General features: G+C 36.2%; 54 protein-coding genes and 1 tRNA gene (2 of these 55 only partly in view). 18 read left to right on the plus strand and 37 right to left on the minus strand.

Annotation, left to right across the window (positions count from 1 at the left end; translation table 11 throughout):
- From pfkA to LC814_RS04965, 3 genes are all read left to right on the plus strand, one after another.
- Nucleotides 1-551: the 3' portion of a 6-phosphofructokinase gene (gene pfkA / locus LC814_RS04955; RefSeq protein WP_226065365.1), read on the plus strand. Its footprint begins 436 nt before the window's first position; the window shows 551 of its 987 coding nt (coding positions 437-987); its start codon lies off the left edge, out of view; it ends in the stop codon at nt 549-551.
- 29 nt (nt 552-580) lie between these two features.
- The gene (gene gap / locus LC814_RS04960) at nt 581-1,585 is read left to right on the plus strand and encodes a type I glyceraldehyde-3-phosphate dehydrogenase (RefSeq protein ID WP_226065367.1); all 1,005 of its coding nucleotides are present in this window, start codon (nt 581-583) and stop codon (nt 1,583-1,585) included.
- Between the two features lie 794 nt (nt 1,586-2,379).
- On the plus strand, nt 2,380-3,189 hold the full coding sequence (locus LC814_RS04965) for an oxygenase MpaB family protein (protein WP_375373405.1): 810 nt from the start codon (nt 2,380-2,382) through the stop codon (nt 3,187-3,189).
- Nucleotides 3,190-3,247: 58 nt separating this feature from the next.
- Here the strand turns inward: LC814_RS04965 and LC814_RS04970 are convergent, their stop codons facing one another.
- The 10 genes from LC814_RS04970 to aceB all read right to left on the minus strand — a co-directional run bounded on the left by LC814_RS04970 (nt 3,248) and on the right by aceB (nt 15,372).
- Entirely contained in the window at nt 3,248-6,121 is a 2,874-nt protein-coding gene (locus LC814_RS04970) for an alpha-amylase family glycosyl hydrolase (RefSeq protein WP_226065371.1), read from the minus strand.
- 99 nt (nt 6,122-6,220) lie between these two features.
- Nucleotides 6,221-6,952 (minus strand): DUF4230 domain-containing protein, encoded by a 732-nt coding sequence (locus LC814_RS04975; RefSeq protein WP_226065373.1) that lies wholly within the window; start codon nt 6,950-6,952, stop codon nt 6,221-6,223.
- A 79-nt stretch (nt 6,953-7,031) separates the two neighbouring features.
- Nucleotides 7,032-7,571, minus strand: a complete 540-nt coding sequence (locus tag LC814_RS04980; RefSeq protein WP_226065375.1) for a hypothetical protein — start codon at nt 7,569-7,571, stop codon at nt 7,032-7,034.
- A gap of 12 nt (nt 7,572-7,583) precedes the next feature.
- A complete protein-coding gene (locus tag LC814_RS04985) occupies nt 7,584-8,759 on the minus strand; it encodes a LuxE/PaaK family acyltransferase (RefSeq protein ID WP_375373401.1) in 1,176 nt (391 codons plus the stop codon).
- Between the two features lie 632 nt (nt 8,760-9,391).
- The gene (tnpA, locus tag LC814_RS04990; protein WP_445991627.1) at nt 9,392-9,862 is read right to left on the minus strand and encodes an IS200/IS605 family transposase; all 471 of its coding nucleotides are present in this window, start codon (nt 9,860-9,862) and stop codon (nt 9,392-9,394) included.
- Between the two features lie 116 nt (nt 9,863-9,978).
- On the minus strand, nt 9,979-10,392 hold the full coding sequence (gene uraH, locus LC814_RS04995; protein WP_375373402.1) for a hydroxyisourate hydrolase: 414 nt from the start codon (nt 10,390-10,392) through the stop codon (nt 9,979-9,981).
- An 85-nt stretch (nt 10,393-10,477) separates the two neighbouring features.
- A complete protein-coding gene (locus LC814_RS05000; RefSeq protein ID WP_226065379.1) occupies nt 10,478-11,242 on the minus strand; it encodes a UDP-2,3-diacylglucosamine diphosphatase in 765 nt (254 codons plus the stop codon).
- Between the two features lie 101 nt (nt 11,243-11,343).
- Nucleotides 11,344-11,793 carry a 6-pyruvoyl trahydropterin synthase family protein gene (locus LC814_RS05005; protein WP_226065381.1) on the minus strand — a complete coding sequence of 150 codons (450 nt, stop codon included), beginning with the start codon at nt 11,791-11,793 and terminating at the stop codon, nt 11,344-11,346.
- Between the two features lie 476 nt (nt 11,794-12,269).
- Complete coding sequence (aceA, locus tag LC814_RS05010) at nt 12,270-13,556, minus strand: isocitrate lyase (protein ID WP_125023425.1); 1,287 nt, start codon at nt 13,554-13,556, stop codon at nt 12,270-12,272.
- Nucleotides 13,557-13,794: 238 nt separating this feature from the next.
- The gene (gene aceB, locus LC814_RS05015; RefSeq protein ID WP_226065383.1) at nt 13,795-15,372 is read right to left on the minus strand and encodes a malate synthase A; all 1,578 of its coding nucleotides are present in this window, start codon (nt 15,370-15,372) and stop codon (nt 13,795-13,797) included.
- A gap of 178 nt (nt 15,373-15,550) precedes the next feature.
- Here aceB and LC814_RS05020 point away from each other — a divergent pair, with 178 nt between their 5' ends.
- Both LC814_RS05020 and LC814_RS05025 read left to right on the plus strand, forming a co-directional pair.
- Nucleotides 15,551-17,020 carry a helix-turn-helix domain-containing protein gene (locus LC814_RS05020; protein ID WP_226065385.1) on the plus strand — a complete coding sequence of 490 codons (1,470 nt, stop codon included), beginning with the start codon at nt 15,551-15,553 and terminating at the stop codon, nt 17,018-17,020.
- A 213-nt stretch (nt 17,021-17,233) separates the two neighbouring features.
- Nucleotides 17,234-17,887 (plus strand): ComF family protein, encoded by a 654-nt coding sequence (locus LC814_RS05025; RefSeq protein ID WP_226065386.1) that lies wholly within the window; start codon nt 17,234-17,236, stop codon nt 17,885-17,887.
- Between the two features lie 150 nt (nt 17,888-18,037).
- Here LC814_RS05025 and upp read toward each other — a convergent pair whose 3' ends face one another.
- The gene (gene upp / locus LC814_RS05030) at nt 18,038-18,688 is read right to left on the minus strand and encodes a uracil phosphoribosyltransferase (protein ID WP_226065388.1); all 651 of its coding nucleotides are present in this window, start codon (nt 18,686-18,688) and stop codon (nt 18,038-18,040) included.
- Nucleotides 18,689-18,769: 81 nt separating this feature from the next.
- Nucleotides 18,770-20,077: a ribosome biogenesis GTPase Der gene (gene der, locus LC814_RS05035; RefSeq protein WP_226065390.1), complete on the minus strand. Its 1,308-nt coding sequence runs from the start codon at nt 20,075-20,077 to the stop codon at nt 18,770-18,772.
- A 192-nt stretch (nt 20,078-20,269) separates the two neighbouring features.
- Between der and LC814_RS05040 the strand changes: the two genes are divergently transcribed.
- Together LC814_RS05040 and LC814_RS05045 are read left to right on the plus strand one after the other, a co-directional pair.
- Complete coding sequence (locus LC814_RS05040) at nt 20,270-20,821, plus strand: LemA family protein (protein WP_226065392.1); 552 nt, start codon at nt 20,270-20,272, stop codon at nt 20,819-20,821.
- A gap of 4 nt (nt 20,822-20,825) precedes the next feature.
- On the plus strand, nt 20,826-22,751 hold the full coding sequence (locus tag LC814_RS05045) for a DUF2207 domain-containing protein (protein ID WP_226065394.1): 1,926 nt from the start codon (nt 20,826-20,828) through the stop codon (nt 22,749-22,751).
- 59 nt (nt 22,752-22,810) lie between these two features.
- Here LC814_RS05045 and murA read toward each other — a convergent pair whose 3' ends face one another.
- The 4 genes from murA to LC814_RS05065 form a co-directional block, all read right to left on the minus strand.
- The gene (murA, locus tag LC814_RS05050) at nt 22,811-24,118 is read right to left on the minus strand and encodes a UDP-N-acetylglucosamine 1-carboxyvinyltransferase (protein WP_226065396.1); all 1,308 of its coding nucleotides are present in this window, start codon (nt 24,116-24,118) and stop codon (nt 22,811-22,813) included.
- Nucleotides 24,119-24,120: 2 nt separating this feature from the next.
- Complete coding sequence (locus LC814_RS05055) at nt 24,121-24,783, minus strand: DUF4290 domain-containing protein (RefSeq protein WP_226065397.1); 663 nt, start codon at nt 24,781-24,783, stop codon at nt 24,121-24,123.
- A 191-nt stretch (nt 24,784-24,974) separates the two neighbouring features.
- Nucleotides 24,975-25,385: a thiol-disulfide oxidoreductase DCC family protein gene (locus LC814_RS05060; protein WP_226065399.1), complete on the minus strand. Its 411-nt coding sequence runs from the start codon at nt 25,383-25,385 to the stop codon at nt 24,975-24,977.
- Nucleotides 25,385-25,882: a heme-binding domain-containing protein gene (locus tag LC814_RS05065; RefSeq protein ID WP_226065401.1), complete on the minus strand. Its 498-nt coding sequence runs from the start codon at nt 25,880-25,882 to the stop codon at nt 25,385-25,387. The genes LC814_RS05060 and LC814_RS05065 overlap by 1 nt, the downstream gene beginning before the upstream one ends.
- 240 nt (nt 25,883-26,122) lie before the next feature.
- Between LC814_RS05065 and LC814_RS05070 the strand changes: the two genes are divergently transcribed.
- Genes LC814_RS05070 through LC814_RS05080 form a run of 3 tightly spaced genes read left to right on the plus strand, consistent with a single transcriptional unit; the run spans nt 26,123 to nt 27,319 of the window.
- Nucleotides 26,123-26,758 (plus strand): peroxiredoxin, encoded by a 636-nt coding sequence (locus LC814_RS05070; RefSeq protein ID WP_226065403.1) that lies wholly within the window; start codon nt 26,123-26,125, stop codon nt 26,756-26,758.
- 4 nt (nt 26,759-26,762) lie between these two features.
- Entirely contained in the window at nt 26,763-27,071 is a 309-nt protein-coding gene (locus LC814_RS05075) for a thioredoxin family protein (protein ID WP_226065405.1), read from the plus strand.
- Nucleotides 27,071-27,319, plus strand: a complete 249-nt coding sequence (locus tag LC814_RS05080; RefSeq protein ID WP_226065407.1) for a DUF6952 family protein — start codon at nt 27,071-27,073, stop codon at nt 27,317-27,319. The genes LC814_RS05075 and LC814_RS05080 overlap by 1 nt, the downstream gene beginning before the upstream one ends.
- A gap of 63 nt (nt 27,320-27,382) precedes the next feature.
- Here the strand turns inward: LC814_RS05080 and LC814_RS05085 are convergent, their stop codons facing one another.
- The 4 genes from LC814_RS05085 to uvrA all read right to left on the minus strand — a co-directional run bounded on the left by LC814_RS05085 (nt 27,383) and on the right by uvrA (nt 31,911).
- Nucleotides 27,383-27,871, minus strand: a complete 489-nt coding sequence (locus tag LC814_RS05085) for a hypothetical protein (RefSeq protein WP_226065409.1) — start codon at nt 27,869-27,871, stop codon at nt 27,383-27,385.
- Nucleotides 27,872-27,950: 79 nt separating this feature from the next.
- Nucleotides 27,951-28,451, minus strand: a complete 501-nt coding sequence (locus tag LC814_RS05090; RefSeq protein ID WP_226065411.1) for a GNAT family N-acetyltransferase — start codon at nt 28,449-28,451, stop codon at nt 27,951-27,953.
- 28 nt (nt 28,452-28,479) lie between these two features.
- Nucleotides 28,480-28,995 carry a DUF421 domain-containing protein gene (locus LC814_RS05095; protein ID WP_445991628.1) on the minus strand — a complete coding sequence of 172 codons (516 nt, stop codon included), beginning with the start codon at nt 28,993-28,995 and terminating at the stop codon, nt 28,480-28,482.
- Between the two features lie 84 nt (nt 28,996-29,079).
- Nucleotides 29,080-31,911, minus strand: a complete 2,832-nt coding sequence (gene uvrA, locus LC814_RS05100) for an excinuclease ABC subunit UvrA (RefSeq protein WP_226065415.1) — start codon at nt 31,909-31,911, stop codon at nt 29,080-29,082.
- Nucleotides 31,912-32,091: 180 nt separating this feature from the next.
- Here uvrA and LC814_RS05105 point away from each other — a divergent pair, with 180 nt between their 5' ends.
- Nucleotides 32,092-33,768, plus strand: coding sequence for a formate--tetrahydrofolate ligase (locus LC814_RS05105; protein ID WP_226065417.1), 1,677 nt, complete (start codon nt 32,092-32,094; stop codon nt 33,766-33,768).
- Nucleotides 33,769-33,964: 196 nt separating this feature from the next.
- On the opposite strand, the gene LC814_RS05110 is transcribed toward LC814_RS05105, so the two are convergent.
- From LC814_RS05110 to LC814_RS05140, 7 genes are all read right to left on the minus strand, one after another.
- A tRNA-Ala gene (locus LC814_RS05110) sits at nt 33,965-34,038 on the minus strand.
- Between the two features lie 123 nt (nt 34,039-34,161).
- The gene (locus LC814_RS05115) at nt 34,162-34,953 is read right to left on the minus strand and encodes a class I SAM-dependent methyltransferase (protein ID WP_226065419.1); all 792 of its coding nucleotides are present in this window, start codon (nt 34,951-34,953) and stop codon (nt 34,162-34,164) included.
- 376 nt (nt 34,954-35,329) lie between these two features.
- Complete coding sequence (locus LC814_RS05120; RefSeq protein ID WP_226065421.1) at nt 35,330-35,746, minus strand: EamA family transporter; 417 nt, start codon at nt 35,744-35,746, stop codon at nt 35,330-35,332.
- Nucleotides 35,747-35,947: 201 nt separating this feature from the next.
- Nucleotides 35,948-37,297, minus strand: a complete 1,350-nt coding sequence (gene hisS / locus LC814_RS05125; RefSeq protein WP_226065423.1) for a histidine--tRNA ligase — start codon at nt 37,295-37,297, stop codon at nt 35,948-35,950.
- Between the two features lie 87 nt (nt 37,298-37,384).
- On the minus strand, nt 37,385-37,867 hold the full coding sequence (locus tag LC814_RS05130) for a GNAT family N-acetyltransferase (RefSeq protein ID WP_226065425.1): 483 nt from the start codon (nt 37,865-37,867) through the stop codon (nt 37,385-37,387).
- A gap of 126 nt (nt 37,868-37,993) precedes the next feature.
- On the minus strand, nt 37,994-38,443 hold the full coding sequence (locus LC814_RS05135) for an HRDC domain-containing protein (protein ID WP_226065427.1): 450 nt from the start codon (nt 38,441-38,443) through the stop codon (nt 37,994-37,996).
- Between the two features lie 84 nt (nt 38,444-38,527).
- Entirely contained in the window at nt 38,528-38,857 is a 330-nt protein-coding gene (locus LC814_RS05140; RefSeq protein ID WP_226065429.1) for a single-stranded DNA-binding protein, read from the minus strand.
- A gap of 389 nt (nt 38,858-39,246) precedes the next feature.
- Here LC814_RS05140 and LC814_RS05145 point away from each other — a divergent pair, with 389 nt between their 5' ends.
- The gene (locus LC814_RS05145; RefSeq protein WP_226065431.1) at nt 39,247-40,191 is read left to right on the plus strand and encodes an ADP-ribosylglycohydrolase family protein; all 945 of its coding nucleotides are present in this window, start codon (nt 39,247-39,249) and stop codon (nt 40,189-40,191) included.
- Here the strand turns inward: LC814_RS05145 and LC814_RS05150 are convergent.
- Entirely contained in the window at nt 40,188-40,799 is a 612-nt protein-coding gene (locus LC814_RS05150; protein ID WP_226065433.1) for a pyruvate decarboxylase, read from the minus strand. The genes LC814_RS05145 and LC814_RS05150 overlap by 4 nt on opposite strands.
- Nucleotides 40,800-40,972: 173 nt before the next feature.
- On the opposite strand from LC814_RS05150, the gene rpsO reads away from it, so the two are divergent.
- On the plus strand, nt 40,973-41,242 hold the full coding sequence (gene rpsO, locus LC814_RS05155; RefSeq protein ID WP_226065435.1) for a 30S ribosomal protein S15: 270 nt from the start codon (nt 40,973-40,975) through the stop codon (nt 41,240-41,242).
- Between the two features lie 158 nt (nt 41,243-41,400).
- Here rpsO and LC814_RS05160 read toward each other — a convergent pair whose 3' ends face one another.
- Nucleotides 41,401-41,643 carry a GlsB/YeaQ/YmgE family stress response membrane protein gene (locus LC814_RS05160; RefSeq protein ID WP_226065437.1) on the minus strand — a complete coding sequence of 81 codons (243 nt, stop codon included), beginning with the start codon at nt 41,641-41,643 and terminating at the stop codon, nt 41,401-41,403.
- Between the two features lie 364 nt (nt 41,644-42,007).
- Here LC814_RS05160 and LC814_RS05165 point away from each other — a divergent pair, with 364 nt between their 5' ends.
- Nucleotides 42,008-44,356: a polyribonucleotide nucleotidyltransferase gene (locus LC814_RS05165; protein WP_226065439.1), complete on the plus strand. Its 2,349-nt coding sequence runs from the start codon at nt 42,008-42,010 to the stop codon at nt 44,354-44,356.
- Between the two features lie 150 nt (nt 44,357-44,506).
- Here LC814_RS05165 and LC814_RS05170 read toward each other — a convergent pair whose 3' ends face one another.
- Nucleotides 44,507-45,046 (minus strand): Riean_0653 family protein, encoded by a 540-nt coding sequence (locus tag LC814_RS05170; RefSeq protein WP_226065441.1) that lies wholly within the window; start codon nt 45,044-45,046, stop codon nt 44,507-44,509.
- Between the two features lie 227 nt (nt 45,047-45,273).
- Between LC814_RS05170 and LC814_RS05175 the strand changes: the two genes are divergently transcribed.
- Nucleotides 45,274-46,632, plus strand: coding sequence for an acyl-CoA dehydrogenase family protein (locus tag LC814_RS05175; protein ID WP_226065443.1), 1,359 nt, complete (start codon nt 45,274-45,276; stop codon nt 46,630-46,632).
- A 59-nt stretch (nt 46,633-46,691) separates the two neighbouring features.
- On the opposite strand, the gene LC814_RS05180 is transcribed toward LC814_RS05175, so the two are convergent.
- Together LC814_RS05180 and LC814_RS05185 are read right to left on the minus strand one after the other, a co-directional pair.
- Nucleotides 46,692-48,500 carry a UvrD-helicase domain-containing protein gene (locus LC814_RS05180; RefSeq protein WP_226065446.1) on the minus strand — a complete coding sequence of 603 codons (1,809 nt, stop codon included), beginning with the start codon at nt 48,498-48,500 and terminating at the stop codon, nt 46,692-46,694.
- A 1-nt stretch (nt 48,501) separates the two neighbouring features.
- Nucleotides 48,502-50,643, minus strand: coding sequence for an ATP-dependent nuclease (locus tag LC814_RS05185; RefSeq protein ID WP_226065448.1), 2,142 nt, complete (start codon nt 50,641-50,643; stop codon nt 48,502-48,504).
- Nucleotides 50,644-50,921: 278 nt separating this feature from the next.
- Between LC814_RS05185 and LC814_RS05190 the strand changes: the two genes are divergently transcribed.
- Entirely contained in the window at nt 50,922-52,262 is a 1,341-nt protein-coding gene (locus LC814_RS05190; protein WP_226065450.1) for a cytochrome P450, read from the plus strand.
- Nucleotides 52,263-52,279: 17 nt separating this feature from the next.
- Nucleotides 52,280-52,609 (plus strand): HopJ type III effector protein, encoded by a 330-nt coding sequence (locus LC814_RS05195; protein ID WP_226065452.1) that lies wholly within the window; start codon nt 52,280-52,282, stop codon nt 52,607-52,609.
- A 433-nt stretch (nt 52,610-53,042) separates the two neighbouring features.
- On the opposite strand, the gene LC814_RS05200 is transcribed toward LC814_RS05195, so the two are convergent.
- Nucleotides 53,043-54,032 (minus strand): NAD(P)H-dependent flavin oxidoreductase, encoded by a 990-nt coding sequence (locus LC814_RS05200; protein WP_226065454.1) that lies wholly within the window; start codon nt 54,030-54,032, stop codon nt 53,043-53,045.
- A 364-nt stretch (nt 54,033-54,396) separates the two neighbouring features.
- Nucleotides 54,397-54,738 carry a hypothetical protein gene (locus LC814_RS05205; protein WP_226065456.1) on the minus strand — a complete coding sequence of 114 codons (342 nt, stop codon included), beginning with the start codon at nt 54,736-54,738 and terminating at the stop codon, nt 54,397-54,399.
- A 472-nt stretch (nt 54,739-55,210) separates the two neighbouring features.
- Here LC814_RS05205 and LC814_RS05210 point away from each other — a divergent pair, with 472 nt between their 5' ends.
- Nucleotides 55,211-56,509 (plus strand): DEAD/DEAH box helicase, encoded by a 1,299-nt coding sequence (locus LC814_RS05210; protein ID WP_226065458.1) that lies wholly within the window; start codon nt 55,211-55,213, stop codon nt 56,507-56,509.
- A gap of 126 nt (nt 56,510-56,635) precedes the next feature.
- Here LC814_RS05210 and LC814_RS05215 read toward each other — a convergent pair whose 3' ends face one another.
- From LC814_RS05215 to LC814_RS05225, 3 genes are all read right to left on the minus strand, one after another.
- The gene (locus LC814_RS05215; protein WP_226065460.1) at nt 56,636-56,974 is read right to left on the minus strand and encodes a cupin domain-containing protein; all 339 of its coding nucleotides are present in this window, start codon (nt 56,972-56,974) and stop codon (nt 56,636-56,638) included.
- A 158-nt stretch (nt 56,975-57,132) separates the two neighbouring features.
- Nucleotides 57,133-57,384, minus strand: a complete 252-nt coding sequence (locus LC814_RS05220; RefSeq protein ID WP_226065462.1) for a hypothetical protein — start codon at nt 57,382-57,384, stop codon at nt 57,133-57,135.
- A 12-nt stretch (nt 57,385-57,396) separates the two neighbouring features.
- Nucleotides 57,397-57,671, minus strand: partial view of a hypothetical protein gene (locus tag LC814_RS05225; RefSeq protein ID WP_226065464.1) — the end only. Its footprint extends 391 nt past the window's final position; 275 of the gene's 666 nt are visible here — the last part of the coding sequence; its start codon lies off the right edge, out of view; its stop codon occupies nt 57,397-57,399.

The following is a 57,671-nucleotide window of genomic DNA, read 5'->3' on the forward strand; positions in this document are numbered from 1 at the left end:
ATACCGCTTTGAATACCGCCATGGAAGCCATCGACAAAATCAGAGATACCGCAACTTCACACAACAGAATTTTCTTCGTGGAAGTAATGGGTCGTGATGCCGGTTTTATTGCTCTAAACAGTGGTTTGGCTACGGGAGCCATCGGAATTTTAATTCCAGAAAAAAAAGACAGTATTGAAGAACTTTTCGCTACTTTCGAAAGAGCAGAAAAAGCCGGAAAAGCCTCAAGTATCGTAGTTGTAGCTGAAGGTGAAAAATTGGGTAGTATTTACGATATTGCAAAAGCCACTAAAGCAGGTTTTCCTGATTACGACATTCGTGTTGCGGTCCTAGGACATATTCAGAGAGGTGGATCACCAAGTTGTGCCGACCGTGTTTTAGCGAGTAGATTGGGATACGGCGCCGTGATCGGACTCATGAAAGGAAAAACCAATATGATGGTCGGAATGAAGTCCAACAAAATGGTATACACGCCAATTGAAGAAGCTGTAAAAAAACACAATGAACTCGATCAGGATTTGCTGAAAATTTCAGAAATTCTGGCCATTTAATTAATAAATATAATCTTAAAATAGAAATTATGTCAACAATCAAAGTAGGAATCAACGGATTCGGTAGAATTGGTCGTCTTGTTTTCAGAGCAATGGCCGAAAGAGAAAACATCGAAGTTGTAGGAATCAACGACCTTATCAATGCCGAATATATGGCGTATATGCTAAAGTATGATTCTGTACATGGTGAATTTAAAGGAGATATTTCTGTAGAAGGAAATGACCTTATCGTAAACGGAAAGAAAATCAGAGTAACTGCAGAAAGAGATCCTAATAACTTGAAATGGAACGAAGTAGGTGCAGAATACATCGTAGAATCTACTGGTTTATTCCTTTCGAAAGATTTGGCTCAGGCTCACATCAACGCGGGAGCAAAAAAAGTAATTCTTTCTGCTCCATCGAAAGATGATACGCCAATGTTTGTAATGGGTGTGAACCACAAAGAATTGACAGACGATATTAAAATTTTCTCTAATGCTTCTTGTACAACCAACTGTTTGGCGCCGATTGCAAAAGTAATGCACGACAACTTTGGGATTGTTGAAGGTTTAATGACAACTGTTCACGCAACTACCGCGACTCAAAAAACAGTTGACGGACCATCAATGAAAGACTGGAGAGGTGGACGTTCTGCTTTGAACAACATCATCCCTTCTTCTACAGGAGCTGCAAAAGCAGTAGGAAAAGTAATTCCTGCTTTGAACGGAAAACTAACCGGTATGTCTTTCAGAGTACCAACAGCAGACGTTTCTGTAGTTGACTTAACGGTAAGATTAGAAAAACCAACTTCTTACGAAGAAATCTGTCAGGCAATGAAAGCGGCTTCAGAAGGTGAATTAAAAGGAATTTTAGGATACACGGAAGATGCGGTAGTTTCTCAAGATTTTGTAGGTGAGAAAAGAACTTCAGTTTTCGATAAAGATGCTGGAATCATGTTGTCTCCACAATTCGTGAAAATCGTTTCTTGGTATGACAACGAAATGGGATACTCTAACAAATTAGCTGATTTGTTGGTGCATTCTGCTTCTCTATAGGACATAAGTAGTTGATAATAAACAATTAGCAATAGAAACCTCTCGAATTTTCGGGAGGTTTTTTTGTATGATAATTTGGGCAATCCCCTCGCCTCGCTTTTCCAGCCGCGTGGGTCGGGCTATACGTTGCAATCTTTTTTCTGAGAAAAAAGGATTTCCACTACTATCCCTATTGCAAGGCAGTTGTAGCAACAAAGTTGGTTTAAAAATTGATAAAAGAATTGCGTATCTTAATGAAGTTAAAATGAATTTTATTTATAAAAAAGATCAATTTCTCTTTGCTAAGTGAAATCGAAGATTCGACGAAGTCAAACGCCTTTGTGACCGTAATTTCAGAAGGATGATGTTTAAAAATCTTTGCGTCTTTGCGTTAAAATAACTAATCCATTTCAGCCATATAAACCATGACACCAAAATTCCAAAACGCCACTCATTTCAAAAACTTCTGGGAACGGGGAAACGGAAAAGAACTACTGGATTGGTCAGAATTAAAACCAGATATTCAAACCTTTTACAAATACGCTCCACTCTACCATCAAGTCGATGAGTTGGGAGATGAAGTCGTGAAAGAAACCTATTTGAAACTCAAATACAAAGATGCAAGTAAATTAATTCATAAATATTCAGCAGAACCAATTTCTGAAAATGATGATGCACCAGCGAATTTGAAAAAATTCTTCTTTCACCTGCAGAATACACCAGAATGGTTTGATGAAAGTTTAGCCAACACAGGCGCACGATTCTGTATGAGAACCGGTGCAAATGGTTTGATGATTCTACGAGATTTTACGTTGATGGGTGGTTATGATTTCGCTTATCTGAACAAACCATTGATTTTCACAGAAGCGCTAAATAAAGGCGCTGTAAAGCGTTTGAAATACACATTGGAGTTCTGGGTAAATGTCACGCGAGAAAATGCTTTAAAACCTCAATTAGAGGCACACCAATTAATTGTAAGAACGCGATTAATGCATTCTTACGCTCGTTTAAAAATTAAAGAAAAGACAGAACAGTGGGATTTCGATAATTGGGGCGAACCCATCAATTCCTGGGATATGATTGCAACTTACACGGGATTTTCATTGGTATTTATGCAAGGTTTAAAAAAGTTAGGAATTATCATTTCCGATGAGGAAGAGAACGGACTTTTTCATCTTTGGAAATATATCGGTTATCTCCTTGGAATTCCTGCCGAGTTTTTACCAGATAATCGCCAAGAAGCCGTAGCACAGTTTTATTGGTGGACAACGATTCAAGATCAAGGCGATGGCGATTCAGTTCAATTGGCAAAAGCCTTACTCCAGGAAAATTTAGAAAATACGATTTACAAACATTCCTTTCAACGAAAAATTTTGAAAAACCTTCATCAAAGCATGAATTGGTTTTTATTGGATGAAGAAATTAATAAAAGACTTCAAATTCCAAAACCGGCAAAAGCATTTTTAGTTTTTCCTCGAATTGTGGTGAAAGGAAATAAAATATCTCAGAAAATCTATCTGCGTAATTCCACGAAATATCAAAAATTGGTGGAAATGGGAAGTGAGCAACAGCTGAAAGTTTTAGCGGATTACATCAAACATACACCGCAAGAATCTCCTCATTAATTCATAAAAAAACGGTTTGCTTATTTAGCAAACCGTTCTTTTTTATATTTAGAAATAGTTACTTCACAATCATTTTTGTTACTGCAACTCCTTTTTCAGATTTCAACTGAAGGAGATACATTCCAGTTTGCAAACCGTTTACAGAAATGGTTTCGTCCCCATTATCTTTAGAAATTTTAATCGTTTTCACCAAAGCTCCCGCAAGATCATAAATCGCAACTTTTCCATTTTTCGCGTTGGTGTATCGAATTGTTGCAGTTCCGTTTGTTACAGGATTCTGAGTTAACATTAGTGAAACTGAATTTGTAGTTTGACCAACTTCTGTTGTTTCCAACACTGCTTTCGCATCGCCGAAAATTCGGAAGCCTCCTGCTTCAATCGTGATCGGAGCTGTTTGACTTGTCACGTCAAAGGGAACATTATCCATTAAGTTCACCCAAGTTCCAGTTTTTGGAAAACTCGGAACAATATTTTGGGCAGTTAACGTAAAATTCGCCAGAACTACGACGTTTTTCAAATCTGCTGAAGTCGTTGTATTGGTAATGAAAATTCTCGGCATTAAATTACCGGACTCCACTTTAAAGTCTTTGGTATCGAAAACTTCATTGGATAATCTCAAAGAAAGAATTTTCGCCCAAGTGTTATAGACGGATTGTCTTGCGGCTTGCTTGTCATAAGCAAGTCCGAAGGCTGATTCTTTATTGTCGAGTTTACAATCTCCAGGAATTGAATCATCCGGACTATTTACAGTATCGTCAGCACAGGTGAAAATACTTTTGTCATATCCCAATTCCGCAAATTGCCAAATCATTTTTGGTCCCGGCACTGTTAAGAAAACTGCTGCATATGCTTTTTGTCTTTCCAATGCTGTAGCCAAATTTTTCACATTATAACCGGAGGTGGAGTTTCCATAAGCCAGATTTTTAAACATGATTCGTTCTTCATCATGACTTTCGCCATAACTTAGCGCTCTTCTCTCGGTAAACGTGTGCTCTTCAAAATCAACATTTTTAAATTCACTTTTTAAACCGCCATAGCCCATTGTATTTTCATTGTACGGTTCGGTCTCTTTATCCCACATCATTACTCCTTTACCTTCTTCGATTCTATAGTTCGCCCACTGTCTTTCCTCTATTGGTAAACCTAAATGTTCGAAAATGACATAAGAATTTGTATCATAACTCCATTGTTTGTCGGCATAAGCTTTTAGAATATCAACACGATCTTGCTGATATCTATTTGTACAAGCATTATCACCTGCAGAACAATTTTGAGTAAATCCTTTGGTTAAATCCCAACGGAAACCATCTACTTTGTATTCTTTGATCCACTGTTCCAAAACGCGTTCTACGTAATATTTTGTGGCAGAGGATGAATGGTTAAAATCATTAAATACACTGTAAGCATGCTTTGCAGTTTGATTAAAATAGGGATTATTTGCCGCAGGATCGCCGAAGCCATCACCGTCTGGATCAACCATCCACATTCTTTCAATAGGGCTTCTACCCGTTGCGTGATTTAATGCGATATCAAGGATTACTGCAATCCCATTCTGATGACATAAATCGATAAATTCTTTGAATTTTTCTGGTGTTCCGTACGCTTTATCCAGCGCATAATGAAATCCTGTGTTATAACCCCAAGATTCATTTCCGTCGAATTCCATTACAGGCATTAATTCGACCGCATTAATATTTAATTCTTTTAAATAGTCAATCTTTTTAATAAGTGACTGCCAAGTTCTCTCAGTTGTAAAATCCCGAACGAGCATTTCATAAACCATTAATTTTTCTTTTGCAGGTTTAGCAAAATTAGAAACCGTCCAGTTATATTTTGGTTTAGCAGTTTGGATAATAGACACTTCAAAATTCTGTCCTGCCGGATAAGCAGGAAGATTTGGATAAACTGCCGAAGTTATATACGGATCGTCGAACGGCGATAGAACTAGGGGCGAATAAGGATCTGCCACTTTAATTCCGTCTGCGGTGCGGTACTGGAAGGTATAAATTTGTTGTGGCGTAAGTCCTGTAACTTCTAACCAGTATAAATCAGGATTTGATGTATCCCTTTTCATCAGGAAAGTGCTGCTTACAGTCCAGTTATTAAAACTTCCAATAACATGAACGTACGGTTTATTTGGTGCGTACAATGCTAAACCAACCTTCGTGGCATCTGTGGGGTCATACGTAATTCCTTGTCTCATATACGATGGAATTGCGGCAGTTTGCACAGCTGTTGACAATGCTACGGTAAATGATTTGGTAACCACAGCGGTCGCATCAGCTGCGTTAGTCGCTATAACTTCAATCAGAGCATTTTGAGTTACCGTATAACTATAATTTAAGGCTGTAGCTGAACTTGTACTTGTATAGATGGTAGTTCCATCTGCTTTAACGACATAATTCGCTGGTAAAGTTGAAGTTCCTATAATATTTAAAACAGTTCCAGCAGCTACAATATTTGTACTTCCTTGTTTAGGAGCCGTTAAATCAAATTGAAATTTCCCAACATTAACAACGGTATCCTGCGACTGTTTACCCCCATCTAATGTTTTAACTAAATAACCAATTTTTGACAGTGGAAGCGCTCTGTTTCCGTAAAATGACTTTACGGTATTCATGGTATACGTATATGTTCCTATAGAACCTGAACTTGAAACGTAGGTTAATTTACTGGTTGAACTTGATGCATTCCAAGCTCCATTTGTGGGGGAATCGTTAAGCGTATTAGCAGAGTCGTAAGACCAAGCCCATAAATAAAGCGCGTGCGATGTTGCAACACCAAAGGCGCTCTCATCTACCTTAAATGTGATCGTAATTGCATCGGTTTCATTAAACGACGCAGGGTTTATTGTACTTGTAATGTTGGTACTTTGCCCCAATGCGAAATAGGGTAAAAGTATCGCAATCAATAGCGTATAAAAATATTTCATATTAAATTGTTTAAGAGTGTAAAAGTACTAAAAGTTCAGCTCGTAAATTATTTTTTTTTATAATTCACCAAACCAAAACAAATGTTTTTATTAAGATATTTAAGATTCTTTAGTTATAGTGGGTTTATAATCGATAAAGTTTTTACTTTCAGAAATAGCAGCAGCATTTTCCAGAATAAAGTTTTTACCAGCTAAAAGTTCCGTTAAAAGAGTGCGCATCTGTTCAGCAGCTACTTCCGGTAAATGCGATTTTTTTGCAGCTTCAATCACCTGCCGTTTCCCGTTTTGTTGAATTTTTGCCAAATCATCTTTACTGAAAAGATTGAAAAACTGCTCTTCGATATTGTAATATTTGTAATCTGTTTCTGTAGAAAGAATTTGAGGTGCCGGAAAATTGAGCAGTTTAACTTTTCTATTGACCTCATCAACCTCCCACTGAAATTTTTCAAAATCATAACCCACCAAAATTTTCGCTTCGATAATCACCAAAGCTTTCTTTTTGGAAGGAATAAAGTTGAAGAGTTTCGTCGATTCTTCATAATTATAAATTTCATTGAAATGTCCTTCGGCGGAAACCACTTTAAAAACCTTTCGCATACTTTCAGCAATTGTATGAGAACTTTCGGTAATTACTGGTGCAGAAGATGTCATTTTTTTTGAGGCTAAAAAGGCAATCGCGCCACCTAAAACCAATCCAAGAAGCAACATCAAAAGTGTCATCATGGAATTTATTGAGGAACTCTGTGTCATCTGATAAAGAATATATCCAATAAAAATAACAGCTAACGCTCCTAAAGACCAGAAAATAAATTTATATTTTTTAAAGTTCATTTTGTTTCAATTTACGTAAAGGTATGAATTTTCAAAAACGAATTAAGTAAGAATTAAGTTTAAAGGTTTTCTGAAGAATTCACTTCTGAGGCAAAAATTTAGGCGGTAAAATCAGTTCTTCAAATTTCCCTTTAACTTCTAATTTTTTGTAATAAAGGTTTCTCGCCATTAATTTGAGCATTAAATCCTTGTCAAAAAATTTCCAGAAAGGTTCTTGGTGGACTTTCGTAGGATTTCTGATAACATCAAATGTCGTAACCCAGGAATCAGGATTGTGATAAAACTCTATAATTCCACAATGTTTCGGAATCGTGTCTGCTTCGATCATTCCTTGTGGCAAAAGAAAACTGAATTGATTGCACGGATAATCTCCACAGGAAATTTTATCGTGTTTCAGAAATTTTTCTTTCGACTTCTGATTTTGATATTTCTTTTTAAAATCATTTTTAAAGTCAGCTTTTGAAAATTTGATTTCCAGTTCATGACTGAAGCCTTCTTCATTAATAATTAAAATATCAGCTTCCCAATCAGAATGAAAATGATTCGTCAATACCAAATCCTTCTCAAAATCACAAAATTTAGAAATATAATTATATGTAAGTTCTTCTACTTTAAGCATGAAATTTAAAAATTAAGAAACCAACAAACTGCAACCGCGAATGTCGGAATGATCAATTCGTCCTAACACTTGAAATTGGTTTTGATTAATTTCTGGCAAATCCTTGTCATTCTGAGCAACGCGAAGAATCTCAGAATTCAACAGAATTCTGCCCAAATCCTGCGTCGCAATAAAGCTGCAGGAATGGCAGTTTGCTAAATCGATAATATTAATAGCTCCATTTCTTCCGGGTTCAACATACGAAAAAGGATCTTCGGTATTTCTAATGAGAATACGCATCCAATTTGGACAATCGTAAATATTCTGACCTAAAGAATACGCTTGAGAAAGCAATTCCGTCATCGAATATTCGGAGTAAATTTTTTCTGTTCCAAAACCTTTGTGAAAAATGGCCAACAATTCATCTTTGGTCATTTCTTGCTTACGACCTTTCATTCCGCCAGTTTCGATGATGATGAATTGATCTGAAAATTCAACGATAAGATCATTTTTTTTAGCAAAATCCAGAAAATCCAGCAGCGCAAAAGCAACTCCGAACAAGATGACTTTTTTATTTTGCTTTGAAAGTTTCTTTAACACTTCAAAAAGTTCTGCATGGTTGTAAAGAAAATAGCCGTTTTCTGGTTTGCCTGATTTCTTCATCAGAAAATCCACCATATATATTAAGGAAGAATTCTGCTTTTCCAGATAACTTGGCAAAAGGCCGAGGAAAATATAATCTTCTGCTTTTCCAATAAACTGTTCGAAACTTTTTTCAATACTTTCCTGATACAACTTTTCATCAGCGATCCAATGTTTGGAAAGATTCATTTGAGTCGTTCCGGAACTTTGAAAAAACAAATCCGCCCTTTTATTTTTATCTAAAAGCGTATGATTTTTAAACATTTCAATCGGTAAAAAAGGAATTTTTTCAATTGCCTTAATCTCGTTGGGATTAATGTTTAGAAAATCGACAAACTTTCGGTAAACCTCAATATTATTGTACTGATATTGAAAAGTTTCCAGACATTTCTGCTGGAATTCTTCTTCGGTCTGGATCTGAAAAACACTCATCGTCATAGTTTGCAAAAATACTGATAAATAATAGGAAGAAGAAACGATATACGTAACAATAATAAAGGTGAACGATGAAGATATTTTCAAAGAGAGGTAAAAAATATCACGCCTTCGGCGTTCATTTGCTATCATTCATGCTGTTAGAATAATATCATTCCTTCGGAATTAAAAAAACAATCATCAGTGCATTATTCGATTAAGATATATATTTGGATAAGTGGTGAGTTGATCTTCACATTAATAAATAGGTAGCACGAACCTCGAAGCGGTTAAATTATATAACACTAATCTAGTAATTTCCGAACGCCGAAGGCGTGTTATTATTCTAAAAAATTAAAATCAGCTGAACCGCGAAGCGGTGAAATAATTATAAGAATTACCCAAATCGAAATGCAAAACGCCGAAGGCGTGTTATTATTCTAAAAAATTAAAGTCAGCCGAACCGCGAAGCGGTGAATCAACAATTGCGTAAAAACATCGAAGTGCGAACGCCGAAGGCGTGTTATTATTCTAAAAACTACGACAGTAAAATGAACCGCGAAGCGGTGAAATAATTATAAGAATTACCAAAATCGTAACGTAAAACGCCGAAGGCGTGTTATTATTCTAAAAAACGCTAAAGTGTACTCAACCGCGAAGCGGTGAATCAATTATTGCCTACCAACATTATAATGTAAACGCCGAAGGCGTGTTATTATTCTAAAAAATTAAAATCAGCTAAACCGCGAAGCGGTGAAATAATCGTAAAAAATATTTAACAAATACTACTCATCACCATAAAACTCAAATAAATATTCTTCTTGATAATCAATTTCAAATCTCTTAAGAAGTTCCACATATTCTTCTTTAAAACTCTTTTTTTCGTGATGAGTTTCCTGATTTAAAATATACTTATAAACATTATCTATCTGGGATTGGGAATAAGAAAATGCACCGTAACCTTCCTGCCACGCAAATTTCCCCATAACAAATCTCTTTTCATTAATAAAGTTAGTCGTATTATTTTTAATGTCTCTTACGAGATCAGAAAGGCGCATACTTGGCTTTATCCCAATAAAAAGATGAACGTGATCTTCAACACCATTAATAATTATACTTTTTTGTCCTTTAGCTTTTATAATTCCGCTCATATATTTAAAAACTTCTTCTCTAAAAGTTTTCTTCAGAATATTCTCTCTGCCTTTGACGACAAAGACGAGCTGAATATAAATTTGTGAAAATGTTCCGGAACTCATATTGTATTTTTCCTTAGCAAGCGTTCTTAAAAGTACAACTTTTAAAAAAGAAAAAGCGAAATTCAAAATTTAAATTTGAATTCCGCTATAAAATTTAATTACAGAAAAAACTACTATTAGTTTCCTCTATATGTCGAGTAACCGTATGCGGAAAGCGTGATTGGTACATGATAATGTGTATTATCAGCGATTTGGAAAACCACTTCTACCCACGGATAAAAACTTTCAGTACCACTTTTTTGGAAATATTCCTTTGTATAATAAGTCAGTTTATACGTTCCATTATTTGCCGCACTGCTGTCTAAGAAATTCGGTACACGACCATTTTTGTCGGTAACTTTTTCATCTGCAAAAGCCCAGGTTTTTGTCTCTGGAATGTATTTTTCCAGTTTAATGGTTACACCTGCTGCAGGCATTCCTTTAGAAACGTCCAGAATGTGACTGGAAAGTTGATACGTTTTTTCAGTACTTTGACCAAATGCCGTCGTTGAAATCATCGCAAATATAAATGCGAAAATAAAATTTTTCATAAAATAAGTTAAGTTGTTAAATGGGGCACATCGAGTACCGTCAAGCGAAATCGATTCAAGGTGGCAAAGATAATGTCTTGAAAATTTAGTTTTCGAATGTCTTCAATTGAAAATCAGTCGAAAATTCACCGTAGGTAAAGTAAGAAATCCAGTCACCAAGGTTGATGTAGAAGGCTTTTCCATTTTCTAAATCCAAAACCATTGGCAAGTGTCTATGACCATAAATGAAATAATCTATCTTTTCAGTCTTTAGTTTTTCTTTGGAATAAATAATGAGAAATTCTTTGTCTTCTCCCAAAAACTCTTTGTCTTCTTCGCCTGAAATCATTTTATTTTTAGTCGAAAAATAAATGGCCATTTTCATGGCAATATCCGGATGCAACCATTTGAAAGCCCACTGTGCTAAAGGATTGGTGAAGAGTTTTTTCATTCTTTTATATCCTTTATCGCCCGGACCTAAACCATCGCCGTGAGCAAGTAGAAAGTTCTTGCCATTGATTTCAAAATATTGTTTATCAAAAAAAACTTTGCAGCCGATTTCTTCTTCGAAATAATTTTTCATCCACAAGTCGTGGTTTCCGACAAACATATAAAGGTCTATTCCAGAATCTTTCAGTTCGGCTAATTTTCCTAAAACCCGCACATATCCTTTCGGAATAACATGATTCCACTCGTGCCAAAAATCAAACAAATCGCCCATCAAAAATAAAACCTGAGCATCAGCTTTTATTTCGTCCAGCCAACGGATAAATTTATCTTCGCGAACTTTACTTTCTTTCGGCGAAGGTGCACCAAAATGCTGATCGGAAGCGAAATAGATTTTCTTATTTGGTTCTAATTGGATTTTCATACTGCGAGGTTCGGGTTGCAAGTTTCGAGGTCCTACAATTAATTTTTAAAAATATTTCTAATAAAGATTTAACGAATCGTCAAATTACTTAAAAAAAATCATCACATCGACTGATCTTCTGCAAACCATTCCCCGTACGAATTTTCGGTTTCATGGAGTTTAAGATAAGCTAAAGAAACGGTTTCCGGAAGTTGCTTTTTTATTTTAGCTGCGATATCATAAAGCATATTCTCGCACGTTGGCTGATAATCGCAGTAAATTACTTTATGACCTTGTTGTTCTAAATCTTCACCTAATTGTTTGTGCGGAGAATTTCCATTCAACATAACGGCATGATCCCAAACATTAAGAATTTCAGATTTTACAATTTTTTTGATATCGCCAAAATCTACAACCATTCCGTTTTTTGGATGGTCTAAATCGTTAATTGGATTTCCTTTTACCGTAACGAATAGTTTATAGGAATGTCCATGCATATTTTTGCATTTGCCATCATAATTGTAGAGAACGTGGGCGGTTTCGAAAGTAAAAATTTTGGTGATTCGTATCATGGGACAAAGATAAAGAAAGTTTCAACTTTTTTTAGTAATTACTTATTATGCTAAATGCTTTTAACGCAAAGACGCAAGGATCTAATTTAATTTGTTCTCCAAAAAGTTACGAGCTTGGAGGCGTTTGACTTAGCAAAGGAAAAGATATTGAATTAACCTTGTCACGGTTTAGAACCGTGACAAGATTTTGCTAGAATTAATAGGCTTTTGATAGATAAAGTTTAAAAATTACACAGAAAATTGAAGCTTATTTATATTTTAAGATTGGAAGAAAGCGGAATCCCGCGTGAGCGATTGCAGTGGAGATCCTTTTTTCGAAAAGGCATTCGCGGGGGCGGAAAAAGATCGGAACGGAAAGCGCGGTCTTTTGCGCTGGAAAATGTGGCTGCGAAAGGCACGCCCAAAAAAAATCCCCTCCCAAAAAAATGGGAAGGAATCTCTAACAATTTAAAAATATAGAATATTTGTATTTTTAATTAATGAAACTGTTCTGCTTCGGTAGAACCGGCTAAGGCGTTCGTAGAAGAAGTTCCGTCTGTTACAACCGTTTGCACTTCATCGAAATAAGACGTTCCAACAAAACTCTGGTGTTTCACCGCGCGGAAACCTTTGGATTGCAGGGCGAATTCTCTTTCCTGCAATTCGCTGTAACCGGCCATTCCTCTTTCTTTGTACGCCAACGCCAACTCGAACATAGACGTATTTAATGCGTGGAATCCGGCTAAAGTAATGAACTGGAATTTGTAACCCATCGCTGCTAATTCCTCGCGGAACGTCTCCATTTCTGGAACGGATAATTTCGCAGCCCAGTTGAAAGATGGTGAACAATTATATGCTAACATTTTTCCCGGGAATTTTGCGTGAATTCCTTCTGCGAATTTTCTCGCGTAATCCAAATCAGGATTTGAAGTTTCCATCCATATCAGATCGGCGTAAGGTGCATAAGCCAAACCTCTGTCGATTCCCTGCTCTACTCCATTTTTCACTTCATAGAAACCTTCACTTGTTCTTTTTCCGGTCACGAACCTTTTGTCTCTATCGTCAATATCTGACGTCAATAAATCTGCAGCATCAGCATCAGTTCTTGCTACCAGAACGGTTGGAACGCCGCAAACATCGGCAGCCAAACGAGCGGCAACTAATTTATTAATCGCTTCCTGAGTCGGAACTAAAACTTTTCCACCTAAATGTCCACATTTTTTTGCGGATGATAATTGGTCTTCAAAGTGAACTCCGGCTGCTCCGGCTTCAATCATTTGCTTCATCAATTCAAAAGCGTTTAAGTTTCCACCGAAACCTGCTTCAGCATCTGCTACGATTGGAACTAAATAATCTTTGCAATCTTCACTTTTAACTTCATTTACAGACTGAATTTGATCGGCGCGCAACAACGCATTATTAATTCTTTTCACTACAGACGGAACTGAATTCGCAGGATACAAACTTTGATCTGGATACATTTCGCCACTCAAATTCGCATCGGCGGCAACTTGCCAACCTGAAAGATAAATCGCTTCCAAACCGGCGTCAACTTCCTGTACGGCTTGGTTTCCGGTTAAGGCACCTAAACCTGCTACGAAATCCTGGTTGTTTAATTTATCCCATAATTTCTCCGACATTAATTTGGCAATCGTGTAATCGAGTTTGTAAGATCCCCGAAGTTTCAATACTTTTTCTGCGGCGTACGGTCTTTTGATACCGTTCCATCTTGGACTTTCTAACCATTCTTTTTCCAGTTGCTGGATTTGTTCTTGCTTGTTCATATCGATTTGTTTTTGTGATTTGTTGTTTTGTTTTGGATACTTTAACGCAAAGACGCAAAGTGTAAATTCGTAATACTTCTGAAATTACGGACGCAAAGGCGTTTGACTTTGTCGAATCTTCGATTTCACTTAGCAAAGGGAATGTTCTTTTTCGTACTTTTAGAATAAAGATTATCTTAAACTTTTGTGACTTTTGTGGTTTTATTCCTCGTGCCTCTTTTTACTTTTTCCTTGGCTCTTAAATAAACTGATACGCTTTCAAAGTCAGGAATTCTGCGAAGTTGTAATTGAGAATGAGGTCATCAAAAAGTTCGGTTGCTAATTCGAATTTTCCGTTGTCGTAGCGATCGTCGCCGACATAATTTTTGATTTTCTCTAATTCTTCTTCTTGCCAGGTCAAAACCATTTCGGGCATTAAGGTTCTGCCATCGTCTAATTTTGCTTCATTTTTCAGCCATTGCCAAACTTGAGTTCTGGAGATTTCTGCGGTTGCGGCGTCTTCCATTAAATTGTATAAAGCGGCGGCGCCAACACCCATTAACCATGATTCTATATATAAGATTCCGACATTAATATTTTTTCTAACACCTTTTTCAGTAATTGTTCCTTTTGGAATTTCAAGAAGATTTTCTTCTGAAATATGATACTCTTCAAATTTTTTATCAATTTGATTTGGAGTCGGCATAAATTCATCGAATATTTTCTTGGCCACAGAAACCAATCCAGGATGCGCAACCCAAGTTCCATCGTGTCCGTTTTTAACTTCACGTTGTTTATCCGCACGAACTTTTGCATAAGCGATTTCGTTTTCTGCTTCATTATTTTTTACTGGAATCTGAGCGGCCATTCCGCCCATCGCGTGAACATTTCTTTTGTGACAAACCTGAATTACTCTTTTCGAGTAAGCACTCATAAAAGGAGAAGCCATCGTAACCTGATCTCGGTCCGGAACTAAAAATTCAGGGAGATTTCTAAATTTTTTGATGTAAGAGAAAATGTAATCCCAACGTCCACAGTTTAAACCGGAGCTGTGTTCTTTTAATTCATATAAAATTTCGTCGAGTTGAAAAGCAGCCGTAATGGTTTCAATCAAAACTGTGGCTTTGACAGTTCCTTGAGGAATTTCTAAATAGTCCTGAGAAAATTTGAAAACGTCATTCCACCATTTCGCTTCTTTATAATGTTCTAATTTTGGTAAGTAAAAATAAGGTCCGCTTCCGTTCTCAATTAACTTTTTAGCATTTCTAAAGAAGTAAATTCCAAAATCAATTAAAGAACCTGAGGCTTTTTCACCATTAAATTCAATATTTTTTTCTCCTAGATGCAAACCTCTCGGACGAACTAAAAGGGTGGCTAAATTTTCACCCAGTTCATATTTTTTACCATTTTCATTTTCAAAACTGATGGTTCTGTTTACGGCATCTGAAAGATTTCTTTGTCCCTCCATACAATTTTCCCAAGTCGGAGAATTACTGTCTTCAAAATCGGCCATAAAAGTGGAAGACCCTGAATTCAAAGCGTTGATGACCATTTTTCTTTCCACAGGTCCCGTAATCTCCACTCTTCTATCTAATAGATCTTTCGGAAGTGGATTACAAACCCAGTTTCCAGTTCTGATCTCCTCCGTTTCAGGTAAAAATTTAGGAAGTTGATGATGATCAAATTCAACCTGTTTCATTGTTCGTGAATGCAAAAGCGCAATTCTTTCATTATTAAATCTCGAATGGAGTTCAGTTAAGAACTTAACTAATTCGGAAGTAAATAGGTCGTTGTATTGTTCTTGAGGAAGAATTTGAAATTGTGTTGCCGTTTCCATTTTGTATAAACTTTAATGATTTGGTATTACAAACATAAGCAAAAAACTTTCACCAACAGCGAACGTTCGCTAAAATTATTAAATAATTATTATGCGAACAACCGCTTAATTTTATTTACCTTTGTATTCATCGGATTTTACAATCTATTTAGAAATAGTATAAATTAATTTTTACTTAATGGCAAGCGACAGTGATTTTATAAAAACAGTTTTCGGATTGAAAATGAAGCAGTTCCGACAAAAGAAGAATTTTTCTTTACAAGATCTGGCGAATTTAACAGGCGTTTCTAAATCTTATTTAAATGAGATTGAGAATGGTAAAAAATATCCGAAGCACGATAAAATTGCGCAACTTGCCACCGCATTAAACTGTACTTACGACGATTTGGTTTCCACAAAACTTGATAAAAGTTTAGCGCCGATTGCAGAAATCATACAGTCAGATTTTTTCAAAGAAATTCCGCTGGACCTTTTTGGAATTAATAAAACGAACCTCATCAGCATTATAAGTGATGCTCCGAAAAAAGTCACGGCGTTCATCAATACTTTAATTGAAATTTCAAAGAATTACAATTTAAGCAAGGAGCGTTTCTTCTTCGCTGTGATTCGAAGTTTTCAGGAATTACATGACAATTATTTCCCGGACATTGAGGAGAAAGCAAAGGCTTATATTCTGGAAAATAACATTTCAAATAAACCAAAATCCGGTGAATTTGAAGATATTTTAAAAACACAGTTTGAGTACGAAATCAAATCTTTGGATTTGGAACAATACGGCGCTTCGGGGAAATTACGGTCGCTTTATATTCCGGAAAAGAAATTACTTTTATTGAATGAACTTTTAGATGAAGATCAAAAAACCTTTATTCTTGCGAAAGAAATCGGGTTTAATGTGATGAATCTCAATCCCCGTCCGAACACATATTCCTGGTTGGATTTCACCAGTTTTGAAGAACTTTTAAATAACTATTATGTTTCTTATTTCGCCGGTTGTTTGCTGATTCGCAAAGAAATATTAGCCCAGGAAATCAACGAATTTTTTCAAAATCCTGAATGGAATCCAAAACTATTTGAAAATCTAATTGAAGAATTTACGAACTCGCCGGAAACATTCTATTATCGTTTAACGAACATTCTCCCACAAGAACTGGGAATTAAAGATCTGTTTTATCTCTGTTTCACGAAAAAGAAAAATTCAGATAAAATTCAGATTTTAAAGGAATTACATTTGAATCAGCAACAAGCGCCTCACGCCAATGCAACGAACGAACATTATTGCCGACGCTGGATTGCGGTGAAAAACCTTTCAAATTTAAAAGAAAACGAGAAATTGACAGATGCTCAAATCTCTCACTATAAAGACAGTGGCTTAACTTATTTGGTGATTTCCACTTCACAGAAAAATCCTTTTTCGGACGGAACAAACCGAAGTTACTGTATCGGGATTTTATTGAATTCGAATTCTTTAAAGAAAATTAAATTCGCCAAAAGCGATCAGATTAAAACCGTAAATGTTGGTGTAACCTGCGAAGTCTGCAGCATTCCAGATTGCGAGGTTCGACAAGCGCCACCTTCAAGGTTGGAAAAGGAAATCTTTAATGAAAATATGAAAAAATCTATTCAGAAAATTCGGAAGGAAATACTTTAGACGCTGAAATCACTACATTTTTTTGACCACAAAGTCACAAAAGCAACATGAATAAATGAATGATTAAAAGTTCACAAACGGAAAATCTAAAGATTTTCCTAACTTTCGTTAATTAATGTAATTGATATTTTTGTTATCATTTTTGCCATAAAGACTTTTTTGACTTTGTGGTTTTATAAAACTAAATCGTAACTTTCAGTAAACAAATGAAGTATGTTTTTAGTCGACTTACTTTTTCCGAATCGCTGTTTGGAATGCAACCGAATCATTCATCATGAAGAAGTGGTTTGTGAACTGTGTTTTGATCAGATTCATTTTACACATCATCACCATTCCGAAAGCAATCTTTTACTGGAGAAATGTAGGTTACTTTTTCCGATTGAAAATGCTTTTGCGCTGATGCAGTTTGAGGAAGAAAGCACCAGTCAAAAAATTATTCATCAGTTAAAATACGGCAGTCGGGAGAAAATTGGAAAAATCATCGCGAACTGGACTTTAGAAAAAGTTGATTTCAATGCTATTAAAATTGATCTTTTAGCAACCGTTCCACTTCATCCGAAAAAAGAGAAAGAACGTGGATATAATCAGCTGCATTCGTATGCTGAGGAACTGTCGAAACAATTAAAAACACCTTGTGATCACACTTTAATAAAAAGAAATTTCTATAAAAAAGCTCAGGCCAAAAAAAATAGAGATCAGCGAACCTTTAACGAAGATTTATTTTCAATTACGAAAATGATTTCCGATCAGCACATTTTATTAATTGACGATGTTTTTACCACAGGCAATACGATGAGCGCTGTAGCCTGGCAAATTTTAAAGGACGGACATAACAAAGTGAGTGTTTTGGTCATGGCAATGGATTAATCCTCACCCTAAATCCCTCTCCAATGGAGAGGGACTTTTAAGAATATATTATTATCGGTGGAAATCTGTGAAATCTGTGCGCAATATTACTCGCACAGATTTGCACAGATTTACACGGATTTTTTTTATGAAATACAAAATAGCAGATTATTATCGCTGTAATTTTTCACCGTAAGATAAATCTCCTGCGTCACCTAATCCTGGTGTGATATATCCTTTTGAAGTTAGTTTTTCATCAATAACTCCAACCCAGATTTTTGCATTTGGATACGCTTTCTGGATCGTGTCAACTCCTTGCTGAGAAGCGATGGCTGCAACGATATGCAATTGTGTCGGTTTTCCGTGGTTCAACAGATCTTTAATGGCTTCAATTAAACTGGCACCTGTTGCCAACATTGGATCTGCGACGATTAACGGCCTTCCATCAACGCTCGGACAAGTTAAATAATCCTGTTTAATGGAAAAATAATCATTAGCGTCATGTTTTCTATAAGCGGCAACGAAACCACAATCTGCTTTATCCAAATAATTTAAAATCCCCTGAAATAAAGGAACTCCTGCTCTTAAGATCGTAGTAATTACGGGTTGAACGGATACTTCTTGTGCTTTAATTTTATCTAAAGGTGTCGTAATTTCAATTTCTTTCTGTTCCAAACCTTTGCTGATTTCAAAAGCAGCGATCTCTCCGATTCGTTCCATATTGCGGCGGAATCTCAAGCGGTCACTTTGTATATCTATATTCCGAAGCTCGTTGATCCAAGTATTAACTAATGAAAATTGTTCTGAAAGGACTATAACCATGATTATTTTTTAATGTGGGAAAGTTCGGGAAAAATTTAGGTAATAAAAAGCCCTTTAGAAAAATCTAAAAGGCTTTTGTTTTTATTTCTGTCTAAAATAGATCTCTATTGGAACTCCGGTGAATCCGAACTCTTTTCGAAGTTGATTTTCAGTAAATCTTTTGTAGGCTTCTTTTACATATTGAGGTAAGTTGCAGAAAAATACAAACTGTGGACTCGGCGTTGGAAGTTGTACGCAATATTTAATTTTCACGTATTTCCCTTTCAATGCTGGTGGCGGCGTTCTCTCAAAAATGGGAAGCATGATCTCATTCAGTTTCGAAGTTTTAATTTTCTTCGCTCTGTTTGCATAAACTTCCATTGCAACTTCAACAGTTTTCAAAATTCTTTGTTTTGTCAAAGCAGACACAAAAAGAATAGGAATATCGGTAAATTGCCCAATTTTTTCTTTAATTTTCGCTTCGAAATCACGCGTGGTATTGGTTTCTTTTTCAACCAAGTCCCATTTATTCACAACGATTACGATTCCTTTTCTATTTTTCTGTGCCAATCCGAAAATATTCATATCCTGAGATTCCCAACCTAAAGTGGCATCAACCATGATAATTACGACATCAGAATATTCAATAGAACGAACCGATCGCATCACGGAATAAAATTCTAAATCTTCTTTTACTTTCGCTTTACGACGCATTCCTGCGGTATCAACCAAAACAAATTCATGTCCGAATTTATTGTATAAAGTTTGGATAGAATCACGCGTTGTTCCAGCAACATCAGTTACTATATTTTGTTCTTTGTCTAAAAGTGCGTTGGTTAAAGTAGATTTTCCAACGTTTGGTCTTCCCGCAATCGTAATTTTTGGCAAACCTTCGAAAGGATCTTTGTATTCGGTAGTCGGAAAATCTTTTACGATATCATCCAACAACTCTCCTGTACCAGAACCAGTTGCCGAAGACATGGTGTAATATTTTGAAATTCCGAGTTGATAAAATTCGGTTGCGGCTAATTCTTCTTTTGCAGAATCAGCTTTGTTAATTACGATATACACCTGCTTATTTGACCGGCGTAACATTTCGTGAATTTCGATATCTGTATCTGTTAAACCTTCAGCAACATTCAGCATGAAGATAATTGAGGTTGCTTCATCAACGGCTAATTCAACCTGTTTGATAATTTCTCCCTGAAATGCATCTTCAGTATCAACTTCGTAACCTCCGGTATCGATAACGGTGAATTCAACTCCATTCCAGTCAGATTTTCCGTAATGACGGTCTCTGGTAACTCCGGCGGTTGAATCTACGATTGCTTCTCTACGTTCTAGAAAACGGTTAAAAAGGGTGGATTTCCCAACGTTGGGACGTCCTACTATGGCGACGATATTCGACATAAAATTTTGTTTAATAATGTTATTATTAATGGGTTACTCAAACTTTTCGAGCCCAAAAATTTTTGCAAAGATAGTTTATTTCCCGTCGAATTGGTATTGTTAAAATTTGTAACTTTCTAATCCGTTTGATTACTTATTATGTTAAGAGGTATTGAACTTAATAAAAAAAATTAACAACTAAAACTTTAAATCATGATTGCTATTATTATTCTGGCAGCATTAGCCATCTTTTTCTTTTATGGTTTTTCAATCTACAACCGATTGGTAAAATTGAAAACAATGGTTCAGGAAGCCTGGAGCAGCATCGATGTGATGCTTAAAAAAAGACATGACCTTATTCCCAACTTGGTGGAGACGGTGAAAGGATATGCTACCCACGAAAGAGAAACTTTCGATAGTGTTACGCGAGCAAGAGCTGCAGCGATGGGCGCAAACTCGATTCAGGAAAAAGAAGCGGCTGAAAAAAATCTGAATCAGGCGATGATGAATTTGAATGCGGTGGCTGAGCAATATCCTGATTTGAAAGCGAACACAAATTTTCTACAACTTCAGGGTGAGCTTTCTACCTTGGAAGGCGATATTGAAAAATCGAGAAGATATTATAATGGTACGGTTCGCGAAAATAATATTTTGGTTGATACTTTCCCCAGTAATATCATTGCAAACATGTACAAATTTACAAAAGCAGCCTTCTTCGAATTAGAAAACATTGCTGAACGTGCCGTTCCGTCGGTTAAATTCTAAAATCATGAAACGGTTTTTCTTCTTCTTTTTATTAATACTTTCCATCGTTGGTTGGGGACAAAACCTCGGTGTAGATTCTTCATCTGCACAGAGCTACGAACATATTCTTTCTTTTCATGCCGATATTGTTATTGATAAAAACGCTCAAGCCACTATTACGGAGAAAATAAAAGTGTACGCAGGAGGTTCTGAAATCCGTCGCGGCATATTCCGATCTTTACCACTTTGGCGAAACATTAACGGGAAAAAGAAAAGAATAAAATATGATATAATTTCTGTTCTGCGAGATGGTAAAAAAGAAGATTATCACAACGAAAACACCAGTTCTGATTATGCGATTTATTTTGGAAATAAAGATGTGGTACTAACTCCTGGAGTTTATGAATATGAACTGAAATACAAAACCTCAGACCAGATTGGTTTCTTTGATAAATATGATGAATTTTACTGGAACGTAAATGGCACATTATGGAATTTCCCCGTCGATGAAATTTCGGCTAAGGTAACGCTTCCGGATGCTGCAGAAATTATTCAGCAATCTTGCTACACGGGAAGTTATGGATCGAAAGAATCCAACTGTGCGGGGAAGCAGTTAAGTTCAAATACGGTTGAATGGTCCGCGAAAAATTTAGGTCAAAATGAAGGATTAACAATTGCTGTTGGCTTTAATAAGGGCGTTTTTGCACCTCCACCACCGCCCGGAATTTTAGAGAAGTATGGAGTTTTTGGACTGCTTATTCTTGCGGCTTCAAGTTTACTCGCTTACTTTTATTCCAGTTGGCAGAAGTACGGAATTGATCCGCAGAAACCAGTTGTTTATCCGCAATTTAATTCGCCGCAAAATCTTTCACCCGCATCTCTGGGTTATCTGGAAAACGAATATTATTCCGAACAAATGATTTCTGCAGCGATCGTTAGTTTAGCGGTTAAAGGGTTCATTAAAATCATTGAAGAGGATAAAAGAATATTAGGGATTTTCGGTGGTAAAGAATATACTTTAGAGAAAATAAAAGAACAGGATCAAACTTTACCTAAAGAAGAAATTAATCTTATGAATAAGTTATTTTCAGACGAAGCAACAACCGTTTCTTTTGATGGAAAGTACAACTCAAAAATTGAAAATGCGGTTAATGATTTCAAAGCAAGTCTAAAATTTCAGCATGATGCTTTCTTGGCAAAAGGAAATAATACAAAAAAATTAATCCTTCCGATTATTGCAATCGCGGCACTTTACGGCCTCGGATTGTTCTTCAGTTATAAAACGAGCTACAGCGAATCTCATTTAGGAGCGGGGATCTTTTTATTTGCAGCGGCTCTGTTTGTCGGAATTTTTATAGCCGTCTTTTTTGAAAGATCACCTGTGGTGAAAATACTTTTTGCATTTATTTCAATAGGATTGATATTTATTTTAGTAACCGTGTTTTCTCTTGATGACTACAGGACAGAAAACCTGGGCTTCTATGCAAGTTATGGCTTCCTCCTCTTCGGATTTATAGCCATGGTTCTTTTTCAATTTCTTATTAAACAACCCACTGCAGAAAAGTTGGAAACCCAGTCACTCATTGATGGATTCAAAATGTATCTGGGAACTGCAGAAGAAAAAACACTTCAATTTCACAATCCGCCCGCTATGACTCCAGCGGTTTTTGAAACAATGTTGCCGTATGCAATGGTTTTAGGTGTCGATAAAATTTGGGGTCAAAAATTTCAAAATATGCTGAAAAATTCTGCTTTAGGTAATCAGCAATACAACTCAAGTTGGTACGTGGGAAGTTCGATGATGCATATGAACTTTGCCAATTCCTTAAATTCCTCATTATCGCAATCAATCGCGAGTTCTTCAACCCAACCTTCCAGTTCAGGAAGTGGTTCTGGTGGTGGCGGATTTTCTGGCGGTGGCGGTGGCGGCGGTGGCGGTGGCGGCTGGTAAATAAAATAAAAAAAACGTTCTGAAAATCAGAACGTTGTACCTAAAATATTTTTTTTCTCTTAAATCCTTTCGATGTCTGCACCGAGGGCTTTAAGTCGACCGTCGATATTTTCATACCCTCTGTCAATTTGTTCGATATTTTGAATGATCGATGTTCCTTCGGCACTTAACGCTGCAATTAATAGCGCATTTCCCGCTCTGATATCTGGTGAAACCAAAGTCGTTCCGCGCAAAGGATATTCATGATTTAAACCAACTACCGTCGCTCTGTGTGGATCACAAAGAATAATCTGCGCGCCCATATCAATCAGCTTATCAACGAAAAACAATCGGGATTCGAACATTTTTTGATGAACCAAAACGGTTCCTTTTGCCTGAGTGGCAACGACCAAAATGATCGACAGTAAATCGGGCGTGAATCCTGGCCAAGGTGCATCAGAAACAGTCAAAATAGATCCATCGATAAATTTCTGAATTTTATAATTTTCCTGGGCTGGAACAAAAATATCATCGCCTCTTTTTTCAAGCTGAATTCCCAATTTTTTAAAGGTATTTGGAATAACACCAAGCTCACTCCAGTTCACATTTTTGATGGTAATTTCTGATTTTGTCATGGCTGCTAATCCAATCCAGGAACCAATTTCTACCATATCGGGTAACATGGTGTGTTCCGTTCCACGCAAACTTTTTACCCCTTCTATGGTTAACAAATTCGATCCAATGCCAGAAATATTGGCGCCCATTCTGTTCAGCATTTTACAAAGTTGCTGTAAATAAGGTTCACAAGCTGCGTTGTAAATTTGTGTTTTACCTTCAGCTAAAACCGCTGCCATTACAATATTTGCCGTACCAGTTACCGACGCTTCTTCCAATAAAATAAATTTCCCGTGAAGCGATTTCGCTTTTAATGAGTAGTACAATTGCTTTTCATCATACTGAAACTCCGCACCCAATTCTACTAAACCTTGAAAGTGAGTATCTAAACGGCGGCGACCAATTTTATCTCCTCCCGGAGTGGGCATATAGGCTTCGCCATAACGCGCGAGCATCGGGCCGAGTAGCATGACGGAACCGCGAAGTCTGGCACCATCTTGCTTAAAATCCTCTGATTTTATGTAATCAAAATTTACAGCATCCGCTTGAAAAGAGTAATCTCCGTGCGCATTTTTCGTAATTTTTACACCAAAATCCCCAAGTATTTCAATAAGTCGGTTAACGTCATGGATATCCGGAATATTCTTAACTCGAACAACCTCATCGGTTAACAGAACGGCGCATAAGATTTGAAGTGCTTCATTTTTCGCGCCCTGCGGCGTAATTTCCCCATGTAGCTTTTTTCCTCCTCTAATTTGAAAACTTCCGCTCATGCTTATTTACGGTTTTTATTATTTTGAAAATTACGACGCTTATTTTGACTGTTTGGGTTGTTTTGATTGCCTTGATTATTTTTACCGTTGTTAGGGCGGTTTGTGCGATTGGTCGCGTAATAGATCTTACTTTTTTCCAATGAATCTAATACTGTAAGATCCAGCCGGTTCCCAGAAAGATCTTTTAAATGACGAAAAATTACATCATCCTGAACATGCTCCTTGTTATACACGTTGTAGGATTTCTTCATATTATTTGCAATAACCTGTATTAGAGCATCTTTTTCATCACCACTTTCTAATTCAATTGCCTTATCGATTAATTGCAGTATACTTTTACCATAAAATTTAAATTCTCCCTGTAAAACTGGGTAATCCATTCTTTTAGGTTTAACCTGCATTTCTTCAGCGGTAGGAATGTGATAAGGGGAATCAACATCTAAATCATAACTGGCCAGAATGAATAAGTGGTCCCAAAGTTTATGTTTGTAATTATCTTCATCGCGCAATTGCGGATTGCGTTGTCCCATAAAATCTACAATCGCAACGGCCATATCATTTCGCTCCTCTCTATTCTCGATCTCCTTGCAGCGTTCTACCAACTGCTGAATAATGCGGCCATATTCTGGCATTTGTAAGAGCGTTTTCTGTGTATTGTATTCCATAAGGGCAAAGATATGAATTTGTAGAGTTTTTCTGTTTTAGAATTGTATAAATTTTGGGCGTGCCCCTTTCCGAGCTAAGCAGCCGCATGGGTCGGTCTTCGGCTCCCAATCCCCGAATGCTCGGGGGATTTCCGCCTACGCCCTCACGCGAGACCGTATATACCTTGAAAGTATAAAGTGAGGTGTAAAGTTTAATCAATAAATTTCTTCCGTTCCTCCGGCGTAGGAATTTCACAGGCTTGAGTTGCCAATTTTTTCCGGTTTTCGGCTACCTGATCGTATAAGAAATCCGTAATCCCTGTGGGCAAAAATCGGAGAATTGAAATGAATTGATACAACCCACCAATTATTTCTGTAATTTTAAATACTGCGTGTGATTTCTGAAGATAATATTGATCGGGTTTCCACAGATAAAGTGTATCCAAATCCTTAAGTTCCAGATTTCTCTCCTGCAAAAATTTTTGTCCAAAATCCGATTGCAGCGATGCAAATAAAAAATGGTCTTTATTATCGCGCTTTAAAATCCAGTGAACCCAGAAATTGCAAAAGCCGCATTCACCATCGTAAAAAATATAGTATTTATTAGAATCTGAGTTTGTCATTATTGTACTTTAAATTCGGATTTTTGAACTTCAGTGGGAATATTATTCATCAAACGGGTTTCCTGAGCTAGTGTTTTAAAATAATGAACAAGCTCCTCTTTTTCGGCGGCTGTAAATTTAGCTTCGGGGTGACCGATCACGTAGGAATCCAGAGGCATTTCATTTTTCTCCAACAATTCCGCGGCTTCATCAAACTTTTTCGCTTCTTTTTTCTTTGGATAAGTCGCAAAAGTAGAAAAATTTAATTCTTTTCTGCCTTCTTCGATATGATTTTTCAAAAACCATCCAACAGGTTGTACATTCGAATACCATGGATATTTAGATTCATTGCTGTGGCAGTCATAACAGCCGTTTTTTATTAAATTAGCTGTGTGCTCCGGTGTATTTTTAATTTTTAAAAAATCCATCTGTGGCGTGAGCGGGGGATTATTCTTATCGATAGGGAAAAACTGAATTAATACAAATGCAACGACGAGAATAATCAGAATTTTTTTCATGACTTTAATTTTAGATTTGTGAATTTACTTAATTTTTCTGAAATGATGTTTAAATGATTTTTAAAGACCTGATTTTTCTCAGCTCACTGGCAATTGATTAAAACAATTATTAACTTTACTTCTGATAAAAGATAACGTTCATCACAACTCTTAATGTTATAGATTTTATAAATCGAAAATCCTTTATCAATTGATGAAAACGTTGTACTTTTGCACTATCAAAATTTAAAACAATATATTATGTCATTAGTAGGAAAAAAATTCCCAAACATCTCCATCGATGCAATGTCTGAAATGGGTGATGATTTAAAAATTAACGTATTCGAAGAAGCAGCTAAAAATCAACAAAAAGTATTGTTGTTTTGGTACCCAAAAGATTTCACTTTTGTATGCCCGACTGAGCTTCACGCTTTCCAGGAAGCTTTAGTAGAATTCGAAAAAAGAAATACAAAAGTAATCGGTGCTTCATGTGATACGAACGAAGTACATTTTGCGTGGTTAAATACACCGAAAGATCAGGGTGGCATCGAAGGAGTTACCTATCCACTTTTATCTGACACTCATCGTCAGTTAGCTAATATTTTAGGAATTGTTGATCAGGATTTCGATTATGATGAAGAAGGAAACGAGTCTTTCACTGGATCTAATGTTACATACAGAGCGACTTACTTGATTGATGAAACTGGTAAAGTTTTTCACGAAGCAGTAAACGATATGCCGTTGGGAAGAAATGTAAAAGAGTTCATAAGAATGATTGATGCTTATTCTCACGTTCAAAAACATGGCGAAGTTTGTCCAGCGAACTGGGAAGAAGGAAAAGACGCAATGCAGGCGAACAGAAAATCAACTGCAGAATATTTAGCTCAACAAAACTAAGACAATGTATACAGAATTAGCAGAAGATACCTTGCAGCAAATTGTTGCTGATAATGAAAAAGTAGTTGTACAATACGGCGCTACATGGTGTGGAAACTGTAGAATTATGAAGCCTAAATTCAAAAAACTAGCTTCAGAAAACGACGAGATTCCCTTTCTTTACGTAGATGCTGAGAAATTACCGGAAAGCCGAAAATTAGCCAAAGTTGATAATTTACCTACTTTCGCCATTTTTAAAGATGGAGTGTTGGTGAATCAAGTGCAGTCTAATCAAGCGGAAAGTTTAAATAATCTCTTTAAAGAATTAAATTAATGAAACTCCCAATTATCCGACAGTTTTATCAAACGCAGTCTCCTGAAAATCTAGAAAAAACACTGGAAGTTTTGGAAGCTTTTTCTGAATTCCGCGGAACTACGGAAGAAGATTTAAACGTAGCTGGTGAATTAATTACCAACATTTGTGGTGCTCTGGAAGTTCATGCAAATGTAGCAAATGGAATGGTTGAGCGTGATGCTTTGAACTCATTTGCGCAGAAGGTTTTAGGGTCGATTGATAAATAGGTCTTTAATTACATAAAAAAAATGCGGAAAAATTTCCCGCATTTTTTATGTCGTTCAGTGAACTTATTTTCTTTTATTATTTTTTCCTTTCTTGTAATTCTTATTATTCTTTCCTTTGTTGTGTCCCTGGTCGTTGTCGTTATCCCAATTTCTATTTTGGTTCGCTCTTTTTTTCTGTTGACCTTTCGCATAATCAGTGGCTTGTCCACCATAGATTTTCTTAGCTTGACCTGGAGGCAGATTTCTTTGATTATTGTTTGGATAATAAACTCCATTTGTACTATTTCCTCCTAAAATCCCTGGGTTACCAGTGACGTCGCCAGTTCTGATAACTCGTCCATTTTGATAAACGTTTCCACTTCGGTCTCTGTAAACTTCACCCCTTCTGTAGACTGCACCATCATTAGCTCGGTAAACCGTTCCACTGTTCGTACCGTTTGTCGGATATCGGTTGTTTGGATAGTTATTTCCGTATGCATCATTTTGAGTTCCGCACGATGATAAAGCCAAAGCTAAACCAGAACCGATAATTATATTAAATAGATTTCTCATTTTGAAAGATTTTAAGATTTATATCAATACGCTCAATGTTAGTGCCAAACTAAAATACGAGCGTTTTCATTCTTACAAATCACTCATTTCCAACAACCTTACTTCTCCTTTCTAAGAGAATAACATCTCGCCACATTCCGTTTAATTCTCCCAACCTTTCACGCGTTCCTACGACACGGAAATTTTGTTTTTCGTGTACCGCAATGCTCGGCTCATTTTCAGGGAAAATACCTGCCTGAAGTGTCCAGAATCCATTATCTTCACTATCTAAAATTAATTTTCGAAGCAACAATTTTCCTAAGCCTTTTCCTTGAACAGAACCGTCCAAGTAGATGCTGACTTCAGCAACCCCTCGGAAACAGTCGCGGTCGCTTACGGGTAAAAGTGCGCACCAACCAACTGCTTCATTAGATTCATCTTCCAGAACAAAACGACATGAATTCAAATGTTTAGAATCCCATGCCTCCCAGGTAGGAAGTGTTTTTTCAAATGTTGCATTTCCACCATTGATGCCTTGCTGAAAGATCTCTAAAACTTTCGGTCCATCTTCCTGTTGCATGGGGCGAATTTCGTAATTCATTATTTTTTATATTAAATTTTTTGTGCTATTATTTATGACTTTTTCTAGGAAATTTTCTGCGCCGTCGTGTATAATTTGTAGATCCGTTTTCTTTATTTAAAGAAATTACACTTATGTTTCCATCTACTTCCAGAACAGCCAATCTTACCTCTTCAATCTTTTCAACACCATGTTCCCGAACAGCTTCTTCCAATTCATCAAAACTGACTTCCTGTTCCTTCATTTTGACATTATCTACAATCCCATCTTTAATTAAAATGACAGGATCAGATTCCACAAGACTTTTAATTTTCGGATTTTTAAAGATTACCTTTTTTACCAGAAAGTTTGCACCAAATAGTACCAATGCGGCGACCAAACCTCCTTCTAAACTTACATTAGAACCCACCATCGCATTTTGTACCGCATTCGAAATTAATAGTAGTAAAACAATATCACCCGCATTTAACTGCGAGAGCTGATTTTTCCCGAAAATGCGAATGGCCGCAAACATAAAGAGGTAGACAGCTAAACTCCTTAAAGCGACATCAAGAAATGGATTAATCATCGTAAACTTAAAATACAAAGTAAAAGAAAATAAAAAAACCGAACATTACGTTCGGCCTTGATTTTCAAAATAAATATCAACTTATTTCAGTTCTCTTTTTAAAAATTTCGCAGTTAAAGATTTTTTTGAACGGGAAACTTCTTCTGGTGTTCCTTTCGCAATAATTTCGCCACCGCGGTAACCACCTTCTGGTCCAATATCGATGATATGATCTGCCAATTTCATGACATCTAAATTATGCTCAATAATAATGAAAGAATTTCCTAAATCAACGAGTTTGTTAATAGCTTCCATTAATACTTTTACATCTTCAAAATGCAATCCTGTTGTCGGTTCATCGAGAATATACAGGGTGTTTCCAGTTTGTCTTTTCGATAATTCTGTGGCGAGTTTTATACGCTGAGCTTCTCCTCCACTCAAAGTAGTTGATTGCTGACCGAGTGTTATGTAGCCCAATCCAACATCCTGCATCGTTTTTACTTTGGAGTAAATCTTTGGAATCGGCTGGAAAAATTCAGTAGCTTCATTAATGGTCATTTCCAAAACATCGGAAATAGATTTGCCTTTGTAACGCACTTCTAAAGTTTCCCGGTTAAATCTTTTACCGTTGCATGTTTCACAATGCACGTAAACATCTGGCAGAAAATTCATTTCTATGACTTTCAAACCGCCACCCTGACAGGTTTCACAGCGGCCGCCTTTTACATTAAATGAAAATCGCCCTGCTTTATACCCGCGGATTTTAGATTCCGGAAGCTCTGCAAAAAGATTTCTGATATCCGTAAACATTCCCGTATAAGTTGCGGGATTAGATCGCGGTGTACGGCCAATTGGCGTTTGATCTACATCAACAATCTTGTCTATATTATCAATTCCTTCAATTTTTTTATAAGGCAAAGGATCTTTAACCGCTCTATAAAAATGCTGATTAAGAATGGGATACAAAGTTCCATTGATCAGAGAGGATTTACCGCTTCCCGAAATTCCGGTGACCACAACCAATTTCCCAAGTGGAATTTCTAAGTTTACATTTTTAAGATTATTTCCTGTAGCACCTTTTAAAATTAAAGATTTCCCGTTTCCTTCGCGGCGCTCGTCGGGAACTTCAATTTTCCGACGTCCCGTAATATAGTCGGCAGTAATGGTATCTGCGTTTAGTAAATCTTTGGGTTTTCCCTGCCATAAAATTTCGCCACCAAATTTTCCGGCGCGCGGACCAATATCCAAAACTTCATCGGCCTCCATAATCATGTCTTTGTCGTGTTCTACAACAATTACCGAATTACCGATATCACGAAGATTTTTCAGCGAAGCGATGAGTCTTTCGTTATCTCGTTGGTGTAATCCAATAGAAGGTTCATCTAAAATATAGAGCACATTTACCAATTGAGAGCCAATTTGTGTAGCCAAACGAATCCGCTGAGATTCGCCGCCAGACAAGGTGCGCGAGCTTCTACTTAAACTCAGATAATCCAGACCGACATCAAGAAGGAACTGCAGTCGAGTTTTAATTTCTTTTAAAATCTCATGGGCAATAATTTTATTGTTTTTACTGAATTTATCTTCGACCTGAATTAACCAATCTTTCAAATCTGCCAAAGAAAGGGCATTAATTTCAGCGATATTTTTACCATCGATTTTAAAACTCAAACTAGAAGCTTGCAATCGAGTGCCGTGACAGTCGGGACAAATTTCTTCGGTGGTGAAATGACGTTCGAGCAAGATCGCATCGTAGCTTTCTTTGTCATCGATCATATCATTAATTAAAGCAATAAGCCCATCGAAATTAACTTTAATCTTTTTGTTAATTCCCGCATATTTTAAATCTTTATTAAATTCTTTGTGACAGCCGTTGTACATATAATCCAAAGCTTCTGCAGGAATATCTTTCATAGGTGTCGTTAGGGAAAGTCCGAATATTTCTAAAATATTTTTAATCTGTCCCAAAATCCATTTGTTGGATTTTATATCTTCTAAAGGCAATAATCCCCCTTGATTAATAGAAAGTTTCGGATTGTCGACAAAATAATCGGTATTTACTTTTTTTACGGTTCCTAAACCTTTACAATACGGACAACTTCCTTTTGGGGAATTGAAGGAAAACGTATTGGGCTCCGGCAAAGCCAGCGAGTGTCCCGTATCAGCATCCATTAAATTCTTAGAAAAATATTCAATATTTTCAGTTCCCAATTTTTGAATACCTACAATACCTTCGCCCATTTGCAGGGCTGTTTTCAAGGATTTCTCCATTCTATTTTCGGAGGCACTTTCACCGATAATCCATCGATCAATGACAATATCAATATCATGGGTTTTATAACGGTCGAGTTTTAAATCATATTCAATATCCTGAATTTCGCCATCAATTCTTGCCTGACCATATCCTTTTTTTGCCATCTGAACAAAAAGCTCGTGATAATGACCTTTCCTGGAACGGACAACCGGAGCCAAAAGCATTACTTTTTCTGCCTTGTAATTATTTTTAATGGCTTCTAGAATCTGTTCTTCGGTATAACTTACGAGCCGTAACCCAGAAGTTAATGAATAAGCATCGGAAACGCGGGCAAAAAGAAGCCGTAAAAAGTCATACAGTTCGGTAACCGTTCCTACTGTAGAACGCGGATTTTTATTGGTTGTTTTTTGTTCGATGGCAATTACTGGGGAAAGTCCGTCGATTTTATCAACGTCAGGTCTTTCTAAACCACCGAGAAACTGCCGGGCATATGCTGAAAAAGTCTCAATATACCGTCGCTGACCTTCCGCAAAAATAGTATCGAAGGCCAAGGATGACTTTCCGCTCCCCGAAAGACCGGTAATAACGACCAACTCATTACGCGGAATTTTAACATTAATATTTTTTAAATTGTGTTCACGAGCGCCGTAAACTTCTATATATTCTTTGCTTTCTTTCATTGATTTGCTCTGAAATTTCAATTTTCAGAATTCTGCAAAAATACGGATTTTTTAGAGGATTACCATCTTACCCTAATTCTATCATTTTTAAACGGAAGAGCAATTGGTGACATAAAACAGCATTAAATATTCTATTAAAAAATTGATTTCCACTAAATTTGACTGATTAAAACAATAGATATGAGCTTCCCAACCGATCTTGAAATTGCAGAATCTGCGAACATCCAACTAATCAAAAACATTGCCGATAAACTAAATATCGATCATGATGATTTAGAATATTACGGAAAATATAAAGCGAAGATCCCCTTAAAATACATCGATCCTGAAAAGATTAAAAAGTCGAAATTAATTTTGGTTACCGCCATTAATCCTACACCTGCGGGAGAAGGGAAAACTACAGTTTCTGTGGGTTTAAATGATGGTCTAAATAAAATCGGTAAAAAAGCAATCGCAGTTTTGCGTGAACCTTCGCTTGGGCCTGTTTTCGGTGTTAAAGGTGGCGCAGCTGGTGGTGGCTATGCACAACTCATTCCCATGGTGGATATTAATCTTCATTTTACGGGAGATTTTTCCGCAATTGAGAAAGCCAACAATTTACTTTCTGCCTTAATTGATAATAATTTACAAAACAGAAAGTTTTCTCTAAATATCGACCCGCGAACCATCGTTTGGAAACGCGTAATGGATATGAATGACCGATCACTACGAAATATTGTCGTTGGCTTAGGTGGATCCAACAATGGAATTACACGCGAAGAAGGTTTTAATATAACACCTGCAAGTGAAGTAATGGCAATCTTGTGCTTAAGCAGTGATTTTGAAGATTTAAAAAATCGGTTAGGAAATATTTTTGTGGGTTACACTTTCGACAAAAAACCAATTTTTGCGCGTGATTTAAAAGCGGAAAACGCCATGGCTATTTTATTAAAGGATGCTATTAAACCCAATTTAGTACAAACTTTGGAAGGGAATCCTGCAATTCTTCATGGCGGACCATTTGCAAATATTGCCCAAGGAACCAATACAATTATCGCGACACAAGCAGGTTTATCATTAGCAGACTATGTGGTAACGGAGGCTGGATTTGGCGCTGATTTGGGTGCAGAGAAATTCCTGCATATCAAATGTCATTATGGCAAAATGAAGCCAGATGCATACGTGATCGTTGCGACAATTCGTGCCTTACGATATCATGGCGGCGCGAAAAAAGGAGAATATGAACATCCAAACTTACCATTCCTGAAAAACGGATTTGAAAATCTGGAAAAACATATCGAAAATGCACTGAAATTTGGAATGCAGCCTATCGTTGCTATTAATCATTTCGCCACCGATTCTCAGGAAGAGATTGATTATTTGATTCATGAATGTGCAAAACTAAATGTGAAAGCGATTGTTGCAGATGAATTTACAAAAGGCGGCGACGGAATGACAGAACTTGCTGAAGAAGTGGTACGTTGCGCTGCCCATTGTGGTAATGATTTCAAACCGTTATATAACGTGGAAGATTCTGTGGAGCATAAAATTGAAACGATTGCAAAAGAAGTTTATGGTGGCGATTCAGTGGTTTATTCCCAAAAAGCAAAAAACCAGTTGAAAACAATTTACGAACTAAATTTCGACAAAATGCCGATTTGCATGGCGAAAACCCAGAAGTCTCTAAGTGACGACGAGACTAAAATTGGTCGACCTTCTAATTTTAAAATCACCGTCCGTGAGTTTGAATTCGCCGCCGGTGCGGGATTCATCATCCCGGTTTTGGGTGATATGATGAGAATGCCAGGCCTGCCAAATGTTCCAGCAGCAGAAGGAATGTTTATTGATAAAAACGGAAAAATTACGGGATTGAGTTAAAATTTAGATCTATCAAAAACGGACAAATTTTCTTTAAACATAAAACAAATCTGGTTTCCAGCGTGAATTGCGCCCCGGATTGCAACGGAAATCCCGGAACAAGCGCAGGGAAAGTAAAGGCGTGAGGAATTGCAGTGGAAAGCCGGAAATGTGCGCCATAAAAAAAGAGTTACAAATTAATGCAACTCTTTTTTTGTGGAGGATATCGGGATCGAACCGACCACCTCTTGACTGCCAGTCAAACGCTCTAGCCAGATGAGCTAATCCCCCAAGAAAATCTAAATTTTAAATGCTGATTTTTAGATTGAGATCCTAAATTTTAGTTTTTAAAGTTTGAATTTTAGATTTGCAATGATACAAATTTTTGTGATTCAAAAGCAACAGTGTGCACGATTATTTTTTCTCCGCGACAAGGGAGAATAAAAGCGGAAGTTTATTTCCAAATTTTTTTATTTGATATTTTCCTGTTTCAGTTTCTGCCATATCACGGAAACATGGATAGGGCGAATAATTATATTCCTGAAAAGACTTTAGTTCCAGATTTTCATTGAGTAGGCTGGTCAAAACTTCCGCGGTCGGATGATTCCAGCCAACTTCTTCATTTTTTAAATCTGCATTGTGGTCTGCGTAAGTTCCTTCGTTGGTTTCCGTGATTGCGCCCTCGTTAAAATAACTGTACTGAACAAAAGTAAAGTCATTATTGTACATCCAAACAACGGGATGAAATTCTACAAAAATCAATTTGCCACCAGGTTTTAAAAAGTGGTTGATGACTTCGGCCCATTTTTGCAAATCGGGAAGCCAACCAATTGCGCCGTAACTGGTATAGACAATGTCAAATTTTTGATGCAAAACACTTGGCAAATCATAAACATCTGAAATGATGAATTGGGTATCTGTTCCGCATTTTTTTGCTAAATCATTTGCTGCTTCAATCGCTTTATCAGACAAATCAATTCCGGTGACTTTTGCGCCCAATCGGGAAAGCGAAATAGAATCCTGCCCAAAATGACATTGCAGATGCAAGATTTCTTTTCCTTTGATATCTCCTAAAAGATCCAGTTCAATTGAATTTAAAGAGTTTCTACCTTTTATAAATTCATCTACGAAATAGAAGTCAGATTTTAAATGCGAATCTACTTTTGCATTCCATAATTTGCGGTTGATGTCGAGATAGTTTTCCATGAGAGGTTTTCCGTAAAAATAGAATTTTAAAAACAAATTTTGGATGACCAATTTCAAGTACAAATGTTTGCTTCTTAATATCTATATTAGCACTCAATCATTTGGGACAAAATAATAAGTGTCAACTTGCCGAAATTTAATTTACTATCAATGAAAAAATCTTTATTCCTATTTTTGATGGTTATTTTAAATTGGCAATGAACTGTTGTCACAAAAACCGAAGTTTATCTTTGTAACAGCGATGGTGGCAAAAAATACCATTATTCAAAAAACTGCAGAGGATTGTCTAATTGCAATGCGCAAATCATCAAGGTAAGTCTTCAAAAAGCACAGACTTTAGGTAAAGATCTTTGTGGCTGGGAAGATTAATTCTCCATTATTTCCAAATTAAAAATAAAGTTCCAGCGATGATTAAACAAACACCAACTGCTGTTTTCCAGGTTAACGTTTCCCCTAAAAATACGACGGCAAAGATTATGGTTAAAGCCAAACTGAGTTTATCGATTCCGGCAACTTTTGATACTTCACCCATTTGCAAAGCTTTAAAATAGAACACCCAGGAAAGTCCCGTTGCGAATCCAGAGATGGTGAGAAAAATCCAGTTTCGGGAAGATAATTCGCCGATTCCTTTATATTCATTTCGGAAGAGAACAATCATCCAGATCATGACCAAAACTACAACCGTTCGAATGGCAGTGGCTAAATTCGAGTTTACATTTTCTACGCCGACTTTAGCGAAAATCGCGGTTAGTGCAGCAAAGAAAGCCGAAAGTAAAGCGTAAATCCACCACATGTTTTTAAGTTATTAATTGTAATTAAAATCCAGTTTTGATAACAATGAAAAATTTAAACGCAAAAATTAATTCGTAAAATTATGTATTTCATACTTTCTTACGCGCAACGCTGTTTGACTTCTCAGAATCTTCGATCTCACTTACCAAAGATAGTATTAAACCGTGTCAAGGCTTAGAACCTTGACACGGTTAATTCTCGATTATCCCAGAAACTCTTCGGTCGTCTGAATAATCTGTTCTCCCGTTTTCAGATTCTTAATGGTAATTTTTCCTTCTGAAATTTCCTGGTCGCCATAGAAAACCAAGTTTGGAATTCCTTTCTTTTCTGCATAGGTAAATTGCTTTTTCAGCTTTGCAGATTCTGGATAGAGTTCTGCAGAAATTCCGTTTGCACGAAGTTGACCAATAATTTTCATTGCGGCCGACGATTCGGTTTCACCATAGTTAGCGAATAAATATTGAACTGTTTTTACAGAATCTTCGGGAAATAAACAAAGTTCTTCCATCACCAAATAAATGCGATCCAGTCCAAATGAAATTCCAATTCCGGGAATATCTTTTACGCCGAAAACTTCGGTTAAGTTATCATATCGTCCACCGCCACCAATGGAACCCATGGCAACATCTGTGGCTTTTACTTCGAAAATAGCTCCAGTATAGTAATCGAGTCCTCTGGCTAAAGTAATATCGAATTTCAAACTCTCTTCTGAGATTCCTAATTCAAAAGATTGGGTCAATACAAATTCCAACTCTTCTACTCCACTTGTTCCAACTTCGTTACCTTGAAATTTCTCTTTTAATTGAGATAAATTCTCAAGCGCATTTTCACTTTGGGTAAAAAGAAAATCCAATTTATCGATTGAATCTTGGTTGATATTTTTTTCTAACAATTCTTTAACAACGCCTTCTTTACCAATTTTATCGAGTTTGTCCAATGCAACAGTAAAGTCAATCAGTTGGTCAGAAATTCCAGCAAATTCTGCCAATCCAGAAAGAATCTTTCTATTGTTTAAATGAAGAATGACCTTCACATTTAATTCCGAAAACGACTTTATATATAATTGAACCAATTCTACTTCTTGCCACAAACTCACACTTCCGACGACATCGGCGTCACATTGATAAAACTCCCGGAAACGCCCTTTCTGTGGACGATCAGCACGCCAAACTGGCTGGATTTGATATCGTTTAAAAGGGAAAGTCATCTGCCCATGATTCATGGCAACATATCTTGCGAACGGAACGGTTAGGTCGTAACGAAGTGCTTTTTCCGAAATTTGGGAAATCAGTTTTTGCGAATTCTTGGTTGACCAATCTTCATCTTTTGTTTTCGATGCATAATCCCCGGAATTCAGAATCTTAAAAATTAAACGGTCTCCTTCTTCACCATACTTTCCGGTCAAAGTAGAAAGATTTTCGAAACTTGGAGTTTCTAAAGGTTGGAAACCAAACAGTTCAAAATTCTTCTGTAAAATATTGGTAATAAATTTTCTTCGGTAAACTTCTTCCGCAGAAAAATCTCGAGTTCCTTTTGCTAAACTGGGCTTCATATTTGTGCTAAATTTTAGATTTTTTATTGACTGCAGAGTCAAAATAAAAGTAAGACCGCAAAAATACAAAATTATTCATCTAAATTCTTAAAGATGCTTGATCATCCAAAGGTTGCAACCGCTATGTCCCGAATTGCCCAAAGGTTTTTCCAGGTAACTAAAACCCTGCTTTTCATAAATGGAAACTGCGGTAGAAAATTCTGGTAAACTTTCTATATAAATGGATTGGTACCCCGACTTTTTTGCAAACGCAATACTTTCTTCCATTAACTTTTTTCCCAAACCTTTGCCTCGAAAATCTTTACCAATATAGAATTTTACAAGTTCACCACATTTTTCCGGCAAACCTTCAGTGGGAAAAATTCCGCAACAACCGCATAATTTGCCATCTACCTCAGCTACAAATAATGCTGAATTTTCTTCTGTAAACAATTCGTATAAATGATCTGTTGCTGGATCTTCGTAAACAGTTGCTGGCGTCGGAACCTCAAAATCATGAAAGCAACTTCGTATTATTTTTGCTAACAATTGATTATCCGACTTATTAATTTTTCTAATAGTTGTTTCCATCAGATAAATTTAGAAAAATCTTCCTGAATTAATAAAATTAATTAATTACTCTTCACATTAATTTACAGATCCAAAAACCGAAGAAAATTTCTCCGGTTTTTATAAAAATATATTGAGTTTGTGTTTTTAAACTGTTTCTAAAATCTCGATAATTTCTTCACCATAATTTTCAATTTTATGTTTGCCAAAACCTTTAATCTCGAGAAGTTCCTCTTTTTTGGCGGGCTTATACTTTGCGATAGAAAAAAGCTCCTTATTGGTAGCGATGAAATAAACCGGCAACTTCTGATCTTTCGCTTTCTCCGACCGCCAAATCTTCAGGGAATCCAGAATTTTAATTTCATCTGCAGAAAGCGCTACGTCACTTTCCGCACTATATTTTTGCGGCTTGCCTTCATTCACCAGAACTTTCATTTCTTCAAAATAAAGCATGACCGACCAATAACTTTCGTCATCTTTTACAAAAGCCGTTTCATACTTTAATATATTATTTTCCTCTAAAAAATGATCAAGCAACTTTTGATCGGAATAAATATAATCCTCGGATAATCTGATTTTAAAAATTTTAACTTTCATGACTTTGTATTTTTATTCGAAATTAATTTTAGAAAAAGTTAGAGCCGAATTTTTAATATTAGGTTCAGCTCCAACGTTCATGGTTTATTTACCGCCCAAAAGCACAAGTTCTTCTACGCGAATTTCCGTGAAATACCGTTTCACTCCCTCTTTATCATCGTACGTTTTATAGACGATTTTTCCTTCTACGGCGATTTCCTTGCCTTTTTCCACGTATTTTTCCATGATATCAGCTAACTTTCCGTTCACAACCAAATTGTGCCATTGCGTTTCTTCCACTTTTTCGCCCATTGCGTTGGTGTAATGATCGGTTGTTGCCAAACTTACTTTAGCTAATTTTCCGTTTTCGAATTTTACGATTTCGACTTCTTTTCCTGTTCGACCTACAAGGTTTACTTTGTTTCTTAGTGACATGACTTTAAATTTTATAATTAAACATTAGAAGTGAGGCTTACTTTTTTTCCTCAAATCTCTGGAGCAAAGGTTCACCAGAATCTAAAATTTAGTCGGTAAAGAATCACTTATTGTCATTTGTAGTCGTTTGCAACGATTATAAAACTGACAATCAACACCTTATCAGTAGCATAAAAATCATGTTTTCTTTTTAAAATCATACCCGCTGTACATTACAATCTTTTTTGCCCCCGCGGAAATCCATCCAAAAAAAGGATTTTCATTTCCATCGGGGCTAAAATGAAGAGCGATTTTTCTTTCGTAAATAATAAATGGCTCTCAAAAGTTCTGAAAACTGAAAGAAGTATTTTATATTTGAGAGTTCTTTATCCCAATAGAAAATTCCAAAAATGAAAGACTTAAGCCATCAAATAAAATCTGCACTCTTCGGCGTAGCAATCGGTGACGCATTGGGCGTTCCCGTTGAATTTAAAAGTAGAGAAATCATTCGTCAGAATCCAGTCACAGACATGATTGGGTACGGCACCTATAACCTACCACCCGGAACTTTCTCGGATGACAGTTCGATGACTTTTTGTTTGGCAGAAGCCTTAACCCACGATTTTGATTTAAACCGAATCGCACAAAATTTTGTAAAATGGTATCATGAAAATTTTTGGACAGCCCGCGGTGAGGTTTTCGATATTGGCATTGCAACCCGAGAAGCCATCAATAGAATTGCAAAGGGAGGACAGCCAGAATTCGCGGGAAGCACCGACGCATCATCCAATGGAAATGGTTCTTTAATGCGAATTTTACCGCTACTTTTCTATATAAAAGATTTGCCAATCGAAGAACGTTATCAAATCACAAAAAAAGTTTCATCAATAACACACGGCCACATTCGGTCGGTAATTTCCTGTTTTTACTATATTGAATTTGCAAGAGCAATTTTGTTAGGAAAAGAAAAATTTGAAATTTATCAAAACCTGCAGACTGAAATACCAGACTTTCTAAATACGCGTTCTATTAATCCGAATGAAATATCAATATTTAATCGGCTTTTTCAAGAAAATATTTCTGAATTTGAAGAAGCGGAAATTTTCAGCAGTGGTTATGTTCTCCATTCATTGGAAGCGAGTATTTGGTGCTTACTGACTACCGAAAATTATAAAGACGCCACATTAAAAGCTGTAAATTTAGGAGAAGACACTGATACTACTGCCGCAATTGCAGGCGGACTTGCGGGATTGGTTTACGGTTTTGATTCAATCCCAAAAAGTTGGGTTGAGCAGTTAGCGCGGAAAGAAGATATTGATGATTTGGCAAAAAGAATGTGGGAAAAGTTACACTAAGAAGGTATCAAAGTAAATTGATTCACCGGAATTTCCAACTGATTAATGGTGCTCGAATCTGACTTATCCCTTTTACGGAGCTGTTTATTAATCGTCTTTAAAGCTCCAAATGTTCCAATTTTTATGGAGTTCTCCGCAGATCCAATCAGTCTTCCACCTTTTCTATAGGTATCGTAGGAAGTTTCTGCCAAAAGATTTCCTGTAGAAGAAAAAACTTTTAAACTCACAATAACCTGATTAGAAAACACATACTTTCCTATTCCTACCTTAAAATATTTCACTTTTGGAATAACTGCAAATTGTGCATTATTATTTTCGCAAAATTCAGTGATTAGTTTGGGGTCCGCGTCTTCGTATGGAATATTATAATCTACTCGCAAGAGTTTATTGGATCGTGTTTTACTAAGTTGATCAGAAAGCGCGGAGAAAAAAGCGGTGTAAGTAGGTTCTTTTATTTCGTCAATATCTGGAAAAACTTCTGGATTAAAGTAAAGAATTGTGTAAAGTTCCGCATCTCTATTTAAAGGCATATTCTGACTAAACATCGCGTAGCCAGTAAGCATTAAAATAACTGTAACAGAATTTCGAACTAAATAAAGATTTTTCATCGCTTTGTGTATTGCAAAGATATTGCCACGGGATAATATAAGCAATATAAAATTAAGATATTTTAACAATTTCCAGTAGATTATTACTTTTTAGAATATTTAAAGCTTTTAAGAATAGAAAAATAGTTGTACTTTTGCACCCGTTACATAATAATCATTAAAATAATATTGGAATGTACTTAACAACTGACAAGAAGAAAGAAATCTTCGCAAAACATGGAAAGTCTGATGCAGACACTGGAACAGCAGAAGGACAAATTGCCCTTTTCACCTTCAGAATTAACCACCTTTCAACTCACTTGAAAAGAAATCATAAAGATTACGCAACTGAGCGTTCTTTGGTACTTTTAGTAGGTAAAAGAAAAGCCCTTTTAGATTATCTTAAGAAAAAAGATGTTCTACGATATAGAGCTATTATTGCTGAATTAGGATTAAGAAAATAATCTTTTTCGCTTCAAGCAAAATTTAGAGCAACTTAGAAATAAGTTGCTTTTTTATGTTTAAAAGTGTAGGCGTTAGCAACAATTTTTTAGAATAGGTACAAGACAAAAAAAAGCAACTCGTAATGAGTTGCTTTTGCGTTTAAAGAATAAATCTTTACTTATACTTTTCCTCTTGTAAATAAATTTACAATGGCTAACAATACAATTGCACCGATTGTTCCTGTTAAGATTTCTCCAACAATACCTTCACCTAATCTACCTCCTAAAAGAAAGTAACCGATAAAACCACCCACAATACCAACTACGATATTTCCGATTAATCCTAGACTTCCGCCTTTAAAGATTAATGATCCTAAATAACCTGCAATTGCTCCGATAATAAGTGTCCATAAAATTCCCATAATGTTTAATTTTTAAAGTTTAATGTTTATATTTTAATTATGTTAAAATTACCATCCAATTTTATGCCGAAAAGTTTAAACGTAAATATTTTTATTGCGTAAAGCAATGCTCAACTCATCAGTAGCACTGCATTTTAGTCTTAAACATCAATTGGTGAGAAGAAAAAATGAGGTTTAAGATTTAAGAATTAAATGAATTCTTTTAACAAAATTATTACGAGTCTAAATGAAGGTATAGGTTGTCAAATAGTTCATCATTCTAACGATAATCGCCTAAAGAAAAAGCCGTATCTTTGCACACGAAAATTTAAATATTTTAAATAGTAACGCACTCAATACGGAGTGCCAAAGACGATCAAATTTTATGAATGCTCCACAAGCAATTATTGAAAAAATTCAATTAAGTGATGGTAGAGAAATTACCATCGAAACAGGAAAATTAGCGAAACAGGCTAATGGTGCTGTTGTAGTAAGAATGGGCGGAACAATGCTTTTAGCAACTGTTGTCGCCAGTAAAGATGCCAAACCAGGTGTTGACTTTTTACCTTTAACTGTAGATTACAGAGAGAAATTTTATTCCGCAGGAAAAATCCCAGGAAACTTTTTTAGAAGAGAAGCTAGACCATCTGACGAAGAAATTTTAACAATGAGATTGGTAGACCGAGTTCTTCGTCCATTGTTTCCTTCTGATTTCCATGCAGAAGTTCAGGTGATGATTTCCCTGATTTCTTATGATAAAGAATGTATGCCAGAATCTTTGGCAGGATTAGCCGCTTCTGCAGCAATCGCAATTACCGATATTCCTTTCAACGGACCAATGTCTGAAGTTACTGTCGCAAGAATCGACGGTAAATTAGTTGTAAACCCAAGTATGGAAAATTTAGCGAAAGCTGATTTGAATATTATGGTTGGTGCAACAAAAGATTCTATCGTAATGGTAGAAGGTGAAATGGAAGAAATTTCTGAACAGGAAATGATCGAAGCCATTAAATTCGCACACGAAGAAATTAAAGTTCAGGTAGCAGCTCAAGAAAGATTAGCCGAGAGAGTTGGTAAATCTCTTCCAAAAAGAGAATATTCTCACGAAGATCACAACGAAGAAATTCGTGAAAAAGTTTGGGCAGCCACTTATGATAAAGTATACGAAGTTGCAAAAACTGCTTCTGCTAAAGAAGAAAGACATGACAATTTCCAGGCAATTTTAGAAGAATTCTTAACTCAGTATTCTGAAGAAGAATTAGAAGTTGCAAAACCTTTCGCAAAAATCTATTTCCACGATGTAGAAAAAGAAGCAATGCGTCAAATGATCTTGAACGAAAAAATCCGTTTGGATGGAAGAAGTCCAGAGACGATTCGTCCAATCTGGTCAGAAGTTGATTATTTACCCGGAGCACACGGTTCCGCAATCTTTACAAGAGGAGAAACTCAGTCATTAACTGCAGTAACTTTAGGATCTGTAAAAGATGCAAACATGGTAGACACGGTTGCCATCAACTACGATCAAAAATTCTTCTTACACTATAACTTCCCACCTTTCTCAACGGGAGAAGCAAGACCTTTAAGAGGAACTTCAAGAAGAGAAGTAGGTCACGGAAACTTAGCGCAAAGAGCTTTGGCGAAAATGATCCCTACCGAAAATCCTTACACCATCCGTATCGTTTCTGATATTCTAGAATCAAATGGTTCGTCTTCAATGGCAACGGTTTGTGCCGGAACTTTAGCATTAATGGATGCCGGTGTTCAAATTTCAAAACCAGTTTCCGGAATTGCGATGGGATTGGTAACAGATCCGAAATCAGGTAAATTCACGGTACTTTCTGATATCTTAGGAGACGAAGATCACTTAGGTGACATGGACTTTAAAGTAACAGGAACTGCAGACGGAATAACCGCTTGTCAAATGGATATTAAAGTAACTGGACTTTCAATGGGCATTATGGAAAAAGCCTTAATCCAAGCGAAAGACGGAAGATTGCATATCCTTAACGAATTATTGAAAACGCTTGATGCACCAAGACCAGACGTGAAACCACACGCACCGAAAATGGAAGTATTGGAAATCTCTAAAGACTTCATCGGAGCGATCATTGGACCTGGAGGAAAAATTATTCAGCAAATGCAGAAAGATTTCGACACGGTTATCGCGATTGAAGAAATCGGTGAGATCGGAAGAATCGAAATTTCTGGTGTCAACAGACAAAACATCGACGCAACCATTGCAGCGATTAACGAAATCTGTTTCGTACCTGTAGTTGGAAGTGTGTACAACGGTAGAGTTGTAAAAGTAATGGATTTCGGCGCATTCGTAGCGATTGCAAAAGGAACAGAAGGTTTGCTTCACATCTCAGAAATCGAATGGAAACGTTTGGATACCGTTCCTTACAACGAAGGCGATATGGTAGAAGTGAAATTCATGGGTTACGATGATCGTAAGAAAATGAAACTTTCAAGAAAAGTTCTTTTGGAACGTCCTCCACGTGAGGAAAGACCACAAGGTGATCGTCCTCAATACAATAATGACAGACCGAGAGAAGACCGTCCACAAGGCGATAGAGGTCCGAGAAGAGATGACCGCAGAGAAGGCAACTTCAATGGTGGAAATAACAGACCTCAACAGAGCGGACAAACCAATGAGCGTCCAGCGGGGGAAGACACTTTCAAACCTTTGAATGAAGGAGAAAATCCAACAGACAGCAAGCCAGAAGGTTTTTAATTAAATCCGAAATGCTTTAAATACAGAAACCACCTCGATTTGAGGTGGTTTTTTTTATAATCCAGGATTTTCAAAGTTTTTCTTCCAAAGTTTTTTCTTTCCTAATTTTCTAAATGTTACCCTTTATAAAACTGTTTAAAATAATTATATTTAGTCGAATCTTTTATCGAATCGACCGTCAACAATGTTGACGATCGTTCCTTTATCACCCATTGCTTTAAACTCAAAGTTTCCCGATACAATATGATTTTGCATATCTATACGCGAAATTTTTATTGTTCCAACATAATTTGATTCAGTTGAGTAATATTCCCCATCTTTATCAGTATATATTGCATAATTATAATCTGAATTTGGATCTTGATTAATTATAGAATAATTTTTATTTAATTCTAAATTAATAATAAGAACTTTTATAAAAATTGAATTACTATAATTGTTTACATCAGATCGTAAATCTAATTTTATAATATAATTGTCATTGTACTTTTCACAATACGTACCACTTCCATTTGCAGTATTTAATCTATTTTTAGTGGCCACCCAAATTTTACCGTCAATTAATGCTCCGGCAGTGTTAGCGCCAGACTGAGTGGCTTCTGTTAAAACATTTGGGTTTGCGTAGCGGTCTTTGGTACAGGAAGAAAGTCCCATGATAATAATTAATATAAAAAAGAAACTATTTTTCATAATTTTTTTTAAAAGATACATCAAAAATCTAAAAGAAATTATCGAGTTTTCGGGGCAATTATATTTAAACATGCGCTGCCGATTTTTTCAGCAAGCGTACCAATTTGCAATAGTAATTGATGTAAACCAAGAAACAACAACCAGAAAATTTAAAATTATCTTTATCATTTAAGTTTCGCCGAATTTTTAATGAATTTTTTTTGTATCTTTTTTACAAATTGTTCGATATGCCAAATTTATTTTCCAAAGTCAGAAACGCTATTGAAATATTCAAATCAATTGATCTGGATGAACTTTCAAAAATATCCGGAAAAGTAGATCTTCCCAAAATGATGGAAGGTTTTTCTAAAATGAATGATAAACAGATCAAAATGCTCATGCGCGCGATCGATCCGGAAAAAAAGAAAAAAGATCTTCCACCCGTTGATGGCGATTTCTACGATGTTTTCGAAACATTGACACCGGAACAGAAAGAAATTCAACTTAAAGTTCGAACTTTTATGGAAACCGAAGTCAAACCTTTGGTGAATGATCATTGGCTGCACGATTCTTTTCCTTTTGAAATTATTGAAAAGTTTAAAAAACTCAATGTCTGCGGCGTGACTTACGAAGGTTACGGATGTCCCGGCCTACCCTTTTTAATGGAAGGTGTTTTGGCCATGGAAATGGCACGAGTAGATGCGTCAATCGCGACCTTCTTTGGCGTACAATCAGGACTTTCAATGGGCTCCATTTATCTTTGTGGATCGGAAGCACAGAAACAAAAATGGTTGCCTCAAATGCAGAACTTCGATAAAATTGGTGCTTTTGGTTTAACAGAACCGGAAGTTGGTTCCGGCGCGGCAGGCGGTTTAACCACAACCTGTAAAAAAACACCGGAAGGTTATATTCTGAACGGTCAGAAAAAATGGATCGGCAACGCCACGTTCGCGGATGTCATTATTATCTGGGCAAGAAGTTTAGATGATGGCGAAGTGAAAGGTTTCATCTTAGAAAAAGATAATCCCGGCTTTAAAGTGGAAAAAATTAAAGGAAAAATGGCGCTTCGAATTGTGCAAAATGGTTTAATCACTTTAACCGACTGTTTTATATCTGACGAAAATAAACTGGAACACGCCAATTCTTTCAAAGACACGGGAAATGTGTTGCGCATGACCAGAGCCGGCGTGGCCTGGATGGCGACCGGTTGTGCGAGAGGCGCTTACGAAAGTGCTTTGGCCTACACCAAAACGCGCGAACAGTTTGGAAAACCCATTGCGTCTTTCCAGATGATACAGGGACATTTGGTCGAAATGCTTTCTAATTTGACGGCGATGCAAACTATGGTTTTCCGTCTCTCCGAAATGCAGGACGAAGGAATTTTAAAAGACGAACACGCGTCTCTCGCCAAAGTATTCTGCACCATGCGAACCCGTGATATTGTTTCCCGCGCCCGCGAAGTTCTGGGTGGAAACGGCATTTTATTGGAATACGACGTCGCCAGATTTGTCGCCGATGCCGAAGCCATTTATTCTTATGAAGGCACGAAGGAGATTAATTCTTTGATTGTGGGAAGAAGTATTACTGGGTTTAGTGCGTTTGTTTAGAAACAAAAAACCCTTCAATTGATGTATTTCTGCGCCGTTTTTTGTAATTTCTTTTATCTTCATTCCATAATTGTATACTTGTATTTATAATCCAATAAATGCGAAGTTGGTAGTTTTCCCTCAGGTGCATGATAAGCATGAACCTGACGATGTTTTTCTGATATTAAATGCAAATTTTTTCGTGCTCTAGAAGCCAAAACATATAGCATTTTTTTAGAGTTTGCAGTTCCATTTATTTTATCTGAAAAATGTGGAACAAAACCATCCAATAAAGCAAAGCCTATCACAGTATCATATTCTTCACCCTTAGTGCCGTGGATAGTAGATACTGTAATTCCATCTCGCTGTCTGAATACTTTTCTAAAATTTTCAATATCTCCAATATATGGATTTCCTTCATCAATTAGTCTCTGAATTCTACTTTCAGAACTCGCAAAAAATGAATTGAAATGTTCATTTAGCACGGGGAAATTTCGTAAAGTAATTTTCAGCTTTTCACAAATTTTGTTAAAAAAAGTTCTTAAATAAGATAATCCTTCTTTTTCGTTTATCTCTAAAGAATTACAAATTCTTAAAAAATTTTTACTACCAATATTTGAAACATCAACTCCTGCATTACCAAGTTCATTTAGTATTTCGTTACTCCATCTCAACCTCCTTACATACATAAAAGGAGAAGGTTCTGTCAATGCAACTCTTGAAACCTTGAACCAAAAATTATCGATATCCCGAGAGAAAGGAGCCATTCCAGGTCCGTCGAAACTTAAATCAGGGAGTCTAATAATAAGTTTTCTTGTAATACTTGCGATATGAATCCATTGTGGTGCAGTGATGCATATTTCGTTTGGGCTAATTCCGGCTTTTTCTATATTATATAAAATCAAATGAGCTAATTCTTCAATTAAATCATCTACTGAGACCACTGAATTGAATGTAATTGTACTTCGATAATCTTTTCCATAACCAAACGCAACAATTGGCGTTTCGAAAGTTTTATAATAATCAAAATAGTTGATAATAGCCGACGATGATCTATAGTTTTTATCTAACGTTAATGGGGTTAATTCAAATCCCAATAATTTTTCTAATTCATTTTTTGGCATTGGAAAGCCTCCCAAAGATTCATAAATAGATTGATTTGGATCGCCAACGATAAGAGTTTTTGAATTGCAATTGTTTACGCTTAATATTTTAGATATGATGTGATACTGTATTTCCTTAGTATCCTGATACTCGTCAATTAAAATAAAAGGAAATAATTTGGACAGAATGTTTGCTACAACTGGTTTAGATCTGAGTATTTCATAGGCGTAAAACAAAATTTGTTCGAAATCAATCTGCCTGTTTTTTTCAAGGATTGCAAAATATTCCCCAAGAATTTTTTTTAAAGAATCATGCTTTTTTGTGTCTGGACAAGTCAAATAGAAATCATCTGTTTTGGCAAGGATGCCACAATCATAGTAGCTTATTTTCTCTTTTTTATAGGGTTCGCATAATTCGTTTAGTATATTTTCACTGTCAAAAGAATTGATAACCTTATAGCCTGTTTTCAATCTTTCAGAATACAAATGATACGGCTTTAAAATCCATTCCATACAAAAAGAATGGATAGTACCAATCCATAATTGTGTTGTGTCAACGCCTAACAACTCTACTCGTTCCTTAATCTCATCAGAAGCCCTATTAGTATAAGTTATGGCTATAACGAACACCCGATCTGATTTCAATCTACTTAACTCGTAAGCAATTTTGAATGTAAGAGTTCTTGTTTTGCCGCTTCCTGGGCAAGCAATTAGAAGTACACTACTTTCTTCAAGAATTGCATTTTCCTGTTCTTTGTTAATACTGTCCTTTTCCCAAATAAACATATTATTTCAGTTTATCTATTAATGTTGAGATTTGGTCACCTGGAATTGCAACGTCGAAATCAAAAGATAAATCTTCTAATTTATTTGTTCCATTTCTATACTTCAAAAGTTCCGCTTTACAATTTGTAAAATTTATAGTATCATCATCTTCAAAATGCTTAGTCATTCTGTATTGGAAAATGTCAGCAACAATGTTTGAAGAATAGGTTTCTTTTGCAAAAATAATAGCATCAAGAATATAAGCGGGAATTTCAGTTTTGTAAAAAATATGTTTACCCAACATAATTGCAAACCAACCCTTACCTTCTTGTTTAGCCATTGTAAGCACCCGTTTTCCATATACAGCAACATCAGCATTTTCTATATCTTCCTTTGCTTGGATACGTGTTGCTGAGTCGATGTAGACTTTTTTAATAATTTTCTTAACTTCCTCTTCATTTCCTTCGGTGATAAAATCAACTTCGAATGTGTGTTGTGAATAAAAAGCTTTTACCCAATTATTACCTGTTTCAAATACATCTAATTTTGCTTTTCTTTCTACTCCTTTTTGCATAGAACCAGCAACTTTCTTCTTATATTTTTTCTGGGCAGCACTGTCGTCAGCATTTTCGGTGGTATCACAGATCGCATCATCTAAGTCAGTCAGAATAGCACATTTTCTTTGTATCCTGTCATTATGGAAAAGTTGCGCGACATTTTCAAAACCTGTGCTTCTAATGTTTATCAAACTTATTCCCAACTCGTCCAAACTTACACCAAGAACTTTTTTCACCATAATAGGAATTAGAATTTCTTCAGCATCACCTTCTACCAAAATAACACCTTTAGCAAAGAGTAAATTGGTTCTTACAGCATCCAAGTAACGCTCTACCTGATTAATATTTTCTGCAGCTAATCCTGTAGAGGGTTGATAGACCTCAGCATAATTTAATTTTTTAGCTAAGATATTTATGTTTTCTACATTACTTACTTCAGATATTTGGGTAGAATGAGTTGAATATATGATTTGAGTATCGCCATAATCTAAATTGTCGAACAATGTCTTTTGAATGTGATTATGTATATGAGCTTCTGGCTCTTCTATGATTAAGAAATTTGCAAAAGTATCTTTTGATTTTCGATATTTAAATTCCAAAAGTTTTAATGTGAGAAAAATAAGATTAGCACCTCCTAAGCTTAACTCGTGGATACCGCCTTCATATTCTTCTCCGGGTTCTCCAATAAATAATTTCAAGGATTGAAGCAGTTTTTCTGCTTCATCAGGAACACTGGATTTTATAGATAAAGATGAGGGAGAATAGGTAAGCCCAACAGCATCTTGAATTGTAGTTTTAATGTCTTCACGGATAGTCTGTACATCTGGAAGAGCTTCAATGCTATTATTTAATTGAGTAACTAAATCACTGATGGGTTGGTAGTCTGTATCCTTTATTTCACCACTTTTATTTTTTAGAAGAGTTATTAGAGGGTTTGTTCTGTTATTATGAAAATCACTTACGACATCTCTTAATGCCTGTATGAATGTAAAAGAAACTTCTTTTGCAATAGATAATTGATGAGGAATTTTGGAACCAAATTTTGATGCATCAATAGCAGAGGGAAAAATGACATTTTCAAAATCACCTACAAGTTCTTTGTATACTTCAGGATTGTTAAAATCTGCTGTACTCTTACCTGTAAAAAAAGTTTCATAGTTGTCTAAAATATTAATATCGTCAAGAATTTTTTGTAATCCTACTTTGTCCCCTTCAGCTAACTCAGAAAGTTTTTGTCTGATGTCTGCTTTTGGACGAAAAAAAAGATTGTAAGTAGCTTTTTTTACATAGTCCGCTTCGGCAATACCAGTTCCGTGTATGAATAATGATTGAATAGCTTCTTCATCATTAAGCTCATTAAATTCAATACTGATAATAATCCAATGACCTTTCCATTTTCCTTTGTCTAAAATTCTATTAAAATCTCCTTCAGTTAGTTTATATGCAAACTGAAGAGAAGCATCTTCTAAAAGTAGTCTGATTGCTTTAAAAACGTTGGTTTTTCCTGAACCATTTTCACCTATAATGGTGTTTATTCCTTTATTGAAATTAAAATATGCATTTGCAAAATTTCTGTAATTGACAAGACTTACTTTTGATATATACATTTATTAAATTGCTTTTTATTTAGTTTGTTATGAGAATTCGGCTTATTGGTAAATATACAGAAGATTTTTTTTCATAAAATATTAAATACTCCAAACAAAACTGACCATTCAACCTAGCCCCGATTGCAATGGAAATCCTTTTTTATAAATCTGCGAAAGCAGTTTTGTAAACAAGATTGTAATGGAAAGGAGGTACAGTTTTCGGAAAAAGCTAAACCTTGTTGCTCCTTAATTTCTTTATTATTTCCGTAATTTCGCTACAAATTCAAAACAAATCCGTGTATAATTATCCTCCAAAAGTTAGCGAAAAAAGTATCTGGAAGACTTTACTGAAGTTGAACAGCGATCCGATTGCGATTATTTCTCAAAACTTTCAGGAACTGGGAAAAACGTACACCTTAAGTTCTTTTTTAGTAAAAAAGCGGTTCGTCTTTAGCCGCGATCCCGAACTGTTTGATTTTGTGTTGCGCAAAAATCAAAAGAATTATGAGAAATCTGCCATTCAAACGCATGTTTTAGGCAAATATCTGGGTAAAGGGTTATTGACAAATACTGGCAAAGACTGGCTGAAACAACGCCGGCTTATTCAACCCAATTTTAGCAATAAAAATATTGAACTGCTGCATCAAACGATGGTGGATGAAATAAACGCCGTGATTGAAGATCAGATCAAAAATGAGACGATTGATCTTTATAAGATGACCAATACGCTCACTTTTAATATCATCGCGAAAACTTTATTCGGAAATTCGATCGACTACAATCAGATCCTGAGAATTTCGGATTCCATTACGGAGATTCAGAAAATGTTCATCAAAGAAGTGCGCAAACCTTTTTTGATGTCCTGGTATAAAGTCTCCGGACAACTGAAAAAGCACCTTCAACTTTCGGATGAAATGCGTGAAGTTTTCCGGGAAATCATTTTGAAAAGGCAAACTGAATCGGGAGAATACAACGATATTCTACAAAATCTACTGGAGTCCAGATATGAAGACACCGGCGAACCCATGACGATGGAACAACTGATCGACGAAATCATCATCCTCTTCGTTGCCGGACATGAAACCTCCGCCAATGCGCTGGCTTTTACCTTGTTTTTAATTGAAAATAATGAGAATGAAAAGCAATTGTTAATGAAAGAAATTAACGATCTGGACGACGATTTTTTATCTTTAAAAACACTTTTTGGAAATTCTAAAACAATGACCATCATCAAAGAATCATTGCGCTTGTATCCACCCGCGTGGATTATTGACAGAGTGGCTTTGGCAGATGATACTTATAAAGACTTCTCTTGGGAAAAAGGGACGATCGTAGAATTTTTGCTTTATGATATGCACAGAAATCCGGTTTATTGGGAGCAACCGAATTCTTTTCTTCCCGAAAGATTTGAAGATAAGGACATTAAAAGCAAACCTTATTTTCCTTTTGGAAATGGAGCGCGACACTGCATCGGCGAACATTTTGCCTACATGGAAATGATCCTTTTTTTACGGTTATTTTATAAAAAATACGAGTTGGAACTGCAGACCAAAGAAATGAAAACCATCGCCTTAATTACCTTGCGACCGGTAGAATTAAGAGGAAATATCATTTTAACTTCCCCAAAATTAAATTGAAAAATTATCCAAAAGTAATGCTGCACCAATTAAAAACTTCACCTGAAGAAATAGATTTTAAAGAAGTCATTTCTTTCATCGATAAAAACTACAAATTCACGCCGACCAAATTCACAAATGGAAATACCGTAAATAAAGCCAATCAAAATAATGGTTCCTGCAAAATTTTCAGTTTTGCGAAATTGAATGATTTATCAAAAAAGGAAACTTTGGCTTTGTTTGGAGCCTTTTATAGAGAGGACGTTTTGGGAAATCCAGAGGGAATTGATCATCAAAACATCCGGAATTTTACAGATTTTGGGTGGGACGGAATTTCTTTCGAAGGAGATGCTTTGAGCATAAAGTAATTATTAACCTTGTCAAGGTTCAGAACCTTGACAAGGTTTTATTTTTACACTAAAAGCTCGGAGCCCGACCTGTGTGGAGCTCTTTTTTTCTGGTATCTTATCGAAGCAAAATTTACTATAGAAAAAACGGGAATACTTCGACTTTGCTCAGTATAAACTTCGGGCAGATAAAGATGCCTTAAATAAAATGTATTCCTGTTTGGCAAATTTTTTGCAAAACAATTTTCAACAAAAATTTAAATTATTATGGGAACACTATTTAGAAGAGTTTTAATCTTCGCAGCACCAATGTTATTGGGTTACGTTATGAAAAAAATCAAGGGAAACAAACAAAGCTCGGTAAGAACGAGATAGTCGAAACCCTGGAACCGACTAAAGGTTCATATTAACACATAAAAAATTCCGTTTCAAGTTTGAGACGGAATTTTTTGATCTACAAAACGAAGGAATTTGCTGACCGATATTCTCGCAGTAAATTTTCAAAAACTTTTTCAACAGGTAAAATTTCTTTAATTAAAGCGGAAACCTGCCCGATTTCTAATTCGCCTTCTATTAAATCACCTTCAAACATGCCGCGTTTCGATCTGGCTCTGCCGAGGGTTTCTTTTAAAGCTTCAACGTTTCGCCCGGTATCGTAGAGTTTTTCTAAATCATGGAAAAATTTATTCTTGACCATTCTTACCGGCGCGAGTTCTTTCAAAGTTAAATGGGTATCGCCTTCATCTAAAGAAATTATTTTATCTTTCCACGAATCATGCGAACTTGCCTCAACTGTTGCGGCAAAACGGGAGCCGATCTGAACACCATCAGCGCCAAGAATCATGGCGGCTTTCATTTGGGAACCCAAAGCGATTCCTCCCGCGGCGATGAGCGGTTTTGAAATATGTTGTTTTACATTTGGAATCAGACAGAACGTGGTGGTTTCATCACGTCCGTTATGGCCGCCGGCTTCGAATCCTTCCGCAACAATTGCGTCCACGCCGGCATCTTCACATTTCATGGCAAACTTAGTAGAGGAAACGACGTGAGCGACTTTTAGACCTTCTTTTTTTAATGTTTCTGTATAGGTTTTCGGATTTCCGGCAGAAGTGAAAATAATCTTCACGCCTTCTTCTAAAATAATCTGAATAACTTCTTCTAAATTCGGATAAAGCATCGGAACATTCACCCCAAATGGTTTGTTGGTTGCCGCTTTACATTTCTGAATGTTTTCACGGAGAATATCGGGATACATACTTCCCGCTCCGATTAAACCTAAACCGCCGTTATTAGAAACTGCAGAAGCCAAGCGCCACCCGGAATGCCAAATCATTCCACCCTGAATTATAGGATATTTTATGTTAAATAAGCTGGTGATCTTATTTTGTTTCTCACTCATTTCTTTCATTTTTTTGGCCACGCCAAAATCTAAAAAACTACTCATGGCGTAAATTTAATTAAATCGTCGAAGAGGAAAAAATGTTGGAGTGGAAAATTAAGGATCGAAATAAAATTAAGGCAAAGAACGCAAAGTTTTCTTTACAAACATGCTGTTTTACGCACGTCTTTAGGTCGCAAAGGCGTTTCACTTCGTAAAGTTTTCAACGAATTGATAGTTATGACTATTGCTAGACATTAAAAAAATATTTAGAAGTTTTCAACTGTCTCAAAAACTAATCTTTAAACCGCAAAAGAGGCAAAAAACAAATAATGACATGATGATTTTCAGAAGAATGCAAAGTGCATAAACTTATATGATGAAGCATTTGTTAATCTTTTGCAGTAAAAAAAAAGTTGTTGATCAATTTTTATTCTGTAATAATTTTATAATCACCGAATTTACCGTTCCAGTTTTCGCCGTAGGTTGTAAATTCGATGTAGAGAATTTGACCGTCGGTGACATCAATGACATAGCTTAATCCTTGTTTTAAGCCTTTGACTTCTATATTTTCTCCACCGCTGAATAAGGCATTGATATCTTCGAAAGTAAGTTCTTCTTCAGTATTAGTGTATTCAAAATTGACCGTCATTCCGGTTTTTGTGATTTCCCGATCTTTCACTTTTAGATACGGAAGATGAGATTTTAATGTAGGATATTTTTCGATTAAAAGGTTTAAAAGATTTGATTCGAGAGTGGTTAATTGTTCCATAGTTGTGCGCGTTTTGGTGGCATTTTATCTGATTTTGATCGAGGCGAATAAAAGGTAAAGATTAGAATAAAAAAATTAATATCGGAAAATAATTATTTCAATTTTTAAGTTTTGAAAAAATCATATAAAAGGAAGAGTTCGACTTCGGCCTCTCAAACCTGCGTAAAATCCTAGAAAAAGAGTTGTCATTTAGCTGTGGAAATTAAAACTGACTGAAGTTTTAGCCCTGATCGCAGTGAAAATCCCGGAATGAGGCGCGAGCGCAGCGAGCGCCGAAATGAGGAATTGTAACGTAGAGCAGGTTATGATTTTGAAAGAAGCAAATATCTTGTTGCTCCTGAAAAAACAATTTCGTGTTGCAAGCAATGTCGATCATTAAATAATTTCCTGAAAAATTCGCCTTATTATTTTAATTCTATGACCGGATCTATTAATTGATAAAAAGTGTGGTTATCTTTGCAAAAAAAGTAGCATGCCCAGACTCATCTCCGATTTAGGAATTATCAAAAAACTTCAAAACGCTTTAACCGATTTAGAAATTACGGTGGCGACTGATATTCAGGAACAGGTGATTCCCGTCATTCTAGAGCAGACTGAAGATTTGGTGGCGCTGGCAAAAACGGGAACGGGTAAAACTGCCGCTTTCGGATTGCCGCTTTTACAGTTGGTGGAGCCTGATAATGCGACCATACAAACTTTGATTTTATCACCGACCAGAGAGTTGAGTCAACAGATTTATAACAACCTAAAGGATTTAGGAAAATATATGCCTGAGGTTTCCATTGTTTTATTAACAGGCGGAAACACCGTGAAATCACAAGTTGAAGAGTTGAAATCGACTCCCCAAATTATTGTGGCAACACCAGGTCGTTTTTTAGATTTGCTGGAGAAAGGTGAAGTCGATATTAAATCGCTAAAAAACTTGGTTTTAGATGAAGCCGACGAAATGTTCCAGGCATTGAAAGAAGATTTAATGTCGATCCTGAAAGCGGTTCCTAAAAACCGACGTACGTATTTATTCAGTGCGACCATGCCGGGCGAGCTGAAAGATATCGTTCATAATTATATGTCGAAAAATGCGGTTTCCATAAATTCTGATATGGCGACGATTGGGCATGAAGGTATTTATCATCAATATATCGTGGTCGATCCGATCGAGAAATTAGATGTGCTTTTGCACTTTTTGAATTCGCAGGAAGGCGGAAGAGGAATTATCTTCTGCAAAACCAAAGCAGCCGTAAATAAATTAGCAAAAAATTTAGCGATCCGTAAAATCTCATCCGGCGCATTGCACGGAAGTTTGACGCAGGGAATTCGGGACCGAATTATGGATCAGTTTCGTGAAGGTTATATCGATATTTTGGTAGCAACCGACTTGGTGGCACGTGGAATTGATGTGAAAGAACTGGCGTACGTTGTGAATTATCATTTGCCTGACACCCCTGAAGCTTATGTTCACCGCAGCGGCAGAACGGGAAGAGCGGGTGCAAAAGGACTTTCGATGACGATTATTCAGGAAGAGGAAGTGAAAGAAATCGCTGATTTTGAGCAAGAATTAGGCATTAAATTTCATCCGGTTAAAAAAGCAGACGCATCAGCTATCGAATGGAATAATACTTTGGTTTGGGCGAAGAAGGTATTTAAAACAAAACCAAACCGCGAAGTTCCAGAAGAAATAAGACAGCAAGTGAAAACGATTTTTCACCATTTGACGAAAGAAGAATTGGTGGATAAAGTTCTTTCAAATTATCTAGCGGAGAACAGTAAATAGCTTTAAGTACATTATCAAATAATAAAGCGGTCTAAATTTGAACTATTGTGCTCAAATTCAGACCGCTTCTTTTTTGTCAATCATTCACAGATTTTATTTTACCTGTTTCAAAATTTAAGTTAAAAGTTATTCAATTACTTTTTTTACTCTTTCGATGGTATCAAATTTCGATAAAGTTAATCTTACAATACTGTCTTCCTGGGCCAGTAAATCGTGCGGAACATTGGCTTCCAGAGAAATCAAATCACCTGCTTTTAGCGACATTTTTTCGCCCTGAACACCAAATTCAATTGTTCCTTCGTGAATCTCCACTGTAATTGGAAAACCGGCTTTATGCTCCTTCATTGTTTGCCCTTTTCTAAAAAGGATTCGTATCTCTTTTGATGATTCAGTTTCCATCATCACCGTCACGGCAACTTTATCTTCGTTGTAATTGAGGTCATTTCTTAACGAGGCTGTTTTCATAATATGATTTTTAAAATAATGACATCAATTTACCAAAATTTTTTGAATGTTTTTTCTTGGCTGTGAAGGCAATTTTAATTAATAGATTTGAAAACTCCGGTACATTGAAATTACTAAACGTCAACAGACCCTCGCCATTTTCTTGAATTTAAATAGATTTATACCGTTAAATTTCGTTCTCTTACCTCATTTTCAAAAGCTTTCTTCCGCGCATTGTTTTTAAGAAGCATTTGGCTAAAAAGCACGGGAAAAAAAGTGAGAATCCCAAAACCATTATTATAAGTGCTGTAAGCTGCAATGCCAATCATTAGACCAAACAAAACGGCATTAACAATATTACCTGATTTAATTTTTTTACCTTCCAGCAAAAGTTCTTCATTTGTTAGATCTGCTAAAACCTTTTGAGTCATTTTATTATTTATTTAGTTGGCCAAAGTATTTTCGCTTTGAAAACATTCTTCATTCGCTACATTTTGAATTGCTTGGAAAACTTGGGTTTTATAAAATTCACCGAAATAACTGATAAAGTGTCCCTCCTTTGAAATAACCACAAAACTGCTGCACGGATAGTGATTCTGAAAGAATAACCGTTCGATTGTTCCGGCTGGATCTTTGTGCCAATTAACAATCCCCTTATATTTTCGTAAACCTGTGTCGTTTTTATATACGTAAATAGGCTTAGTTTGCGCGATTTTGT

The organism is Kaistella polysaccharea, assembly GCF_020410745.1.
Classification (GTDB): Bacteria; Bacteroidota; Bacteroidia; order Flavobacteriales; family Weeksellaceae; genus Kaistella; species Kaistella polysaccharea.

Coding starts and splice junctions, on each gene's coding strand:
- gap (WP_226065367.1), top strand. CDS start 581: ATGTCAACAATCAAAGTAGGAATCAACGGATTCGGTAGAATTGGTCGT.
- LC814_RS04965 (WP_375373405.1), top strand. CDS start 2,380: ATGGGTGGTTATGATTTCGCTTATCTGAACAAACCATTGATTTTCACA.
- LC814_RS04970 (WP_226065371.1), bottom strand. CDS start 6,121: ATGAAATATTTTTATACGCTATTGATTGCGATACTTTTACCCTATTTC.
- LC814_RS04975 (WP_226065373.1), bottom strand. CDS start 6,952: ATGAACTTTAAAAAATATAAATTTATTTTCTGGTCTTTAGGAGCGTTA.
- LC814_RS04980 (WP_226065375.1), bottom strand. CDS start 7,571: ATGCTTAAAGTAGAAGAACTTACATATAATTATATTTCTAAATTTTGT.
- LC814_RS04985 (WP_375373401.1), bottom strand. CDS start 8,759: ATGATAGCAAATGAACGCCGAAGGCGTGATATTTTTTACCTCTCTTTG.
- tnpA (WP_445991627.1), bottom strand. CDS start 9,862: ATGAGTTCCGGAACATTTTCACAAATTTATATTCAGCTCGTCTTTGTC.
- uraH (WP_375373402.1), bottom strand. CDS start 10,392: ATGAAAAATTTTATTTTCGCATTTATATTTGCGATGATTTCAACGACG.
- LC814_RS05000 (WP_226065379.1), bottom strand. CDS start 11,242: ATGAAAATCCAATTAGAACCAAATAAGAAAATCTATTTCGCTTCCGAT.
- LC814_RS05005 (WP_226065381.1), bottom strand. CDS start 11,793: ATGATACGAATCACCAAAATTTTTACTTTCGAAACCGCCCACGTTCTC.
- aceA (WP_125023425.1), bottom strand. CDS start 13,556: ATGAACAAGCAAGAACAAATCCAGCAACTGGAAAAAGAATGGTTAGAA.
- aceB (WP_226065383.1), bottom strand. CDS start 15,372: ATGGAAACGGCAACACAATTTCAAATTCTTCCTCAAGAACAATACAAC.
- LC814_RS05020 (WP_226065385.1), top strand. CDS start 15,551: ATGGCAAGCGACAGTGATTTTATAAAAACAGTTTTCGGATTGAAAATG.
- LC814_RS05025 (WP_226065386.1), top strand. CDS start 17,234: ATGTTTTTAGTCGACTTACTTTTTCCGAATCGCTGTTTGGAATGCAAC.
- upp (WP_226065388.1), bottom strand. CDS start 18,688: ATGGTTATAGTCCTTTCAGAACAATTTTCATTAGTTAATACTTGGATC.
- der (WP_226065390.1), bottom strand. CDS start 20,077: ATGTCGAATATCGTCGCCATAGTAGGACGTCCCAACGTTGGGAAATCC.
- LC814_RS05040 (WP_226065392.1), top strand. CDS start 20,270: ATGATTGCTATTATTATTCTGGCAGCATTAGCCATCTTTTTCTTTTAT.
- LC814_RS05045 (WP_226065394.1), top strand. CDS start 20,826: ATGAAACGGTTTTTCTTCTTCTTTTTATTAATACTTTCCATCGTTGGT.
- murA (WP_226065396.1), bottom strand. CDS start 24,118: ATGAGCGGAAGTTTTCAAATTAGAGGAGGAAAAAAGCTACATGGGGAA.
- LC814_RS05055 (WP_226065397.1), bottom strand. CDS start 24,783: ATGGAATACAATACACAGAAAACGCTCTTACAAATGCCAGAATATGGC.
- LC814_RS05060 (WP_226065399.1), bottom strand. CDS start 25,385: ATGACAAACTCAGATTCTAATAAATACTATATTTTTTACGATGGTGAA.
- LC814_RS05065 (WP_226065401.1), bottom strand. CDS start 25,882: ATGAAAAAAATTCTGATTATTCTCGTCGTTGCATTTGTATTAATTCAG.
- LC814_RS05070 (WP_226065403.1), top strand. CDS start 26,123: ATGTCATTAGTAGGAAAAAAATTCCCAAACATCTCCATCGATGCAATG.
- LC814_RS05075 (WP_226065405.1), top strand. CDS start 26,763: ATGTATACAGAATTAGCAGAAGATACCTTGCAGCAAATTGTTGCTGAT.
- LC814_RS05080 (WP_226065407.1), top strand. CDS start 27,071: ATGAAACTCCCAATTATCCGACAGTTTTATCAAACGCAGTCTCCTGAA.
- LC814_RS05085 (WP_226065409.1), bottom strand. CDS start 27,871: ATGAGAAATCTATTTAATATAATTATCGGTTCTGGTTTAGCTTTGGCT.
- LC814_RS05090 (WP_226065411.1), bottom strand. CDS start 28,451: ATGAATTACGAAATTCGCCCCATGCAACAGGAAGATGGACCGAAAGTT.
- uvrA (WP_226065415.1), bottom strand. CDS start 31,911: ATGAAAGAAAGCAAAGAATATATAGAAGTTTACGGCGCTCGTGAACAC.
- LC814_RS05105 (WP_226065417.1), top strand. CDS start 32,092: ATGAGCTTCCCAACCGATCTTGAAATTGCAGAATCTGCGAACATCCAA.
- LC814_RS05115 (WP_226065419.1), bottom strand. CDS start 34,953: ATGGAAAACTATCTCGACATCAACCGCAAATTATGGAATGCAAAAGTA.
- LC814_RS05120 (WP_226065421.1), bottom strand. CDS start 35,746: ATGTGGTGGATTTACGCTTTACTTTCGGCTTTCTTTGCTGCACTAACC.
- hisS (WP_226065423.1), bottom strand. CDS start 37,297: ATGAAGCCCAGTTTAGCAAAAGGAACTCGAGATTTTTCTGCGGAAGAA.
- LC814_RS05130 (WP_226065425.1), bottom strand. CDS start 37,867: ATGGAAACAACTATTAGAAAAATTAATAAGTCGGATAATCAATTGTTA.
- LC814_RS05135 (WP_226065427.1), bottom strand. CDS start 38,443: ATGAAAGTTAAAATTTTTAAAATCAGATTATCCGAGGATTATATTTAT.
- LC814_RS05140 (WP_226065429.1), bottom strand. CDS start 38,857: ATGTCACTAAGAAACAAAGTAAACCTTGTAGGTCGAACAGGAAAAGAA.
- LC814_RS05145 (WP_226065431.1), top strand. CDS start 39,247: ATGAAAGACTTAAGCCATCAAATAAAATCTGCACTCTTCGGCGTAGCA.
- LC814_RS05150 (WP_226065433.1), bottom strand. CDS start 40,799: ATGAAAAATCTTTATTTAGTTCGAAATTCTGTTACAGTTATTTTAATG.
- rpsO (WP_226065435.1), top strand. CDS start 40,973: ATGTACTTAACAACTGACAAGAAGAAAGAAATCTTCGCAAAACATGGA.
- LC814_RS05160 (WP_226065437.1), bottom strand. CDS start 41,643: ATGGGAATTTTATGGACACTTATTATCGGAGCAATTGCAGGTTATTTA.
- LC814_RS05165 (WP_226065439.1), top strand. CDS start 42,008: ATGAATGCTCCACAAGCAATTATTGAAAAAATTCAATTAAGTGATGGT.
- LC814_RS05170 (WP_226065441.1), bottom strand. CDS start 45,046: ATGAAAAATAGTTTCTTTTTTATATTAATTATTATCATGGGACTTTCT.
- LC814_RS05175 (WP_226065443.1), top strand. CDS start 45,274: ATGCCAAATTTATTTTCCAAAGTCAGAAACGCTATTGAAATATTCAAA.
- LC814_RS05180 (WP_226065446.1), bottom strand. CDS start 48,500: ATGTTTATTTGGGAAAAGGACAGTATTAACAAAGAACAGGAAAATGCA.
- LC814_RS05185 (WP_226065448.1), bottom strand. CDS start 50,643: ATGTATATATCAAAAGTAAGTCTTGTCAATTACAGAAATTTTGCAAAT.
- LC814_RS05195 (WP_226065452.1), top strand. CDS start 52,280: ATGCTGCACCAATTAAAAACTTCACCTGAAGAAATAGATTTTAAAGAA.
- LC814_RS05200 (WP_226065454.1), bottom strand. CDS start 54,032: ATGAGTAGTTTTTTAGATTTTGGCGTGGCCAAAAAAATGAAAGAAATG.
- LC814_RS05205 (WP_226065456.1), bottom strand. CDS start 54,738: ATGGAACAATTAACCACTCTCGAATCAAATCTTTTAAACCTTTTAATC.
- LC814_RS05210 (WP_226065458.1), top strand. CDS start 55,211: ATGCCCAGACTCATCTCCGATTTAGGAATTATCAAAAAACTTCAAAAC.
- LC814_RS05215 (WP_226065460.1), bottom strand. CDS start 56,974: ATGAAAACAGCCTCGTTAAGAAATGACCTCAATTACAACGAAGATAAA.
- LC814_RS05220 (WP_226065462.1), bottom strand. CDS start 57,384: ATGACTCAAAAGGTTTTAGCAGATCTAACAAATGAAGAACTTTTGCTG.